Origin of the sequence: Apilactobacillus apisilvae, from assembly GCF_023380225.1 — a bacterium.
GTDB classification, from domain to species: Bacteria; Bacillota; Bacilli; order Lactobacillales; family Lactobacillaceae; genus Apilactobacillus; species Apilactobacillus apisilvae.
Genome location: NZ_CP093362.1, coordinates 1 through 57,671, shown reverse-complemented (window position 1 = coordinate 57,671; position 57,671 = coordinate 1). Strand labels below are relative to the sequence as shown.

The following is a 57,671-nucleotide window of genomic DNA, read 5'->3' as shown; positions in this document are numbered from 1 at the left end:
AAATGTTTCTAAGTACCCCTTCAAATGGTGCATCAGTATCACGAACTCCGCCAAAACTGCTATCAAAATGGAAATGAAATTCTTTGCCATTAGATCCATTTAAAATTAAATCACGTTTCTTTTTAGGTAACTTTTTAAATGGAATATCCATATCAATATTAAAAGCATCACAAGCTTGTTCTAATAGACTAGGATAAAATTTAGAACTAATTGGATTCCAAGGATCAATTGCGCCGTCTTTTAAAGTTTTATTTTTATCTGGAATTACTAGACTTTCATCAACATCTAGCTTCATCCCCAATCCATCACAATCAGGACAAGCACCGATTGGTGAATTAAATGAAAATAAACGTGGTTCTAGTTCACTAATTGTGAATCCACATAATGGACAAGCATAATGTTCAGAAAAAATTAAATTATCGCCTTTTCCCATTAAATCAGCAGTTGCATAACCACCACTTAATCTTAAAGCAGTTTCCAGTGAATCAGATAAACGTGACTTAATTCCATCTTTAACAATGATTCTATCAACAACAATATCAATGTTATGTTTTTTGCTTTTTTCAGGAACAATGCCATCACCAATTTCATGAATTTCTCCATCTAATCGGTAACGAACAAAGCCTTCTCGTTGAATTTTATCAAAAGTCTTTTTATGTTGGCCACGTGATTCGCGGACAACTGGTGATAAAATTTGCAACTTAGTTCTTTCAGGCAATGCCATAATTTCATCAATCATTTGATCAATTGATTGACGGGTGATCTTAGTTCCATCATTGGGACAAATAGGTGTTCCAACTCTTGCCCACAATAATCTAAAATAATCGTTTATTTCAGTAACAGTTCCAACAGTTGAACGCGGATTATGTGAGGTCGTTTTTTGATCAATTGCAATTGCTGGACTTAATCCCTCAATTGAATCAACATCTGGTTTATCCATTTGGCCTAAAAACTGCCTGGCATATGAAGATAAGCTCTCAACATAACGACGTTGTCCTTCGGCATATAAGGTGTCAAAAGCTAAAGAACTTTTGCCTGAACCAGATAGTCCCGTCATGACGGTTAACTTATTTTTCGGAATTTCAACATTAATATTTTTTAGATTATGTGCTCGAGCACCCTTAATAATAATTTTGTCGTTTTGCAAGAAATCAACTCCTACTTCATTTCACTTTTCAAGTCTAAAATCGTATCACGTAATGATGCCGCTTGTTCAAAATCAAGTTGAACAGCTGCATGTCGCATCTCTTTGTTAAGTGTTTCTAACATAGATTGTTGTTCTTTTTTAGTCATCTTTTGAAAATCAGATTCAACAAAAGAATGACTTTCTTTTTCATTTTTATCGTTATCATCATATTTAATTAAATCACGAATTGGTTTTTTAATTGTATGAGGTGTAATCCCATGTTCTTGATTATATGTTTGTTGAATTTTTCTTCTCCTAGCAGTTTCATCCATTGCCTTTTGCATTGAATCCGTCACCTTATCAGCATACATAACAACCGAACCATTCTCATTTCTAGCGGCTCGACCAATCGTTTGGATTAATGAACGTTCATTTCTTAAAAAGCCTTCTTTATCTGCATCTAAAATGGCTACTAAAGATACCTCAGGCACATCAATCCCTTCTCTTAATAGGTTAATTCCCACTAAAACATCATACTTGCCTAACCTTAAGTCACGAATAATTTTTGTTCGCTCAAGGGTTTTAACATCCGAATGTAAATATGCAACTTTAATTCCTAGATCTTTGAGATAATCAGTTAAATCTTCAGCCATTTTTTTGGTTAATGTTGTAACAAAAGTTCGTTCATTGTTATCAATTCGTTTGTTAATTTCACCAACCAAATCATCCATCTGACCCATAATTGGTCTAACTTCCACCGTTGGATCTAATAACCCCGTTGGACGAATAATTTGTTGTACAATATTTTTCTCATCAGTCATTTCTAACTCACGGGGGCCAGGAGTTGCAGACATATAAATAGCTTGATTAATATGGGTTTTAAATTCAGGCATTTTTAAGGGACGATTATCTAAAGCACTAGGTAATCTAAAGCCATAATTAATTAGTTGTTCTTTTCTTGCTTTATCACCCTTATACATCCCACCAATTTGAGGTAGGGTTTGATGAGATTCATCAACAACTAATAAATAATCTTCAGGGAAAAAGTCTAGCAATGTGTATGGAGGTTCTCCAGGCTTACGTCCATCCATAAATCTAGAATAATTTTCAATTCCATTGGTATAACCCATTTCAGCCATCATTTCAACATCATAAGTAGTTCTTTGTTTTAAACGTTGGGCTTCAACAAGTTTTCCTTCACTTTTGAATTTATCAACTTGTTCGTTCATTTCCTTTTTGATATCAGATAAAGCGGTATCTAAATGTTCATTATCTGTTAAAAAGTGGGTTGCTGGGAAGATAATAATATTATCTTTTTTACCGAAAAACTCACCGGTCAAAGTATCAATTTCTCTAATTGAGTCGATTTCATCACCAAAAAATTCAACTCTAAAAGCATGTTTATCACCAGATGCAGGAAAAATATCAACAACATCCCCATGAACTCTAAAACGGCCACGTTGAAAATCAATATCATTACGGTCAAATTGAATTTCCACTAGTTGTCTTAGTAAATCATCACGCTCAATTTGTTGTCCCACATGTAAAGATACAGTATGTTTAAAGTATTCTTCAGGACTTCCTAATCCAAAAATAGAAGAAACAGAAGCCACAATAATAACATCGTTACGCGTTAATAATGCATTAGTTGCAGCATGTCTTAACTTATCGATTTCATCGTTTACAGATGAATCTTTTTCAATATAAGTATCACTTGAAGGAACATAAGCTTCTGGTTGGTAATAATCATAATAACTAACAAAATATTCAACAGCATTATTAGGAAAGAACTCTTTAAATTCACCGTATAATTGACCAGCTAGAGTTTTATTGTGGGATAAAATTAAAGTTGGTCGGTTAACATTCTTGATTACATTAGAAATAGTAAAAGTTTTACCAGTTCCAGTTGCACCTAATAATATTTGTGATTTTTGACCATTATTAAATCCATCAGTTAATTTTTTTATTGCTTCTGGTTGATCACCAGTAGGCTTATATTTAGAGACTAATTCAAAATGATTATTTTCTTCTCGATTAATTTGCAAAAAATCCCCTCACCTTCAAAAAATGATATTAATTTAAATTAAATATTCGCACAATTTTGTTTATATTTTAACACACGAACATACATTCTAAAATTAATAAGTATCAATAAAAGATAATAAAAAAGAATGCCTTGAGTTATAGTTCAAAGCATTCTTTTTATTATAAATTTTTATAATGAAGAAATATATTCAAAAGCATTTTGACCAGCAATACCACCATCACCAACAGCAGTAGTAACTTGTCTTAATTCTTTTTGGCGAACATCACCAATTGCAAATACTCCTGGAACAGAAGTTTCCATTCGTTCATTGGTCTTAATCCAGCCTTTATCATCAGTAATATCTAAATCACTAAATGCCTCAGTCATTGGATTATTACCAACATATACAAAGACTCCATTAGCATCAACGCTTGATTCTTCGTTTGTTTGATTATTTAATGTTTTAACGCCAGTAACTTTCATATTGTCACCAACAATTTCAGTTACATTTGTATTCCAAATAAAATTAATCTTACCGTTGGCAAAGGCACGATCTTGTAATACTTTTTGCGCTCTTAGTTGGTCACGACGATGAATTACAGTGACTTTCGAAGTAATTCCAGCAAGATATAGTGCTTCAGAAATAGCAGAATCACCACCACCAATTACGACCACTTCCTTATTTTTAAAGAAAGCTCCGTCACAAACAGCACAGTATGAAACACCTTTACCACCGTATTCGTCTTCACCTTCAACACCTAATTTACGATACTGTGATCCGGTTCCAATAATAATAGAACTTGTTTCATAATCATTTTCATCAGTATGAACGATTTTTCCCTTACCATTATTTTCGATTGATTGAACAGTTCCGTATGCATATTTAGCACCAAAATTAATTGAACCTTCATACATCTTTTTAGCTAAATCAGGACCCAAAATAGACTTAAATCCAGGATAATTTTCAATTTCGGCAGTATTATTCATTTGACCACCATAAATGCCTCGATCAATCATCAATACAGACAAGTTTGCACGAGAAGCATACAATGCAGCTGTCATACCACCAGGGCCTGCACCAATTACGATTACATCATATTTTTCCATAATTTAAGCACCTCTCAATTTTATAATAATAACTACTTTACTATGAAATAAATACTTTGTCTATTATATTGCACACAAACTATTTTAACCTAAGCGCTTAGCTAAATCTTTAATGTATGCTTTTAATTGATCTGAGACTTCTGGATGTTGTAATCCAAATTCAATGTTAGTTTGTAGCCAACCAAATTTATTACCTGTATCAAAACGATCACCCGTAAATTCATGAGCATAAACCTTACCAGATTTATTAAGTGTATCAATCGCATCAGTTAGTTGAATTTCATTACCCTTACCAGGCTTAGTATTTTCTAAGATCTCAAAAATATCTGGGGTTAATAGATAACGACCAATAATAGCTAAATCACTAGGTGCATCTTCAGGATTAGGCTTTTCAACAAAGCTTGTTACGTCATATAATCCATCTTTAATTTCTTTAGCTGGATTAATAACACCATATTTAGAAGTATCTTCATGTGGTACTTTCATAACAGCTAAAGTTGATGAATGAGTTTCTTCATAACTATCAATTAATTGCTTAGTTAATGGCGTCTTGTCTTGCATTAAATCATCACCTAACATGATGACAAATGGATCATTACCAACAAAACTTTTAGCAGTATGGACTGCATCACCTAAACCATTTGGATGTTCTTGACGCTTAAAATAAATATTTAAGCCGTTAGTTTTCTTAACCGCCTCTAACATTTTCATTTTATTTTTTTGCTCTAAATTCAATTCCAATTCAGTATTTGAATCAAAATGATCTTCAATCGCACGTTTACCTTTACCGATAATAATTAAAATATCAGTAATTCCAGATGCAACCGCTTCTTCAACGATTAATTGAATAGCTGGTTTATCAACAACTGGTAACATTTCTTTTGGCATTGCTTTGGTTTCGGGTAAAAATCTAGTTCCTAACCCAGCAGCTGGGATAATTGCTTTTTTTATTTTGTTCATAATAATTCTCCTAAAATATTAATCTAATTCTGCGCGGCCTTCACGATGCATTAATTCATTAATAGCATCTTTAACAGTAACTTTATCATTTAAGACATTATAAATTGCTGAAGTAATTGGCATATCAATACCACGTTGTTTAGCTAATTCATAAGCAGCCTTAGTAGTAGCAATTCCTTCAATTACCATTCCCATATTTTTAATAACATCATCTAATGACTTTCCTTGGCCTAATTGATATCCGGCACGCCAATTTCTTGAATCGCTACTAGTTGCGGTAACAATTAAGTCTCCGACACCAGATAATCCAGTAAAAGTTAATGGGTTTGCCCCAAATGAAGTGCCTAAGCGAGAAACTTCGGCTAATCCACGAGTCATTAGTGCAGCTTTAGTATTATCGCCATATCCTAAGCTATATAATGCTCCGGCTCCTAGTGCAATAATATTCTTTAAAGCAGCCCCAATTTCAACACCAATAATATCATCATTAGTATAAACTCTAAAATAATCATTAATAAATAATGATTGAATATGTTCAGCATCTTTAATATTTTCAGAAGCAGTTGTCACTAAAGTAATATCATGTTTAGCAACGGATTCAGCCTGACTTGGTCCTGAAATTACAGAGATAGATTTACGATATTTAGGATCAATTTCTTCGGCTAAAACTTCTGACATTCGTTTATAAGTCTTTTGTTCAATACCTTTACTACCGTGAATAATGTTAACATTATTGTCTAATTCTGCTAAAATTTCATTTACTTTTTTAGCAATTGATCTTGTAACTTGGGCTGGAACAACAAATAATATGTCATCAACACCATCAATTGCTTCTTGCATATCAGAATAAGCAACTAAATCTTTAGAATATGTAAAATTCTCAATATATTTAGAGTTAGTATGCTTATTGTTTAATTCTTCAACTTGAGCGGACTTGTATGACCATAGTCGAACATCATTACCATTTTCAGCTAATATATTAGCTAGCATGCTCCCCCATGATCCAGCACCTAGAACTGCAATTTTTTCAACCATTATAAAGTCTCCTTGTAATTCATATTATTTATTTTTAATAGCTCTACCATCAAGATAGAAAGGTAAATCTGAGTATTTTTTTCTACGATAAATAATTATTATAATAGCTCCTAAAAATAAGAAAATTGATAATATTTGTGAAACCCTAATATCACCAAAAGCTACCAAACTATCTGTTCGCATTCCTTCGACAAAAAATCTTCCAAATGAATACCAAATAACATAACTCAAAGCAACTTCCCCACGTTTAAAGAATTTGTCAATGTGTCGCAAATTAATTAAAAGAACAAATCCTAACAAATCCCATAGAGATTCATATAAAAATGTTGGTTGACGATAAAAGCCCTGAATAAACATTTGGTTAATAATAAATGGTGGTAAATGAAGATGTTGCAAAAAGGTCAAACTAGTAACTTTACCAAAAGCTTCTTGATTCATAAAGTTACCCCATCTACCAATGCCTTGTCCCATAATAACGGTTGGTGAAATGATGTCTAGCATTAACCATACCGGAATAAATTTATTTCGACAATACATAAAAACAACTAACCCGGAACCAATTAAAGCACCATAGATAGCAATTCCACCATCCCATATTTTAATAATCTCATCTAAATGTTGGCTATAATACGACCATTGAAAGATTACATAATAAATTCTAGCAGATATGATTGCAACTGGTAATGCCCATAAAATCATATCATAAATATTATCAGCTAAAATACCACGTTTTTGGCCTTCTTTAACTGATAAAAATACTGCAATCATTACTGCACTAGCAATAAAAATACCATACCAATGTACCTGTATTGCTCCTAAATTAAAGGCAATTGGATTTAATGCGGCTAAAATAATAAATTCCTCCATTCACTCTTTAATTATTAGATTTTGAATTTTCTTTTATTAGACTATTTAAATTATCATCAAATACTTTGGTAGCATCGTATCCCATTGTTTTAGCTCTAAAGTTCATCGCAGCAGCCTCGACAATTATTGCCAAATTTCGTCCCGTTTTAACTGGTATATTAATTTTTTGGACGTCAACGTCAAAAATTCTTCTGGTTTCATCGCCATTACCTAATCGATCATAAGTCTTATCGTCAGACCAATTTTCCAAATGAACAATTAAATCAACCTTAGTCTTTGAACGAACAGCTCCTGCACCAAATAAATTCATAACATCAATAATACCAATCCCACGAATTTCCAATAAATGTCTTAAAATTCTTGGTGCTTGACCGACTAAAGTTTGTTCATCTTGTTGATAAACTTCTACTCGATCATCAGCAATTAAACGATGTCCTCTTTTGACAAGTTCTAGAGCAGTTTCACTTTTACCAACTCCAGAATCTCCAGTCATTAATACTCCTAAACCATAAACATCAACTAAAACACCATGCATGGATTTTCTTTCTGCTAAATTACTTTCTAAGTAATTTGTCATATTACTTAAGACTCTAGAAGTTGTTAACTTTGAACCTAAAATTGGAATATGTTCATTTTTAGCAGCTCTAATTAATTCATCAGGAGGATCAAGTTGTGTTGAAATAACAAAAGCTGGCGTTTCAGGATGACACATTTCATTCATAACTTTATATAGTTCTTCACTTTTCATCCCCTTAGCGTAGGACGTTTCAGTGATCCCAAGTAATTGAATTCTCTTTGCTGGATAATAGTTAAAATAACCAGTCAGTTCTAAGCCTGGTCTTGAAATATCACTTGTTGTAATGGGTCTATCTAAATATTCTTTTCCATAAAAAATATCTAAATGTGTGTTTTCAACTAAGTCAGCAACGCTAACGTTATAAGTCATAATTCTACCTCCCATGTTATTATCATTTTACCATTTTAAGCAGTATCTTTTAATCTAAATGTTTATAAACAACAAAAAAAGAGTAGATGATTATAAACATCTACTCTTTTATTTTAATATTTATTTCTATCTGACTGATTATCAGAAATCACTATATTACAAATTGACATTATAATTGAAACTAAAATTGCCATGCCAAATGAATTAAAGTGAAAACTAGCACCAACAATATAAGAAGTCATTTCCAACATAAAAGCATTTAGTATTATGCTAAACAATCCTAATGTCAATATATTAATTGGTAATGAAAGAATAAATAACACTGGCTTAATCAACGTATTTAAAATTGCCAATACAAATGCGGCAATAATTGCAGTCGTAACGCTAGCAACATAAAAACTACCTTGAAAGAAACCAGCGATCGCCATAAATAACAAGGTATTAACTAGCAATCTACTCCAAAATCCCATAATAAGGACTCCTTATTTTTTATGATCAAACTCTTGAACATCTTTTAAATTTTTACGATTACTTTTATTATCTTTTTTCTCTTCACGGTTTGTATACTGCTGTGAACGATTAAACATATCTTCAAAAGAACTAGTAACTTTTTGGTCATTAGGAATTAAAACTACAATAATAACGTAGGCAAGTAGACCAAATAAAATATGTCCTGGATAAATTGTCAAAATTGCAAAAATAATTCTAACAATTCTAGAATCAATTCCTAAATATTCAGAAATTCCACCCAAAGCTCCAGTTAACATTCTATCTGTTTTTGATCTTGTTACTTTTTTCATTTATATACAACTCCTTTGAATTAAATATTTAACCATTTTTTACAGTTAAATACAACAATCTTATCTAATTATCTTTAAATAAAACAACCCCTAACTCATTAGGTGAATCGTTGTAAATTGCTGATTCTGTGATTTTAATACGATCATTACGATTGACTATTTTTAATCGACAGAAAGTTGGTGATGAAAGGATTGCCTCATAAAATTCACTATCATTATGAACCTTTTGATTATTAACTTCAATAATTAAATCGCCTATTTGAACATTCATTTTAGTGGCTGGTGTATTAGGCCTAACTCCAATAACTCTTAAACCATTTACAGCATCAGAAAACCACTTTTTAGAATTACGATCATAATTTTTAATCCAGACTATCGAGCCCAAATATATAAAAATTAAAATTGCTAATAAATATAATGTAACAATTGGCAAGAAATAACTGATAATTGTAAAAACAAATCCTAAGACACTTATTTTAATAACATTGTTACCTAGTTTAATAGAAAGTTCTCTAGGAACATTTTTAAATATGTTTATCTTAATACCTAATAATACTGGTAAGAAAAATAACGTAAAAGATTGATTATTGAAATTAAAAACTGGCCAAAAAGAAATCAGTTTGTGAATTTGATCTCCTGGAACTAAAACAAGTAATGGAATTACTGAAATTTCATTTAACACATATCCAGCAACCTTATTACCTCGTTTATTTCGAAAAACTTCTGGAGTATTATACTTACCAATAAAGAATCTAAAGAAAATTCCCGATAATAATATTATCAGACTAAGCAAAAACAAAATATTTCTATTATCAGTCATTGACATGTTAACAGGAAAATCCCATTGATTATCAAGTAAATTAAACAAATCGATCACTATCATGACAACAGTGGTCAATCCAGCCATAAAAATAGGATAGACTTTATTAGGAACTAAAAGGAGATTCAATAAAAGCAAAACTTCATATATAAAAATCCAGATATTAGGTATAAATGTTCCTATAAAAGCTGAAATAATTGAACCAATTGTTCCTAAAATAAAGAAACTAATTATAAAATGCTTAATTTCAAAGTTATTTTGATAAATAGATGTATTAAAATTATTACGTTCGCGAGAAATTCTTTTACGATAATTTAGATATGTCTTTATGACTCCAAGCCATAAAACTGGTTGAATCAAAATTGAAGATATTATTATTATATAACTCATTTACTTACTCCTAATTAGTTGGGATTCTTTTTACTTAATTTCCATTGTAGATATGAATTGATAAATGTATCTAATTTGCCATCCATGACATCTTGAACTTTAGCAGTTTCATATCCAGTACGATGGTCCTTGACCATTGAATATGGGTGAAAAACATAGGACCTAATTTGAGACCCCCAACCAATTTCTTTTTGTTCTCCTTCAATTTGTGCTTTTTGCTCAGCTTTTTTTTCTTCTTCTCGTTCATATAATTTAGATTTCAACATATTCATCGCAGTTTCACGATTTTGTATTTGTGAACGTTGAGCTTGACTAGCTACCACAATTCCTGTAGGTTCGTGAGTAATTCTAACAGCTGATGAAGTTTTATTAACATGTTGGCCACCAGCACCACTAGCACGAAAAACATCAATTCTTAAATCAGCTGGATTAATATCAATATTAACTGATTCATCTAATTCAGGCATCACATCAACTGAAGCAAAAGATGTATGACGACGACCAGCAGAATCAAAGGGTGAAATTCTGACTAGTCGATGCACACCCTTTTCAGATTTTAGATAACCATAAGCATTTTCACCAGAAATAAGTAAGGTTGCAGTGTCAATTCCAGCAACTTCGCCGACCTGATAGTTTAGCGTTTCTAGTTTGAATCCACTTTGTTCAGCCCATCGGGTATACATACGTAACAACATCATCCCCCAATCATGAGATTCAGTTCCACCAGCACCTGGATGAATTTCTAAAATTGCATTATTACTATCATATTTACCGTTCAACAACATCCCTAAGCGATATTTGGCTAAATGCTTTTTCGTAGCATCTAATGATTTTTCAAATTCTTCCACCATAGCAACATCATTATCTTCTTCTAGTAACTCTAAATTAACTTCTAAATCATCACTTTGTGAGGATAATGATTGAAAATTGTCGTATTTTTTCTTTAATTTATTATTATCATTAATAAATTGTTGTGCATGATTAGGATCATCCCAAAAATCTGGTTCAGTCATTTTGGCTTCATTAATCTCAATCGTCTCATATAAAGAATCTAAGTCAAAGTGACCTCCTAAAGCCATTGATAGCTTTTTTTATTTTAGCTAATTCATTTTTTGCATCAGTTATTTCCATTTAATTAATCTCCTTAATAAAAAAGCGGTAATGGAACTATTGAGTAGCCCATCTCCGCCTTTTTAAAACTATCTTTCAATGTTTTGTCTAATTTCAGCCTTCATAAATAATCTTGTTGCATCATAATTAATATCTGAAACCATTTCTTCAAACATTTGGTAACCTTCACGTTGATATTCAACTAATGGATTTAATTGACCATAACCTCTTAAACCAATTGATTGTCTCAATTGATCCATTTCGTCAATATGATCAGTCCAATGTGAATCAACAACTCTTAAGATAACAACCTTTTCGAATTCAAGCATTTGAGAAGGATCGTATAATTGATCTTGTTTTTCTTTATAAACTTGTTTAGCAAGATCCATCAAAGTATCTTTAATTTCATCAGCAGATTTATTTTCTAAATCACTTAAACTAATACGGTCAGGACTAACTAAAGCACTAATAGCAAAGTCTAGAATAGTATCTAAATCCCAATCTTTCTTATCACCTTGAGTATGCAAGTTAACAATTCGATCAACTGTACGCTTAATCATTGGCATAAGTACCCATTCAAGCGATTTGTCTTCTTCAATAACTTGATATCTTTCTCCATAAATAACATTACGTTGTTGTCTCATAACATCATCATATTGAAGAACTTGCTTTCTAGAATCGTAGTTATTACCTTCAACACGTTTTTGAGCTGATTCAACTTGTTTAGTAATCAATCTACTCTTGATAACAGCAGATTCTCCATCTACTTTCATGCTTTCCAAGAAATTCTTAATACGATCAGAACCGAAACGACGCATTAAATCATCTTCTAGTGATAAATAAAATTGTGAAAGGCCTGGATCTCCTTGACGACCAGAACGACCACGTAATTGATTATCAATACGTCTGGATTCATGACGTTCAGTTCCAATAACAGCTAGTCCACCTAATTCAACAACCCCAGGTCCAAGTTTAATATCCGTACCACGACCAGCCATGTTAGTAGCGATTGTAACAGCATTCTTTTGACCAGCATTGGAAATAATATCAGCTTCTTTAGCATGATTTTTAGCATTAAGAACGCTATGAGGGATTCCTTCTTGAGTTAATCGATTATCAAGATATTCTGAAGTTTCAACCGCAACAGTACCAATTAACATTGGTTGACCTTTACTGTGTAGATCCTTAATTTTCTTAATTACGGCATCAAATTTTGATTGTAGTGTTGGATATAACAAGTCTGGTTCATCAATTCTAGCAACTGGTTTGTTAGTTGGAATTGAAATAACGTCCATATTATAAATTTCTCTAAATTCATCTGCTTCAGTCTTAGCAGTACCAGTCATACCAGCCAGCTTGTGGTACATTCTAAATAAGTTTTGGTATGTGATGTTAGCCATTGTTTTACTTTCTTCTTGGATTTCAACACCTTCTTTAGCTTCAATAGCTTGATGTAATCCATCAGAGAAACGACGGCCTTCCATAATACGACCAGTAAATGAATCAACGATTAATACTTCGCCGTCAGAAACAACATAGTCCTTGTCTTTAAGCATAATATAGTTAGCACGTAAAGCTTCATCCAAATGGTGGGTTAAAGCTGTGTTATCAGTATCATACAAGTTCTTTAAGTTGAAGTATTTTTCAGCCTTTTCAATTCCTTGATCTTTCATTGCAACTGTCTTAGATTCTAAATCAATTTTGAAATCGTCTTTATCTTTTAGAGTCTTAGCAAATTGATCAGCTTGTTTATATAGTTGTGTTGAACCTTGAGCTTGTCCTGAAATAATCAATGGAGTTCTCGCTTCATCAATTAAAATGGAGTCAACTTCATCGACAATCGCAAAGTTTAATGGGCGTTGAACCATATCTTCTTTGTAAACAACCATATTATCACGTAAATAGTCAAATCCAATTTCACTATTAGTAGAATAAGTAATATCATCGTTGTATGCTTTACGCTTATCTTCAGCACTCATTTCAGTCAAGTTAACACCAACTGTTAAACCTAACCAATTATATAATTCACCCATTTGTTCAGCATCACGTTGAGATAGATATTCATTAACAGTAATAACATGAACACCTTTTCCAGAAATTGCATTTAAATAAACTGGCATAGTTGCAGTTAAGGTCTTACCTTCACCGGTCTTCATTTCAGAAATGCTACCTTCATGTAAAACAATTCCACCCATAATTTGAACGTGGAATGGGGTTAATCCTAGAACTCTAGTAGCACCTTCTCTAGCAACAGCAAATGCTTCAGGTAATAGATCATCTAAAGTTTCACCGTCTTGATAACGTTTTTTAAATTCAGGGGTTTTAGCTTTTAAATCATCATCACTTAATTGACGATATTCATCAGCATAACTATCAACTTTATCGGCTAATTTACTTAGTCGTTTAATATCATGCTTATCACTTTCAACCCATTTTTTCAAAATGTTAGGCATTGATAAATTCCCTTCTATAATTTTAAATTATAAATTTCATCCGATTTTTAACTAATATATACTTTACTATCTTAACATTTTATAGCAGTTTTTAAAAATAATTTAATAATTTATATTATCTAGCTAATGTTAATCCTTGAACACTTTTAGCACCATTTGAAATTAATAAGGAATAAGCTAAACGCATCGTTGTTCCAGTAGTATAAACATCATCTACTATAATTAGATCTTTATCAATGATTAAATTTTTCATATTATTTTTAATAACAAAAAATTGTTTAGTCTTAATGCGATCTATTCTACTTTGAGTAGAATGAGTAACCTTTTCATCATACTTAACTGATAATATATCAGAATATTCAATTCCATCTAAAAAGCCCTCAACTTGATTAAACCCTCGCCTTTTTAAAGTGCTTTTGCTCACCGGAATTGGAACTACTATCTTATCAGAATTCAATTCTTTTTTAAAATAATTTTGAAAAATCTTTCTTAAACGATAATCGCCATTAAATTTATATCTTTGCATATATTCCTTCATCGAATCATTATAATTAAAAAATGATTTATTAATTAAACTATTATCTAAAGCAAGCCACCTTAAACAATCCGAACATTTTTCATCTTCAAAATCTCCGGAACGACCACAAATAATACAACGATGATTAGAATTAATTAGCTCAAATTTATTAAAGCAACTTTTACATAATAAATCATTAGATAGCTTTTTAAAGCTAAGTAAAAATCCCAATGTTAACTCTTTATTTAATGGGGAATCACAAAAAAGACATTTTTTCATAGAAGTTTTCTTCCTAACTTATTCATATATTTTATTTGCTTAATAGCTTTTTTAATGACGTTGGTGTAATAATGGCTTAAAAATATAACATCCCCATAAGGACGTTCGTTCTTACGGCCAACTCGCCCCGCAATTTGTACCAAGGCTGAAGTGGAAAATAAATCATCTTCTGCACCTAAAACAATTACATCAATTCCAGGAAAAGTGACTCCACGTTCTAAAATAGTCGTAGTTATTAAAAATAAAACTTCGTTATTTCGCATTCTTTGAACTTTCGCTAACCTTTTTTCATCAGTTGAATGAACTGTATCCCACAAAGATGTATTAAAATATCGTTCTAATGCTTTAGAAATGGGCATCAAATCCTGAACTCGTGGTACAAATAATAAGAATCGTTGTTTTTGTTCAACTCTATTTTTAATTAAATTAATAAGTTTCTTAGGTAGTTTATCCTTTTTAAGTTTCATTCGCCAATCACCAATAAATTTATTTTTAATTTCAGGTAATAAATGGCGATGAAAACGTAATGGTAGATAACTTATGCTCAGTTGTTTATTATTAACTAATTTTAAGAGATTATCTGTTGGTGTCGCAGTTAAATAAAGTGTACTTGATTTTTCTTTGCATGCATTATTAGCTGCAAAATGTAAGCCTTCATCAGCTACGTACGGAAAAGAATCTACTTCATCAATGATTAATACATCAAAAGCGTTGTAAAATCTCAATAATTGATGAGTAGTGCAAACAGTAAGTTGACAGTAACGATATTCTTCTGTTTGTCTTCCATGTAAAAGAATCATATCAATATTATTAAAAGCGGCCTTGATTCTGGGAAAAAGTTCAATGCATACATCCACTCGTGGCGATGCAATACAAATTCGTTTTTTGTCATTAATTGCACTCTCAATTCCTGAAAATAACATTTCAGTTTTACCAGCACCTGTAACTGCCCATAAAAGATGTTTTTCATTATTATGAAAAACATCAATAATCTTTTTGGAACATTCAATCTGTAAATCAGTTAAATTACCATCCCATGTAAGAATATCTTCTATTTTTTCAAAATTATTTGGTTCAGATAAATAATACAACTTATGATCACTGCTCACTCGACCTAAGTTAATACAAAGTGGGCAATAGTATTGATTGTTAGGTAAGTAAGATGAATCTTTATCGCTAGTTTGTCCACATCGTTTACAATAGATATGGTTATTGTTAATCTTAATTGGTGTATACTGTTTAATTTTGGAATACTTTTTTATTGATTGATCAATATCATATTCATCAATTTGTCTTCCATATAAATCTTCTAAAGTTTTTATCATAACTAATCACCATATTTTAAATACGAAAAATATAAATAATGAGGTTTATCAAAAATGAAAAATGATTATTTAACAATAAAAAAAACTGGGTCAAATGAATTAGAAATTAAAAAATCACGTTTTATTTGTAATATTGCTAGAATTGATAGTGAAGAAGATGCTACAAAATTTATAAATGAAGTTAAAGCTGATAATAAAAAAGCTACACATAACTGTTATGCATATGTAATTGGGCAAGATGACCATGTGCAAAGAGCCAGTGATAACGGTGAACCATCTGGCACTGCAGGTGTTCCAATTTTAGACGCTATCAAAATGATTGGCATTCATAATACTGTGGCAGTTGTAACTAGATATTTCGGTGGCATCAAATTAGGTGCTGGCGGATTAATTCGTGCTTATAGTAATGCTACAACCAAAGCAATTGAAAAAGCCGGTGTTATTAAAAAAGTTCTCCAAACTGAAATTAAACTAAGTATCAATTATGCATTATTTGATCAACTGAATTACCATTTAAAGGAAAATAATGTAAATATTATTGATACTCAATATACTGATAAAGTAACAATTATTATATCAATTGATAATAATGAAGTTGATGAATTTAAACAAAAAGTTATTAACTTATTAAATGATAATGTAACCATGGTTAACGGTAACGAGAAATATTTTGAGATTGACTTTAATCCATATGAAGATATTAAAAAAGATTGATTCTTAACGAATCAATCTTTTTTAATGATTACTTTTACTAGTATTTTCTTTTACAATTTTTTTAATTAAATTTAAAAGTGGTTGACGCCCCTTACCGGCCAAATCAATTGATTCAACAAAAAGTTCTAAGCCAATTAATGTGGCAATTGTTAGTAAAATCGAACCCCAAACTGTTGAAATTGGATAAAGTAATGAAATAAACGAAAAAATTAAAGCAATACCATAAATTACTAAAACTGTTTGACGATGCGTTAAGCCAATTTGCATTAAGCGATGATGTAAATGTTTTTTATCGGCGTGTGAAATTGATTGTTTATTAAGCATTCTTCTTAGAATAGCATAAATAGTATCAGTAATTGGTACACCTAAAATAATTACCGGAATAATAACTGTAATAAAAGTAGCGTTCTTTAGCCCATTCAATGAAAATACAGCAATCATGAATCCAATAAACAAAGAACCTGTATCCCCTAGATAAATTCTAGCTGGAAAGAAATTGTATGGTAAGAAACCTAAACAAGATGCTACCAATGCAAAAATCATAATTGATACATATGTATTACCCACATTAAGGAAAAACATACCTGTAATTCCCATTGTTGTTAATGCAATTACAGCAACTCCAGTCGCTAAACCATCTAATCCATCAATTAAGTTAACAGCATTAGTGATTGCCAAAATCCAAATCCATGTTAATGGTAAGCTAAACCAACCTAAGCTAAAAGTCCCTATAAATGGTAAAGTTATCAGATTCATCTGAACATTGCCCAAAAAATATACGGCTAAAGCAGCAATACTAATCCCAAAAACTTTTTGCCGAGGTTTTAACACCCAAATATCATCTATAATTCCGGTTAAAACAATAATTGCTCCTCCGGCAAACATTCCATATAATTGATGCGTTGGCATTTGCTTCCTAAGTAAAAAATTAGTCGCAAATGTGTAGGAAATAAATATTGCCAACCCTCCCATAGTGGGCATTGGAATTTTATTCATTCTTCGTTTATTTGGGTCGTCGATTGCTCCCCATCTAAAAGATAATTTTCTAATAAATGGTGTTAAAACAGCTGAAATTATTAAAGTCGCAAACAAGCAAACGATTATTTCTAATTTTAACATTAATCGTTTTCCTTTCAATTTAAGATGTAATAACTAAATTATACAAATGTAATTAATTAAAAACAAGGTAGATGAAAATAAAAAAGGATTCCTATAAAGGAATCCTAGTTAATAAAGATATTTAATTACATCATGCCACCCATACCTGGTTGTGGCATTCCACTATTTCCACCATCATTTTCATCGGGCATATCAGCAACAACTGCTTCAGTTGTTAATAACAAAGCAGAAACAGATGCAGCGTTTTGCAAAGCAGATCTTGCTACCTTAGTAGGATCAACAACCCCGGCCTTAATCATATCTTCATACTCACCGGTCGCAGCATTGTATCCAACACCAGCATCTTTATTCTTTAAATGTTCAACGACAACTGAACCATCTACACCAGCATTGTGAGCAATTTGTCTTACAGGTGCTTCTAATGCACGTAAAACAATATTAACACCAGTTTGTTCATCACCATCAGTATCAATTGAACTAATATCTTTTAAGACATTAATAAAGGCAGTCCCACCACCAGGAACAAAGCCTTCTTCAACGGCAGCTCTAGTTGAATTTAAAGCATCTTCGATTCTGTATTTACGTTCTTTTAGTTCAGTTTCAGTAGCTGCACCAACGCGGATAACAGCAACTCCACCGGCTAATTTAGCTAAACGTTCTCTTAACTTATCACGATCAAAATCGGAAGTAGTAGTCTCCATTTGATTCTTAATTTCAGTAACCCGTTTAGCAATTTGTTCTTTATCACCAGAACCTTGGACAATAGTTGTATCGTCTTTAGTAACATTAACTTTGTTAGATTGACCTAATTGATCAATTTTAACATCTTTCAAATTAATCCCTAAATCATCAGTAACAAGGGTTGCACCGGTTAAAGTAGCAATATCTTGCAATTGTGATTTACGACGATCCCCAAATCCAGGTGCCTTTACTGCAACAACATTAAATGTTCCACGCATCTTATTTAGTACAAGTGTTGGTAAGGCTTCTCCACCAATATCATCAGCAATAATTAATAATGAACGACCTTGTTCAACTACTGATTGTAAAACTGGTAAAATTTCTTGAATATTATTGATCTTTTTATCAGTAACTAAAATGTATGGGTTGTCTAAATCGGCTTCCATTTTCTCATTGTCAGTTACCATGTATTGCGACATGTAACCACGATCAAATTGCATTCCTTCAACAACGTCCATTGTAGTATTAACACCACGAGAATCTTCAACAGTAATAACACCATCATTACCAACTTTTTCCATTGCATCAGCAATTAATTTACCAACTTCTGGATTAGCGGCAGAAATAGAAGCAATTTGTTCGATGTCATTCTTATTCTTCACTTCGTGTGACATCTTATGCAACTTTTCTACAGCAACTTGAGTAGCTTTTTCAATTCCACGACGAATACCAACAGGGTTAGCACCTGCAGTAACATTCTTCATCCCTTCATTTACGATTGCTTGTGTCAAAACAGTAGCAGTAGTAGTACCGTCACCAGCAATATCATCAGTTTTAGAAGCAACTTCAGAAACCAACTTAGCACCCATATTTTCAAAATGATTTTTCAAATCAATAGACTTAGCGATAGTAACCCCATCATTAGTGATATTAGGGTTACCTGCAGATTCCTCTAGTACAACGTTACGTCCCTTTGGCCCTAATGTTGTCTTTACAGTATTAGCTAGTTTATCAACACCCTTTAGCATTGAATGTCTAGCATCTTCAGAAAATTTAACTTCTTTAGCCATAATTATTATTCACCCCATAAAAAATATATTAACAAATCGCTTATTATTTTAATTATTCAATAACAGCAACAATGTCCTTATCATGTAAAATCAAATATGATTTACCATCATAATCAACAGAAGTACCAGCATATTTATCAAATAAAACTTTGTCGCCAATATTTACAGATGGTGATAAGGTTTTACCGTTTTCAAGAACACGTCCATCACCAACAGCAAGGACTTTTCCAGTTTGAGGCTTTTCTTTTGCATTATTTGCTAAAACAATCCCTCCAACTGTCTTTTCTTCTTCATTTTGTGTTTCAATAACAACACGGTCACCTAATGGTTTTAACATTGTTACTATCCCTCCATTTTTTATAACAAGAATTAGCACTTCATGATTTAAGTGCTAACGAACAAATACAATATATTATTTTTTTTGAATAAATGCAAGCTAAATGATTTAGTGAAAATAAAAAAATGACCCTCAAAAATAATTGAGGATCATTTTTTATTTTTAATTATCATAATGTTCAATAAAATAAATTAAGGTTTGTAATTCATTGGTTAAGTCTACATTCTGTACTCTTACGTTTGCAGGTGCAGACAAGCGTTTAGAAGTGAAATTCATAATACCTTTTGCACCACCACTAATTGCTTGATCACAAATTTGTTGGGCAACTCCTGTAGGAACAGTTAAAATAACCACATCTATTTGTTGCTCACTTAATTGTTTTTTCAGATACTTAACATCATAGACAGGGACACCACTCTGAACTGTATTAATCATATGTTCATGAATATCGAAAGCTGCAGAAATTCTAACGTTGCTATCTTTATGAAAGTTAAAGTTCAATAAAGCTTGTCCTAAATTACCTAAACCTACTAAGGCTACATTAGTTAAATGATCTTGATTTAGGATCTTTTTAAAGAACTCTAATAAGTTGTCAACATCATAACCATAGCCACGCTTACCAAGGGCACCAAAATAAGAAAGATCTCTTCTAATTGTTGCTGAATCAACTTGCACTGCATCAGCAAACATACTAGAAGAAATACGTTTTACTTTTGCATCATGTAATCCACTAAGATACCGATAATACATAGGCAATCTTTTAGCTGTTGCCCTAGGAATTTTCATGTCCAAATTTTTTCCCTCCCTGAATTAATACGCATAACGAATAATTATTTTACCATAAAAAGATAGTTTGTGAAATGATTTCCAAACTTTTAAAAAATACATTATTTAATAATAATGTTATTATATGCTAGAATTATTATTATCATTATCGTTATAAGAATATTTAGGAGGTGAAAATATTGATTCTTTTACAAGCTAATAAGTTAACAAAAAGATTTGGTGGTGAAGATCTTTTCACAAACGTCAATTTAAGTATTCCTGAAAATGGTAAAGTTGCTCTAGTGGGAAGAAATGGTGCCGGTAAATCTACGTTAGTTAAAATGATTATGGGAATTGATTCAATTGATGAGGGTAATGTAACGACTAAAAATGGTTTAACAATTGGTTATTTAGCTCAAAATACCGGTTTAAAATCAAACCGAACTATTATCGAAGAAATGGAATCAGTTTTTAAAGAAATTCGTGAATTAGAAAATAAAATTCATTCATACGAAAATAAGATGGCTAGTAATGAAGTAATTAATAACCCTAAAAAGTTTCAAAAAATTAGTAAAATATATGACCGATTGCAATCAGAATTTTTATCTAAAAATGGTTTTGGCTATGAAGCTGAAATCAGATCAGTACTTGCTGGATTTGGATTTAAGAAAGATTCCTATAATCATAAAATCAATGAATTATCAGGTGGTCAACAAACCCAGTTAGCAATGGCTAAATTACTTTTAGAAAAACGTGATTTATTAATTTTAGATGAACCTACTAATCATATTGATGTAAAAACAATCGCATGGTTAGAAGACTATATTAAAGGCTATCCTGGTGCTTTATTAATCATTTCACATGATCGTTATTTTATGGATAAAATCGTTGATAAAGTTTATGATTTAAATCATGGACATTTAGACGAATATAATGGTGATTACTCTAATTTTATTGAACAAAAACAAGCTAATTATCAAATTCAGTTAAAAAACTTTGAAAAACAACAAAAAGAAATTCACAAAATGGAAGATTTTGTGAATAAAAATATTGTAAGAGCATCAACAACTAAACGAGCTCAGGCGCGTCGAAAGCAATTAGAAAAAATGGACCGAATTGATTCACCTGAACACGATGAAAAAGCAGCAAAATTTAGTTTTTCACCGTATAAGCAAAGTGGAAACGTTGTTCTAAAAGTTAGTGATTTAAAAATTGGTTATGAACATGAAATTCTTAGTTCAGATATCAATTTGGATATTAAAAAGCACCAAGCGGTCGCTTTAATTGGTCCTAATGGTGTTGGAAAGTCTACCCTATTAAAAACAATTATTAAAAAATTACCTAAAATAGATGGTAAAGTTCAATTAGGAACTGGTGTCCAAATTGGCTATTATGATCAACATCAGGATACTTTGCATCGAAGAAAAAATGTTTTAGACGAAATTTGGGACGATTATCCTACAGAAACTGAACAACATATTAGATCTATTTTGGGAAGCTTCTTATTTTCTGGTAATGATGTGGACAAAACTGTTGGAAATCTTTCTGGTGGTGAAAAAGCCAGATTATTGCTAACTAAATTATCTATGAATCATGATAACTTTTTAATTTTAGATGAACCTACCAACCATCTTGATATCGACAGTCGTGAAGTTCTGGAAAACGCACTAAAAATTTTTGATGGGACTATTTTATTTGTTTCTCATGACCGTTATTTTATTAATAAAATTGCGACATCTATTGTCGAGTTAAGTGAAAGCGGTTCTAATGAATATCTAGGTAATTATGATTATTACGTAGAAAAAAAAGAAGAACAAGAAGCAATTAAAAAGAAAAAAGAAGAACAAGATGAAGCTTCATCCAACGATAAAAAACCTAAATCTGATAATCAAAAACAATTTATTTTTAATAAAAGTAAGCAAAAAGAAGAACGTAAAATAAAACGTTCTATTGAAAAATTAGAAAATGAATTAGAAACTTTAAATAAAAATAAAGAAAAAATTGAAAAAACAATGGTTGAACCGGAAGTTTTACAAGACATTGGGAAGTTACAAGATTTACAAAACCAATTAAATAGCATCAATAAACAAATTGATTCTTTAGAAGATGAATGGACTGAATATAGCCTGAAATTAGAGGAATAAAAAATGGATGTAATCATACAGATTACATCCATTTTTTTATTTTTCAATATCATTTAACAATTCAAAGTCTAAACTTGGATCAGCATTTAAATTAACTCCAGCAAAAATACCTTTTTTTGCAAAAACATAACCAGCAGCACCAATCATGGCAGCATTATCACCACATAATTTTAAAGGAACTTTAACTAAATGAGTTGATGAAACATCCTTTATTGCTTCATCTAAAGCATTTCTTAATCCATGATTAGCAGCAACTCCTCCTGCTAAAATTAATTGATTAACCGGATATTCTTCTAATGCTCGTCTAGTTTTATAAACTAAAACATCAACAACTGCTTGTTGAAAACTGGTTGCTAAATCATCTTTATTTAAGGCTTCATTAATTTGATCAGCATGGTGTGTTGTATTTAAGAATGCACTTTTCAATCCACTAAAACTAAAATCAAAGTTTTCATCTTTTTCCATTGCTCTAGGGAAATCAAAAGTATCATGACCTTTTGAAGCCATTTTATCAACAGTTGGGCCTGCAGGATAATTAATTCCTAAAACTCGCCCTACTTTATCGTAGGCTTCTCCAGCAGCATCATCCCTAGTCTCACCAATAATTTTAAATTTACCTTCTTCAGGCATTAAAACTAATTCAGTGTGACCCCCAGAAACAACTAATGCTAAAGCTGGATATTTAATTTCTTCAACATAACGAGCAGCTAAAATATGACCTGCAATATGGTTGACTGGAATTAATGGAATATTGTGTGCCCAAGCAATTGTTTTAGCTGCAGTAACTCCAATTAATAATGCTCCTACTAATCCAGGACCATAAGTAACTGCAATTGCATCAATGTCATCATAAGTAACTTTGGCTTCATTCATTGCATCTTCAACACAAATAGTTACTTCTTCAATATGATGACGGCTAGCAACTTCTGGAACTACTCCACCAAAACGTTTATGGCTTTTAATTTGAGTAGCAACTATATTTGATAATATTTTATGACCATCTTCAATAATAGCCACACTAGTTTCATCACAACTAGATTCAAAAGACATTACGATATGTGGTTCCAAAAAAATACCTTCATTTCTATTTAAATTCCAAAATTATTAGGAATGGTTTCATATAAATCTAAATCTAAAATCATATCTAATGCATCTTCATGATCACCATCATAATAATTCTTTTTGATCCCATTTTTCTTAAATCCTAAATCAGAATAAACCCTTTGTGCTCTAATATTGCTTATACGAACTTCTAAAGAAACTGATTTATAACTCAATTGACGTGCTTTCTCAATGATTTTTGTAATTAAGAAATACCCAATACCACGATCTTGAAAGTGAGGTAAAACCGCTACGTTAGAAATGTGACAATCTTTAGTCTTATCGATTAAAGAGCTACCAATGAATCCAACCAATTGATCACGATATCTTATCAATAAATAAAAACGATCATCCCGAGGTTGTAATTCTGTAGTAAAGGCCTCAGCATTCCATGGAGTTTCACCATTATAAACTGCCTTTTCAACATTAATAATTTCCGGAATATCAGTTACCCTCGCTTTAGCAACATAATATTTATGATCATTAAGTTCTACATTATGGTTTTTAATATTTAAGCATTCTTTTTTTAATGAGCCTTTAGTATTTAAAAATGTATTATGATACCAATTAATCAAATTTTTCAACATATGATGTTTCACTTGCCTCCGGATTATTTTTTTTCCAATCTGCTTCTGCTTTGGTCAATCTTAAGTAATTAGGAACAAATCCATGAATATTATTCACAGGCGATTGTTTTTGACCATAAATACCAAGTTTAGCTGCTTGAGGTAAATTAGAAAAACCATCTAAAGTCTTAAATCGATTGTTATATTGATCACTTAATTTATTATTAAAATTATCAAAATCACCTAATACATAAACATTAGAATTGACTTCTCCAACTAAATCTAACCATTTATCAAAATCAGTATGTTGGTCTTCAAGTATTGACTTAGGCAAACCATTTTCAATTTTATATAAACCGGTAAATATATTATTATTTCTAGCATCAAATATTGGCATAACTAAACTGCCTTCTTCTTGAACATTTAATGCTAAGGTCAATAAACTAGAAACTCCAACTAAGTCGATATTTAGAGTATAAGCTAAAGTCTTGGCAGTGGCAGTGGCAATTCTGATACCAGTATAAGAACCCGGGCCATTAGCAACAACCACTCTTTGCAAGTCGCTTGGTTTCATATCAACCTTTTTAAATAATTCATCAATGATAGGCAATAAATATTCCGCATGTTTTTGATGAACGGTTGTCGATTCTGTAGCTAAAACTTGATTATCATCTAAAATAGCAACCGTTAGTGGTCGATTAGATGTATCTAAAGCCAATACTTTCATTTACTCTTCTATCTCCTTAATTATTCATATTATTTTAAATTACAAATTAAATTATAACAAAAAGAATAGGCATCTCCACAGAAAAATGAAAATACCCTTAAAATTATTTATTCTTTTTCCAAATAATATCAGCAACTGTACAATGTTTATCATTACTCATAATTTCATGTTTAGTTAAAATATTACCATCATCTAACTTTTCCATATTATAGTAACTTTCAACATTGCTTCCATACTTAACTTCATTTTCATACCTTAAATCGAAATGAATTGGGGAATGGTTAGTCAAAAAATCAGCCGGCAACACATTAATCATCCAATCCATATAATGGGCATTGTTTACGTGCTTATTAGAATCTATATCTGTATAACGCACACTAAAGGTTCGACTATTTGCAGTATCCAAATCAACCTTTTGTGGTTTTAATAGTTTTGGAACTTTGTTAACTTTTTCAGCACCAAATGGCAGAACAATTTCATTTGGAATAGATGCAATTCTTCTAGTTTCGTAATTCATTACCGCCCAAAGTCCAGTCATATGAACCAATAAATTACCCTTTTGATCATGAATAGAAAATTCACGATATGCAAAATATTTATTATAAGATTTAGACTTAGTTGTAACAGTAATAACTTCATCAACTACAGGCATACGATTAATATCAACATTATATTGAATAACAATCCATGTAATCCCAAATTGTCTAACAAAGTCTGCACCAATTTTTAAATTATCGGTATGATCTTCAGAAACTAATATAATAACATCTAGCATCATTGCTAAAGTCATTCTTTTAGTAAAATCAGCCTCATAGTAATTAACACGGTGATTTTCACTATATTTTGTTGGTTCCATAACTAATCCTCACTTTTTAATTTCATGATAGATGTTATAAATATCTTGTTTCTTAACATCATGAATTTTAGCAACTTCTTTAATGGCAGCATTAGGTTTCATTCTTTGCTCAATAAAATGATTAACTTGTTCACTAATTGATAATCCTTTCAATTCATCATCTTGTGATTCATTAATATGATTATTTCCTTGTAAAATAATCACAAATTCACCACGGATTTGATTATCATTTGCCCAATTAATCAATTCTTCAATACTGCCACGAGTGAACTCTTCAAATTTTTTAGTTAATTCACGACAAAGAACCGCTTTACGATCTGATCCCATCACTTTTTGAATATTCTTTAATGTTTTAAATAATCGATGAGGAGCTTCATATAAAATTAGAGATTCTTCGTGTTGATTTAAATTCTCTAATTCACTTATCTGTTCACTATTCTTACGATTTAAGAATCCATAAAAATAGAATGGTTGTGGAGTTAATCCAGAAGCAATCAAAGCCGTAATACCAGCATTAGCACCTGGTAACGGAACAACGCTAATATCGTTATCAATACAAGCGACTGCTAATTCATGACCAGGATCACTAATCGATGGCATCCCAGCATCACTAACTTGTGCAATTGATAACCCCGCATTTAACTTTTCAACAAGTTCTGGAATCCTACGTTCTTTATTGTCTTCTCTAAAGCTAACTTTTTTGCTTTCAATTTCAAAATGATTCAATAATTGTTGAGTATGGCTAGGATTCTCGGCAGCAATAATATCAACTGATTTTAATATTTTAATTGCTCTGAATGTCATATCATCTAGATTACCGATAGGCGTTGGAACTAAATATAATCGTCCTTTATTATTTAATCCGGTGAAACTGTGTTGAATATTCAAGTTAATCCTCCATCACTAATTATCTATTTAGTATTTCATTACAAAAAATACAACTCTCATTATCTTCACGATGGGTTCCATAAAATTGATTACAAACATGAAAACCCTCATTGTATAACTTTTCCAAATTTTTACGTGATTTAGATAAACGCGGTTCTTTAATATCCTCATCATTTTTATCATCCATTTTTTGCTCTGATATAAATTCATGTAGATGTTGATTTTCTATTTTTAGTTCTGCATTTTCTTCTAACACTTCAGCTAAGCCTTCACGTAATTCAGAGAACTTAGTTAACATGAGTTGTGTTTGCGCTTCCATGTTTTTAAAGCCATCATACAATTCTCGTTTATCCAATTAAAATCCACTCCATTTATAAAATAACTATTGGTTTAAAAGATTCATAATTTTCAAGGTTATTGATTCTAATATATTTTGAAAACTGATATTAATTGATAATTGTTGATTACAGTTTAAAATAATTTCTAAAATGCAAATTAATGTTTGCGATTGAATATTATTAGCTAGCCGAATGATACTATTTTCATTTTTAGGAAAATTAAATTGATTTGATTTTAAATATTTACTATTTAACACATCTTCAAAGCAAGCAATCATCATATTAATTATGGGTTCTCTACGTTTATTGTCCAACACTAGTGGCATTAAATCAGCTTGAATTGTAACAAAAGCTTCAGCATCATTGTTAGCAATTGAATCAAACCACTTTGATATTACAGATTGAACTTTATCAAACCAATCATCAGTTTGCCAATCTCTAACAAAATTAATACTATTAGTTAAATTATTCATTAAATTAATTTGGCTATGTTTCACACCTAATTGTTTTAATTGTTCACTGAATTCTGCAGAATTTAAGTGATTAAATTCAATGACCTGGGTTCTAGAAATGATAGTAGGTAAAATAAGATTCAAATTAGTCGTTAATAAAAAAGAAAAGATATTATTACCTGGCTCTTCAATAAATTTTAATAAACTATTAGCGGCACCATTGGTCATAGTTTCGGCATCTTGAATAATAAATACTTTTTTATTACCTTCAAGTCCACTCTTAGAAAACTCATCCTTTAAATATCTAACTTGGTCAACTTTAATACTTTGAACATCAGGTTTAATAATCACAACATCAGGATGTTGTTGCTCTGAAATTCGACGACATTCGTCACAATTACCACATGGATACCCATTAGTAGTATTGGGACAAAAGATCCCCATCGTAATAAATAAAGCCATTGCTAATTTACCAACACCCGATTCACCACTAAATAAGTATGAATGTGATAATTCATATTTATCTATAATTTTTGTGAATCTATCAGCTAAATATTTTTGTTTATTAGTCGCTTCATCAATTACTTTATTTTCGTTCATTAATATCCCTCAAATTAGAAATGGTATAAGTTATCCATTGGCATTTCCATAACGATTGATCCACCAACTTCAATTTTAACTGGGTAAGATGCATCAGATACTCCACCATCCAAATTAACTGGAGGAGTCATATATTGTTCACGTTTTCTAGAAACTTTCTTAATTAGATCCAATACTTCTTGAACTCGTTCTTCTTTAATTCCTATCATGAAGGTAGTATTACCAGATCTTAAAAAACCACCGGTGGTAGATAGTTTGGTTTGTTGAATATTATTTTTAACAAATTGAGATTGAAGTTTTCCGGCATCTTTATTTTGAATAATTACAATTAATAATTTCATTCTAAAAGCACTCCCTAAATTATTATTTATTCCATAAATTTCTTAACATACTTGTTCATTATTGATACAACATCACTATAAACATCGTCAATAGACTGAGTTGCATCAACAACTTTAACTCTTTTAGGATTATTTTTTACAATTTCTTGGTAAGCATGATGAACGCGTTTATGGAAATCAATAGTTTCAACATCTAAACGATCAATATCATCAGACTTACGATTTTTAGCAATTCTTTGCAAACCTACTTCAACTGGAATATCAAAGTATATTGTTAAATCAGGCAAGAAACCTTCAGTTGCAAATTGATTCATTTCATAAACTAAACTTTCACCAATCATTCGACCGCCACCCTGATAAGCAATTGAACTATCTAAAAAGCGGTCACATATAACAAGCTTTTGTTTTTCTAATGCTGGTTTAACAGTTTGAACGATATTTTGTCTTCTAGATGCAGCATATAATAAAGCTTCGGTTCTAGAATCCATTTTAGTATTTTCACGATCTAAAATCACGTTTCTAATACTTTCGGCAATATTATTACCACCAGGTTCACGGCTGGTAACCAAACGATCACCTAATTTATTTTCTAAATTAGATAATAATCGATTTAAAACTGTAGTTTTTCCCGCTCCATCTGGTCCTTCAAATGTAACAAACTTACCTGACATATTAATTCACTCACTTTTTCCATTTATGTAATTAATTGTACTTTAATTTTACAATTTCAACAAATAAAAAAAGTGTTAAATTCATTTTGGAATTTAACACTTTTGAATATTAGTAATCAATAACTGATGATTGAATTCGATTGTTACTAACGTTACGTTCTCTAGCCTCACGATATAAAAATAAATATTTGGCTTTGGATAATTGCGTCTGTGCAACAATTTCTTCATCAACTTCAGAAATTGCAGATTCGGTTTCTTTGGCCTGATCCCACTGTGCTTTTGCACGATCAATTGAAGACAAAAGAAATTCATCATATTGTGAGCCTACATTTTTGATGTTTTTTCTAAAACCTAACATAATCTGACACCTCTATATTTCAGTTCGACCAGATACAGCCCTAGAGAGAGTCATTTCATCAGCATATTCAATATCACTACCTACTGATAGTCCATGTGCTAATCTAGTGACTTTAATCCCAGCTGGCTTAATCAATCTAGATAGATACATAGCTGTTGCTTCTCCTTCAGGAGTGGCATTGGTTGCAATAATTATTTCTTTAATATTTGAATTAGTTTGTAATCTTTTAATTAAAGATTTTATATTTAAATCCTCAGGCCCAGTTCCTTCAATTGGTGAAAGAACTCCACCTAAAACATGATACAAGCCGTGATAACTTTTCATGTTTTCCATAACCATAATATCTTTTGGCTGTTCAACAACTAAAACAATATTCTGATCACGTGTTTTATCTTTACATATAATACATGGATTTTCTTCTGTTAGATTCCCACAAATTGAACAATATCTTAGCTTATCCTTAGTTTCTTTTAAAGCTGATGAAAATTTAGCAACATCATCATTGTTCATATCTACTACAAAATAAGCTAATCTAATTGCTGTTTTATGACCGATTCCAGGAAGGCGCATAAAACTATCAATCAATTTAGCAACTGGTTCCGGATATTGCATAATTTACCTTCTTTATAAAATTACATTCCAGGAATTCCCTTAGTATATTTACCTAATGAATCTTGGGTTTCTTTATCGATTTGAGATAAAGCATCATTAACTGCACTAATAACTAAATCAGACATCATGTCTGGGTCATCTGGGTCAACAGCTTCTGGTTTAATTTGCATATCTTTCATCTTACGATCACCAGAAAAAACAACTTTAACCATATCTTCGGGTGCTTTCCCAGTAAATTCTTTACTGTTAATTTGTTCTTGTTCTGCACCCATATCTTTTTGCATTTGTTTAACTTGTTTCATCATTTTACCCATATTCATACCATTCATCATAATATCATCGCTCCTTAATCATTTTTTACATCAATAATATCAGCGCCAAACATATCTGTGGCCTTTTTAACAATTGCAGATTCATCATCTGAATTGTTCTCAACATTATTATCATGGTTTTCTGCATTTTTTTCAATAGAAGAATTCCCTAAATTTTCATCAACATGATCAGATTCATTTTGATTATTTTTCCGATTCATAAGGTAATCTTTTCTAATTGAAGGCCATTGATCACTAGGTACAAAAACCACTTTAGGTACATAACCTAAAATACGATCTAAACCATTTTCAAGTGAATCGCTTAATTCAGTATTAGAATTAGCCTTTTGAAATAAAAATGGATACTCAAAAGAGACAATTACTCCCTCACCACTGGCAGCAACAGGCTTAGAAACATGCATCATTGCCCTTTTAGTAACATCCAGGGATTGTAATAATTCATCCCAAATATTTTGCAAATTAGTCAAATTATCACGAGTGGCATTGTCTAACACTGGATATATTTTAGTTAAATTAACCTTATTTTCAGATGATTTACTTTTAACTTTATTGTTTTCTTTTTTAGAAACGTTCTGGTTATCCATCTGAATAGGGCTTTTATTTTCTTTAGAGGTCATTTCATTAATTTGTGCTTCTAGTGAAGTAACCTTATTATTTAACTCTAATATTTGTGATTTTAATTGATTTTTTTCATCATCATTAGTAGATTCATCGTTTGATGATTCCATATGATTATTAGATAATTTAACCGTTAAAACATCTAAATAAACATCAGGATGCATTGTATAACGCATTTGAGATTGAATATCATTTAACTGAGTTATCATCATATAAATAATTTTAGCATCAATTCCGTTTGCCAGATGCTTAAAATCATCATCGATAAGGCCTAGTTCAGCCTTTTCCACCATATCAGGAGATTGTTGATATAATAAAATATCTTGGCAATAGTTGATTAAGTCTTCAATAAAGCGGCCAGCATCTTTTCCTTCTTTTAAAATAGACTGAGCGTTTAATAAAGCAGATTTAACATCATGATTAACTACGCAATGAAGATATTTATTCATAAAAGATTTAGTGACACTACCGGTTACTTGCAATGCATTTTCATAGGTAACATTATCAGCCCCAAATGATAAGACTTGATCTAATATGCTTAATGCATCACGCATCCCACCTTCAGCAGATTTGGCAATCACCTTTAATGCTTTATCGTCATAGCTCATATCTTTTTGATCTAAAATAAATTCCATTCTTTGGAGAATATCTTGAGAAGTAATCCTTCTAAAATCAAAACGTTGTACTCGCGAAATAATCGTAGCAGGAATCTTTTGTGGTTCAGTTGTAGCTAAAATAAAAATAACATGTTCTGGTGGTTCTTCCAGAGTTTTTAACAAAGCATTAAACGCTCCTGTCGATAACATATGAACTTCATCAATAATATAAACTTTGTAGGTAGCTTCTGTGGGAGCATATTTTGCTTTATCACGAACCTCACGAATTTCTTCAACTCCATTATTAGAAGCAGCATCAATTTCAATGACATCATTTAGAGTCCCATTAGTAATACTTTTACAAATTTCACATTGATTGCATGGCTCACCATCTTTTTTATTTGGACAATTAATTGCTTTAGCCAAAATTTTTGCAGCGGAAGTTTTCCCAGTCCCACGAGGTCCTGCAAATAAATAAGCATGACTCAGTTGATTGGTGATAATTGCATTTTTTAAAGTAGTGGTAATGACATCTTGACCAATTACATCGTCAAATCTCTGTGGACGCCAAACACGATATAAAGCTTGATAGCTCATAGAAAACTCCCTTTCAATGATAATTATTAATTATATTATATATGCTATTTATTAATTATGCTATTGTCGTAGTAAATTATTATTATATAAAATTTAAGCAAAAAAAAGCTCCTAGCCATCAATTGACTAAGAGTTTAATTACATAAAAAACAAGAAGCACAAGCGTAGAATACTTAGTGCTGCTTCCTCTCGGATCTGACACGGTTCGTAAACACAACTTTGCTTCAAGGTCTTTCGACATAAATAATAATAACTTATTTACTATTATTTATCAAGCTCATTATGAATCTTTTTTAATATTTTTTTACGTTTTCTTGCACGTTTAAAAAATGTCTTCATTTCCAAACTAGCTCGTTCTGCTAAGATTCCCTTTTCACAATTAACATGATGATTAAATCTTTCATCATCAAAAATGTGGTATAAACTTTCGGCAACTCCGGCTTTATAATCTGGAGCCCCATAATATACATTTTTAATCCTTGAATTAATAATTGCACCAGCGCACATCAAGCAAGGTTCAATGGTTACATATAAATCACAATCTTCTAATCGCCAGCTATTTAAATAACGACAAGCCTCATCAATTGCAACAACCTCAGCATGATCTAATGCGTCATTACTGTGTTCTCTTAAATTATGTCCACGAGCAATAATTTTATTATCTTTAACAATTACAGCACCAATTGGTACTTCATCAATTAAACTAGCTTTTTGAGCTTCCCATAATGCAGATTCCATGTATTTAACTTCCATAAATTATCCTCTGAAAACACTTTCTAAAATATAATAACCTTTATCTTTACGAATAATTTCGCAGTTACCAAATAACGATTTCATTAATTTTTTAGCTGAAGGTGCTCCTTGCTTTTTTTGCAATACAACCGTAAGTGTTCCATTAGGTAACAAATGATTAATAGCTCCTGATATCATTCCATCAACGACTTTTTTACCTGCTCTAACTGGTGGATTAGTTAAAATTGCTGCAAATTTATCTTGAACATTTTCATAAATATTTGAATTATGAATTTTTACATTTTTAACATCATTTTGTTCAGAATTTTTCTTTGCTAAAGATAAAGCTAGGTTGTTAACATCAACCATTTCAAAATTACGATTAGGATATTTTTTAGCTAATGCAATGGCCATTGGCCCATAACCACATCCCAAATCTAAAATGTTTCCGGAAGGAATTTTATCAAAATTAATATTTTTTACTAAAACAGATGAACCATAATCAACAGTTCGTTTTGAAAAAACGCCATTATCAGTAGTGAAAGTTAAATCATTACCTAACAATTCATAATTCCAAGTATGAAGCTCATGGACAACATCTGGGTTAGGTGTATAATAGTATTCGTTCATTTTTTATATCACTCAATTCTAAAAAAATAATTATTAAATTTTTCAAAAATCTGTAAAGCACTATACTTAGTATGTTTAGCATTTTTCAATACTAAATATGGTGTTTTTATGTTTGATTTTTTTATTTTCTGGTGTAGAATTTATATATAAATTAATCCGAGAGACGGAAAAAAATCAAGCTTTTAATTAAGAAAGGATCATTATATCATGGAAAAAATTACTGTATATTCAAAAAATAACTGCATGCAATGTAAAATGACAAAGCGTTTCTTAGGCGAACATAATATTGAATTCACTGAAAGAAATATTAATGAAGAACCAGAATACATTGATTACCTTAAAGAAAAAGGTTTTATGTCACTACCAGTTGTAGAAGCTGAAGGCATGGAAGCTATTTCTGGTTTTAGACCAGATAAATTAAATCAATTAGCATAGTTGATAACTATTACATTATATTATAAAATTTAGTTTTTGGCGAAACCGCTAACGGTCTCGCCATCTTTTATCTAATAAACAAATTTAATTCAAAAATTATGAAAGAGTGGTTTTCAATGTCATTAAAGGACCTAAAAGATGTTACTTATTACGATTTAAATAATGAAATTAACATTCCTAAAGATGGGAAAATCCAATTAAATAAAGATAAAGACGCATTGGATGCTTTTATTGAAGAAAATGTTAAGCCCAATCTAAAACAATTTTCTTCATTAGAAGAACGTTTTAATTATTTAATTGATAATAAGTATATAGAAAAAGAATTTGTTAATAAATACAACTTTAAGTTTATTGAAAAATTATACGAATATTTAAATAACCAAAATTTTAAATTCAAATCTTTTATGGCTGCATATAAATTTTATGCCCAATATTCTTTAAAAACAGATGACGGTGAATATTATCTCGAACAATTCATTGATCGTGTTGCAATGAATGCTCTTTTATTTGCCAACGGTAACGAAGATTTAGCTTTAGACTTAGCAAATGAAATTGTTCATCAAAGATATCAACCAGCCACTCCTTCATTTTTAAATGCTGGTAGAAAACGTCGTGGAGAATTTGTTTCATGTTTCTTAATTCAGCCTACTGATAATATGAATACAATTGGCCGTACAATTAATTCTGCCCTTCAATTATCCAGAATTGGTGGTGGTGTTGGAATTAATTTATCTAACTTACGTGCTGCTGGTGACCCAATTAAACATATTGAGGGAGCTGCATCTGGTGTTGTTCCAGTTATGAAGTTGCTAGAAGATAGTTTTTCATACTCTAATCAGTTAGGCCAAAGGCAAGGTGCTGGCGCTGTTTATCTAAGTGTTTTCCATCCAGACATTATTTCATTCTTATCTGCGAAAAAAGAAAATGCTGATGAAAAAATTCGTGTAAAAACATTATCATTAGGAATTACTGTCCCTGATAAATTTTATGAATTAGCTAAAAATGATGAAGAAATGTATCTATTTAGCCCATATGATGTCGAACGTGTTTATGGAGAACCTTTCTCATATGTTGATATCACAAAAGAATATGACAATATGGTAAACAACGATGAAATTAAGAAAACTAAAATTGAAGCACGTGATTTAGAAACTGATATTAGTAAGTTACAACAAGAATCTGGTTATCCATACATTATTAACATTGATACTGCTAATCGTGAAAATCCAATTGACGGTAAAATTGTCATGAGTAATCTATGTTCTGAAATTATGCAAGTTCAACAACCATCAACAGTTGATAATAAACAAGATTATATTGACCAAGGTGCAGATGTTTCATGTAATTTAGGATCAACTAACATTGTTAATTTAATGGATAGTCCTAACTTTGGTAAATCAGTTGATTCAATGGTTAGAGCTTTAACTTTCGTTACTGATCACTCTGATATTGATGTCGTACCATCAATTCAACGAGGAAATGAATTATCACATAGTATTGGTCTAGGTGGAATGGGGCTTCATAGTTTCTTAGCAAAAAATCATATTGAATATGGATCAGACGAAGCAATCGAGTTCACAGGTGTTTACTTTATGCTTCTAAATTATTGGACTTTAGTAACTTCAAATAAGATTGCCAAAGAAAGAAATGAAACATTCTATAATTTTGATAAAAGTAAATATGCAGATGGTTCTTATTTTGATAAATATACTAGTGATAACTGGGGTCCAAAATCTGATAAAATTAAAGAAGTCTTCAAAGATATTTTTATTCCTAACGAAACAGACTGGGAAAAATTAAAAGAATCTGTTATGAAAGATGGACTTTACCACCAAAATAGATTAGCAGTTGCTCCTAATGGTTCTATTTCATATATTAATGATTCAACGGCTAGTCTTCACCCTATTATCAGTAAAATTGAAGAAAGATATGAATCTAAAACTGGTAAAATTTATTATCCTGCTCCATATTTATCAAATGATACCTTAAAATATTACAAATCAGCATACGATATTGATATGCGTAAGGTAATTGATACCTATGCAGCTGCCCAAAAACATGTAGATCAAAGTATGAGTCTAACCCTATTTATGCGTTCAACAATTCCAGAAGGCCTTTACGAATGGAAAGATGGCCGTACTGATAAGATGACGACTCGCGATTTAAATATTTTAAGAAATTATGCACATGCAATGGGAATTAAATCATTGTATTATGTAAGAACATACACTGACGACAATCAAGAAGTCGGTGTTAATGAATGTGAAAGTTGTTCAATTTAATATAGTAAGGAGTTAGTATAAATGGATAATTACAAAGCAATCAATTGGAACTCGATTAGTGATCAAATTGATAAAGCTACTTGGGAAAAGCTAACTGAACAATTTTGGCTAGATACCCGTGTCCCCTTATCAAACGATTTAGCCGATTGGCGAACTTTGGATGATAATCATAAATGGTTAGTGGGTCATGTATTTGGTGGTTTAACTTTATTAGATACTTTACAATCACAAGATGGTATGGCTGCATTAAGAAAAGATATTATTACTCCCCATGAAAATGCTGTGTTAAATAATATTCAATTTATGGAATCTGTCCATGCTAAAAGTTATTCTTCAATTTTTTCAACATTAAATACTCCCGAAGAAATTAATGAAATTTTTGACTGGAGTGATTCAGAAGAATTTTTACAAAATAAAGCTAAAAAAATTTATAACTTATACCATGATGATGGTAATCCTTTAAAGAAAAAAATATCTAGTGTTTTCTTAGAAACTTTCCTATTTTATTCTGGATTTTACACTCCACTATGGTATCTAGGTCATAACAAATTACCTAATGTCGCTGAAATTATTAAATTAATCCTTCGTGATGAATCAGTTCATGGTACTTATATTGGATACAAATTCCAAATTGGTTTTAACAAACTAGGTACAAATGAACAACAAGATTTAAAGGATTGGATGTATAATTTCTTATACGATTTATATGAAAATGAAGAAAAATACACTCATTTATTATATGATCAAGTTGGTTGGACTGATGATGTTTTGGCATTCATTCGTTATAACGCTAATAAGGCACTTATGAATTTAGGTCAAGATCCATTATTCCCAGATACTAGTGAAGATGTTGATCCAATCGTTATGAATGGTATTTCCACTTCTACAGCAAATCATGATTTTTTCTCACAAGTTGGTAATGGTTATCGTCTTGGTAAAGTCGAAGCAATGAAAGCTGACGATTATAAAATCTGGTATCCTAAGCATTAATAAAAATGGTCCTCGCTATTTTAAGCGAGGACCATTTTTGTTTATTTAAAATATTTTTTTATGATACTTTGATGTTTATTTTTATCAATGTGTTCATTAACTAACATCAATAATTGTAACATTGTAAATACTAATGAATTACCCCGACGATATGAAACATATTTAGGTGCCCATTCTTGAACATACTTTTCCTTGTATGAACGTAATCCTTGGAAACTATAAAAGGCAGTTCCATACTGATAAATTAAATTCGATATTTTTTCATCAATAAAACTATATCTAGATTCACCAACATTAGATAACGGAGCCATTCCCAAATTAAACGATTTATATCCTTGTTTTTTTACGTGATCAAATAAATTAATAAAAAGTCCATCCATAATTCCAGATGGTGCATTATTGCTTGATCTCATTAAATCAATAGATGTCATTTCATGATCACCAGTCGGCATAATATTAGCAAACGCAACAATCTTGTTATTTTTATCTTTCATAACCGCAATAGGAGCTTGACTTAAATAATAACGATCAAAATACCCCAATGAAAATCCCTTTTCTGGGTTTCCTTTTAGCCATTGATCAGAAACATATTTTAATTCACTAATAAATTCATTTGAGAATGGTGGCTGAATAATTTCAAATTTATATTCTTCACGATCAAATTTATTCATTAAAGCTCGTTCACCACGATGCTTTTTACCTGAAATGGAAAATTCACTTAATACAACATGTCCCTCTTCACCAGCTTTAGTAAAACTAAAACCTTTTTCATGAAGTAACATTGTAAGTTCCTCACCAATTTCATAAAAGACTAATGAATAACCTAAATTGTCGCTATCATTGATAAATTGATCAACTGCCGCACCCAACTTATTCATGTTACCGATTGGCTCACCCATTATAATAATTTTATTAGCACGGCGTTTATACATAAAGAATAACTGATCTTTATCATTTTCTTGATAGAAATAAATATCTTTATCTCTAACATAAGCTAAGTGACTTACTTCATTACCACCAAACGCAGTGATAACATTCGATACTCGATCAGAATCGAATGATTGGTCTATCCAACTAGCTTTAGTATATGAAAGATATCGATAGGTCAAAATTAAGATTAAACATGCTAATATCAATCCTAAAAATCCAGCAAACCAAACTTGGGGTGATGGGAAAAGATAAGAATTAGCTAAATGAAAAGGCATCTTTGTAAATTTAAAATTAGTCAGTAAGCCAATTAGAGCATAAACTATGAAAGTCATACCAAACAGTACGAAATCAATCAGAACATGTCCCCAAGAATAAGTGAATTTTTCGCGATATAACACACCATAGCTTAACCATAATGCAACAATCAATATCAACGATAATATCACCATATTGATAGGAAAATCTTCTTTCCAAAGAGTATTACCAATTGCGATAGTAAGTAAAAAAGTTGTTGGCCAAAAAGCTTTTTTAACTTTTGAACCAAAACCTCTAGCAAAACCAATTAATAAGAAAGAAACAATAATTGTTGTTAATTGATCCAAGAAATAAAATGTATATGGTTCTAAAGATAAATAAAATTTATTGACTAAAACTAAATTAGGAATAACTGCAACTAATAACATCATAATTCCAGAAAAATACATAAAAATTGTAATAAATACATGTGCTAATCTTTGAAAAATGACTTTGGGAATATCATCTAAAAAGTTATTTAATCTTTGTAACAAATCAATAACAAAAAAGACAATCCCTAAAGCAACTGGAAAAATATAATAAAACGCCCGATATAATAATAACCAGACAGCTGCACTACTAGGAGAAACACCTAAAAATAATAGTCCGGCCATCATTGTACTATCAAAACTACCAAGACCACCGGGAATTAATGAAGCTACTCCCACAACATTAGCAACAATAAACACTGGAAAAACTGCAAATAAATTGATTGGTTGATGCATAAATAAACCTATAATAATAAAGAATGCCGAACAACCTAACCACTCCAATAGCGAGCCAATAATTAATTTCATTTCAACTTTTATATTTAAATCTTTAAAATAATCCAAATTAGTTTTTCTGGTAATTAATAGTAAAAGTGGAAAATATAATCCACCTAAAATTAATACTATCCACCACCACCAGTCAAAGCTATTGGTACCAAATCCAAATAAAAACATCATTATTAAAGCAATCCAACAATAAGATGATAGACCAGCTAAAAGGAAAATAACAATTTTAGATATAGCATACAAAATTTGCTTTTTAGTAGCATTTTTACTATAAAAATTAGCTCTTAAGCTAGCTCCCAAAACTCCACCAAATCCGGCAATATTGGTTAATGTATTAGTAATCCAACCAGTTTTAGCAACATATGATTTTTTAAATTTACCAGGTAAAAAACCAACTATTGTGAAATCATATATTAGCATTGGTAAAACTGACACAAATCCCAATACCATCATTATGAATAATGACATTGGGGTTTGTGTTGAAAAGCTTTTTGCCATTTTAGCTCCACTGATTTCAGCTGTTTCATGAATACCAACATCAATGACAACGAATAAAACAAATATAACAAATAGTATTTTAACTATTGTCATGTGCTCATTAATCCAATTAGCACATTTTCGAAATAAAGTTTTCAAAAATACTTCCCCCATAATAATATTATTAATATTATTATCTCAATTTATAATTAACTTAACAAGTTATAAATAAAAAAGACGTACAACATATTGTTGTACGTCTCTCATATAAACGTTATTACTTAAGAGTAACGCTTGCGCCAACTTCTTCAAGTTTTGCCTTGATATCATTAGCTTCGTCTTCTTTAGCGCCTTCTTTAATTACTGAAGGAGCACCATCAACTAGGTCTTTTGAGTCTTTTAGACCCTTACCAGTAATTTCACGAACTACCTTGATAGCCTTAACCTTTTGGTTACCTGGTTCAGTTAGTTCAACGTCAAATGAATCTTTAGCAGCGCCACCATCAGCAGCACCTGCAGCTGGTGCAGCAGCAGCAGCTGTAACATCGAATTCTTCTTCAATTGCCTTAACTAAGTCGTTTAGGTCAGTGATTGAAGCTTCTTTAATTTGTTCAATAATATTGTCTTTATCAAAAGCCATTTTATTTTCCTCCAATTTGGATATTTATAATTAATTTTTTAAAACTAAGCTGCGTCACCATCGTCTTTTTCAGCAACTGCTTTAACAGCAATAGCAAATTTACGAACAGGTGCTTGCAAGATGTTTGCAAGAGTTGAAATAGATTCTTCTCGACTTGGTAATGAAGCAAATGCTTCAATTTCATCAAGACTAGCAACCTTATTTTCAAGGATACCACCCTTAAGTTCAACAGCATCAGTGTTATCAGCAAAATTCTTTAGAATTTTAGCTGGTGCAATAGGATCTTCATCAGAGAAAGCTACGGCTGTAGGTCCCTTGAATAAATCACCTAATTCTTCGTATCCGGCTTCTTTAGAAGCACGAACAGCGATATTATTTTTAATAACATTGAAAGCAACGTTTGCATCACGTAATTGTTTACGTAAATCAGTAACTTCAGCAACGTTTAAACCACGATAGTTAATAATGATAGCAGAAGTAGCATTGTTAAACTTTTCAGTAACAGCTTCTACTCGTTTAGCTTTAGCATCAATAACTTGTTTCTTTGGCATTATTTCACCTCCCAAACTTTTTTGGGATTTAATAAAAAATCCCCATGCCTACCTAGACATAGAGAAACCTTTTAGAGTCCTCGTCAGGATATTAAGGTAACAACACCACCCGAGTCTTAGGTAGAATTCATATTTAATTAGCAATATTAATTTACCACATAATTATAATATGGTCAATAGAGATTTTAAAATTCCAAACTAATTACTCAAATTTAGAATGAGTCAATATCAACTTTGACACCAGGGCCAAATGTAGTTGAAATTGATAAGTTAGTAATATATGATCCCTTAACAGAAGCTGGACGATTCTTAACAATTAAGTCTTCAATTGTTTTGAAGTTTCCAACTAATTTGTCAGCATCAAATGATGATTTACCAATGATAACTGCAACATTACCGTCACGGTCAGTACGGTAAGTAACCTTACCTGATTTAGAATCAGAAACGGCTTTCTTAACGTCCATAGTAACAGTACCAGTCTTAGGATTTGGCATTAGACCTTTTGGTCCAAGTACACGGCCTAAACGACCAACTTGAGCCATCATATCTGGTGTTGCAATAGCAACATCAAAGTCTAACCAACCATTTTGGATTTTTTCAGCTAAGTCAGCTTCACCAACAACATCTGCGCCAGCTTCTTCAGCTTCTTTAGCCTTATCACCCTTAGCAAATACAACAACTTTTTGGTCTTTACCTGTACCGTTTGGTAAGACAACAGCACCACGTAATTGTTGATCTGCTTGTTTTGTATCAACATCTAAATTAAATACAACTTCAACAGTTGCGTCAAATTTAGCAAAATCAATTTTTTTAACAAGTTCAACAGCTTCTTCAACAGAGTAAGATTTGTTATTATCTACTTGTTTTAAAGCATCTTGATACTTTTTACCTCTTTTATTTTGAGCCATCTGTGTTTTCCTCCTTGCAATTGTGGTTGTAACGGATAAACCTCCCACATAACATCTGAATTAGTCAAATGTTATGGTACTTACATGTTGAATATAAGATTAACCTTCAACAGTGAATCCCATACTACGAGCAGTACCTTCGATCATACGCATTGCGGCTTCAACATCAGCTGCGTTTAGATCTTTCATCTTAGTTTCGGCAATTTCCTTAACTTGATCACTAGTTACACTAGCAACTTTGTTAGTATTTGGTTCACCAGAACCATGTTCAACACCGGCAGCCTTCTTCAATAGAATTGAAGCAGGTGGTGTCTTAGTGATGAAATCAAATGAGCGATCTTCATATACAGAGATTTCAACTGGAATTAACATGCCTGCTTGATCAGCAGTACGTGCATTGAATTCCTTAGTGAATCCCATAATATTGATTCCAGCTTGACCCAATGCAGGTCCAACTGGAGGAGCAGGTGTTGCTTTACCCGCAGGAATTTGTAATTTAACTACGTTAGCTACTTTTTTAGCCACGAGACATACCTCCTTAAGTCCGTGTGTGGTAAAAATTGGAGATTAGATTTCTCCTCCCACAACAAGTATGCATAAACATACAAAATATAATATAGCATGTTTATATAATTTAAACAACCCTATTTATCTAATTGGTTTTACTTGATTAAAGTCTAATTCTGCTGTGGTTGCTCTACCAAACATGTCAATATCAACTTTTAACTTACCTTTTTCAGAGTCTTTTTCAACTATTTTACCTGTAAGATCAGCGAATGCACCATCCACAATAGTAATTGTATCTCCAATTTCAGCATCTAATTCTTGATGTTCTTTTGTAACACCTAATTGACTTAGAATATATTCTACTTCATCAGGAAGCAATGGTGTTGGTTTACTACCCTGACCATGTGAACCAATAAATCCAGTAACACCTGGTGTATTTCTAACAATATACCAAGCTTTATCTGTCATAACCATTTCAACTAAAACATATCCAGGGAAAGTTTTATCCATTTTAACTTTATCAACACCATCTTTTACTTCGTGTTCTTCAGTTTCAGGAACAACTACTTGGAAAATATAGTCTTCCATTCCCATTGATTCCTTACGAGAATCTAAATTAGTCTTTACTTTATTTTCGTATCCAGAATAAGTATGAATTACATACCATTGTTTTTGTGCTGATTCCATTGAATTTAAACTCCTTTTGATTTACAAAATAAAAAAACCTCGCCTAAACGAAGTTCCGCATAAATATATAATATCATTTATTGAAATTAAGTTAAATAAATAATTAAATAAATGATAATCCTGATTGAATAGCCCAGTCAATAATTGCAAAGAAAATAGCAAAAACAACTGACATACCAACAACCGTAGAAGTATCTACTCTTGTTTGATGTCTATTAGGCCAAACAACTAATTTCATTTCTGTTCCAACACTCTTAAAAAAATTAATTAACTTCATTACTTCTTTGCCCCCGCTTTAAAACGTTTCTTTATGAATTGTAGATTTATTACAATTTTTACAGTATTTTTTAATTTCTAACCGTTTACTATGTGTGTCTTGAACCTTAGTAATATAGTTCCTTTTTCCACATATATCACATGATAAAGCTACTTTTCTTTGTGACATGGCTTTGCCCCCTAAATAGCTAAACAAATAATATCATTTTAAAATTTGGTAGTCAATTTCGTCACTGTTTGGTAAAATGTTTTCCTCTTGTAAAATTATTTTTAATTTATGCTTAATTCTAGAACAACAATTTCGATATTTATTATCATCTAAATTGTTAATCTGTTTAAATTTCACAAGTTTATAATCATCTTCTTCAAGATAAGAACCCGATATCTTAACCAATATTTCTCTTTCAAACTTAGAACAACGATGGTAAAGCTTTTTTTGAACAATATCGAACTTTAAAGCAAATTCTGGATTGATATTTTGATAATCTTCAGCATAGTTATTATAGTAGTCTTCATTAGCATTAAAAGAAACTTTCTTTTGAAGTGGTAACCTTTTTTTTGCTTTACTTTTTCTTAATATATCAAATAGATGATTTTTTAAGCTTTGTTTATATAAATTGCCGAATGAGGTTCCTTTTTTAATATTAAATCTTTCAACTATTTTTAGCATAACTATTCTTGATTCTTGATACCAATCATCAATTTCAATATCGTTAAAATAATATTGACGCCAAATTTTATTAACAATGGGTTTATATTTTATAAACAAATCATTAAAAGACTTATCGTCACCATTTTTAAATTTTTTTATCAAATCTAAATCAATTACATAATTCTCCATAAATTCTCCTTACGAAAATAGTATGGAAATAAATTTACTTAATTTAAAATATTATAACAAGCGAACAAGCGTTCAAATAAAATATATACCAAAATATCAATATTAATATTTTAATATTAATTTGATAAATCATCCCTAAGCTTTTCCAATTGAGATAACTGATCACCAGACCAAGGGTTATGTCTTAACTGTGTTTTGTTAGTATAATTATTAACTTGATTGTTAATTTCTTGTTTTGATCTTTCAACATCTCGCAACAATTCTCTAGCAGATGTTCTCAATGCTCCTGCTGAAAACACTGTCCATTGTTCAGCCTGATCACTTGTCACTACTACCACTTGAACAAAGCGAGATTGCTTTCTTCTAGCATAAGCTTCAATATAACTGTCAGCCGTTTCATCCTTATTAGTCCAAACAATATTTAAATTATGCTTAGTGTCTTTTTTAGAAAGTCCTGGTACATACATTGCATCAAAAATAATTGTAATATCTAAATCACGATATTTTTTATATTCAGCAATAATTGATATAAGTTCATCTCTTGCATCTGCCAAACGATTTGCTAACTTTAATTGATTTAATTTTGGCCAATTTCCAATGATGTTATAGCCATCAATTAAGAGTAATTGTTTCTTCATTTAAAGAATAGTTTCCTATAATGGGTTCCTAGAATTGTAGCCTTGATACATTAATAATCCGGCTGCAACACTGGCATTTAAGCTTTGTAAATTACCTATCATTGGAATAGTTAGCATTTCATCAACATTTTTCTTTAACAAAGGAGAAATCCCTTTACCTTCATTACCAATAACAACTGCCACTGAACCTTTTGCATCCCAGCGACGGTAATCATTCCCCTTAATATCAGTACCAAAAACCCAAACACCACGATCTTTTAATTCTTTAATAGTGTTAACTAAGTTAGTTACTCGAGCTACGGGTACTCGCTCAATTGCACCAGCTGAAGTTTTCGCAACTGTAGAAGTTAAACCAACTGCACGATGTTTAGGAATGATTACTCCTGAAACACCTGATGCGTCAGCAGTTCTAATGATTGATCCTAAATTATGAGGATCTTCAATGTTATCTAAGATCAAGAAAAAAGGTGCTTCTTGTTTATTTTCAGCATTTTCGAAGAGTTCATCAATTGTTGCATAATCATATGGTGAAATTGATAAAACGACTCCTTGATGATTTTGATGATCAGATAGCAAATCCAATTTTTGCTTAGGAACCATTGAAATAACTAAATGCTTTTGTTTTGCTAATTTAATAATTTCTTCAACACTTTTTTCATCTTTATGAATACCAGTTTGCAAAAACACTTTATTAATTTCCTGTTTTCCTCTTAATGCAGATACTACTGGATGACGGCCAATAATAAATTCACTTTGATTGTTTTCACTATTATTTTTCATATCTAAGTCTCCCTGCATCTACCTGTTCAATACACCATTTTGATAACTCTTGTAAACGATCTTCTTTTCCGCTTAAAGATAAATAGCCTATCATCGCTTCAAAACCAGTCGAGTAACGATAGGTTAAAACACTAGTATTTTTAGCGTGAGTATAACTTTTACAGTTACGACCTCTTTTAAAAACAGCTTCTTCTTCTTTATCTAATAAATCATTTTCATTCATTAAATCTATCAATGCTGCTTGAGCTTTGGCAGAAACATACTTTCTGGCTATTTTTTGTAAACGATTAGGCTTAGTAATGCCTAATGCTAAAAGATGCTTTCTGATATAAACTTCATAAACTGAATCACCTAAATAGGCTAAAGCAATTCCATTTAATTGTTTGTAATTAGGTACTTGTTCTTTCATTAATTATTCCCTTCTAAATCTAGTTCCTTGAACTGTATCTTCTAATACAATTCCTTTAGATTTTAAAGAAGCTCTAATCTCATCACTTCTAGAAAAGTTTTTATCAACTCTTGCTTGATTTCTTTCTTCAATTAATTGTTTTATAGTTTCATCATTCATATCATCATGAACTTCAAAATTAACGCCAAAAATGGATGCCATTTTAGAAAGTTTCTTTAAAATAAGTTTAACTGTTTGTTCAAAAACTGATGGTCTTTCAGCATAGACATTACCTAATTTAGCTAATTCATAAACACAATCTATCCCATTTTGAGCATTAAAATCATCATCCATGGCATCCTGAAAATCAGCTTGAATTTGTCTAATTTCTTGATCAACCTTAGGATCGTTAAATGAATCTGCATCTTTCAAACGATAATTAAGATTATTATAAGCATTCTTAAGTTTTTTAAGGTTGTTAGCTGCAGCATCTAAATTGGCTTGATTGTATTGAATTGGTCTTCTGTACTGTGTCGTGGACATTAGGAAACGAATTACCTGTGGATCCACTTTTTTGATAATATCATGTACAGTAACAAAATTTCCAAGTGATTTACTCATCTTTTCATTTTCATCACCAACAGTTACAAAACCATTGTGCATCCAATAGTTAACAAACTTTTTCCCCGTTTTAGCTTCACTTTGTGCTCGTTCATTTTCATGATGAGGAAATTCTAAATCTTCACCGCCACCATGAATATCAATTGTATCACCAAGGTATTTAGTAGCCATAACTGAACATTCAATATGCCAACCAGGTCTTCCCTTACCCCAAGGTGATTCCCAAGAAATTTCGTTATCTTTTGCGTTTTTCCATAAAGCAAAATCAACTGGATCTTCTTTTTTTGCTAGTTCTTCAGAACTAACATGTTGGCTGGCACCTGATTCTAGGTCATCAATACTTTGATGAGCTAATTTTCCATAACCATCAAATTTACGAGCTCGATAGTAAACATCACCATCAGCTTCATAAGCATATCCTTTATCGATAAGTTGATTAATAAAATCAATAATACCATTAATGTTGTCAGTAGCTCTAGGATTATTAGTAGCAGGCTCTACATTTAAAGCAGCAGTATCTTCTTTATAAGCTTTAATGTATTTATTGGCTAAATCCATTACTGACATATTTTGACTATTAGCTGCCTTAATTAACTTATCATCGACATCAGTAAAATTAGAAATATAGTTCACATGATATCCACAATATTCAAAATATCTGCGAATTGTATCAAATGTAACAACACTTCTAGCATTACCAATATGAATATAGTTATAAACTGTCGGACCACACACGTACATGTTAACCACTCTTGGTTTAATTGGTTCAAATCTTTCTTTTTGTTGCGTTAGTGTATTATAGATCCTTAACAATTTTGGCACCCCTATTCATTATTTATATACTTTTAGTTTATTCTATCATAATTACGGCTTATTTTTCAGTTTCATTTACTAAACTAAAAAAGTCTTGTTAGATAAAGAATCTAACAAGACCAATTTAATATTCAATAAAATATTATTATTGATTAATTTGATTTAAAGTTTCATCAATATGTTTTAAGGTCTTTTCTCGACCAATTAATTCAATTGACTCTGGTAATTCAGGTCCGTGCATTTCATGAGTAACCGCAATTCTTATTGGCATCCATAATTGACGTCCCTTAATTTTAGTATCTTTTTGAATTGACTTAATAGTCTTTAAAATTTCCATTTTATCAAAAATTTCAACATTTTTAATTCTTGAATAAAATTCCTTCAAGACTACTGGAGCTGTTTCATTACTAATTTCTTCTAAAGCATCCCCAGAAATTTTTTCAGGTTCATTAAAGAATACTTCAGCCATTGAATTAATTTGACCCATATAACTCATTTGTTGTTTGTAAGTAACAATCAATTTTCGAGCCCATTCAACTGTCTTAGAATCTGGATTCTTTTCAATATTGCCCTTGGCAATCAATTGACGTAAAGCAAGATCCATTACAATATCTTCATCAGTTGACTTAACATATTGGTTATTAATCCATTCAAGCTTCTTGTTATCAAAGTTAGCTGGTGATTTACTTAGACGAGTTTCATCATACATCTTAATAAATTGTTGTTTATTAAAGATTTCATCTTCACCCTTTGGAGACCAACCTAATAGTGTAATGAAATTAAACATTGCATCAGGAAGATATCCTAAATCACGATATTGTTCAATAAATTGAATAATTGATTCATCACGTTTACTTAGTTTTTTACCAGTACCTGCACTAGTAATTAAACTCATATGACCAAATTTAGGTGCATCCCAACCAAATGCCTCATACATCATTAATTGCTTAGGAGTATTGGCAACGTGATCATCACCTCTAAACACATGTGAAATTTTCATCATGTGGTCATCAATAATAACCGCCAAATTATAAGTAGGCATTCCATCACGTTTTACAATAACGAAATCTCCACCAATAGTATCTGATTTAAATTCAACATGGCCTTTAACCATATCTTCCCAATCATAAGTACGATTTTTAGGAACTCTAAAACGAATAACTGGTTTTAAGCCTTTCGCTTCGGAATCAGCCATTGATTTTTCAATTTCTTCATTAGTCATGCCTTCATATTCATATTCATAGTGAGGCATAACACCACGTGCTCGTTGTTCTTCACGATCAGCAGTTAATTGTTCTTCAGTTCTATATGAATAATATGCTTTATCTTCATCTAATAATTGTTGGATTAATGGATCATAAATCGAACGACGTTCTGATTGACGATATGGTCCAAAATCACCAGGCTTGTCTGGACCTTCATCCCAATCTAATCCTAACCATTTTAAGTTATCTAACTGACTTTTTTCACCATCAGCCACGTTACGTTTAGTATCGGTATCTTCGATACGAATAATAAATTTACCCTTATTATGTCTAGCAAAAAGGTAGTTAAAAATTGCTGTTCTAGCATTACCAATGTGTAAATGTCCAGTAGGACTTGGTGCATATCTAACACGAATTTTTTTATTAGCCAATGATATTTCTCCTCTTTTTGTAAGATTACATCAATTTAATTTTACAATTATTGTTAGCAAAAATAAAGTACTCGTTAAATTCTTATAAAAGCTTTAGTTATTAACAATCTTAGCAAAAATCATTTTTCCTGCATCAGTTTGAATGGCACTGGTTACTTCAACTGTTAAACGTTTATTGAGAGAATTTTTACCTTCTTCAACAACTACCATTGTTCCATCATCCAAATAAGCGACACCTTGATTTCTTTCAGTTCCCTTTTTCAGAATCATAACATCTAAATGCTCTCCCGGAATATAACTAGGCTTTAATGAATTAGCCAATTCATTAATATTTAAAACCTTAACTTTTTGAAATTTAATTACTTTGTTTAGGTTATAATCGTTAGTTACAATTTCACCGTCAACACTTTTAGCAAGTTGAATTAACTTACTATCAACTTCTGGAATATCTTCATAGTCTTTAGAAGTCATTTCAATTGGCATGATATTTTCAGTTTGTAGTTTATTTAAAATATCTAGTCCACGGCGGCCACGCACTCTTTTAGCACTATCACTAGAGTCCGCAATATATTGAAGCTCATATAATACAAACTTAGGTACTAATAGAGTTCCTTCTAAGAACCCAGTTTTGATAACTTCATAAATTCGACCATCAATTAAAATATTAGTATCTAATATTTTATAACTCTTATTGTCAGTTTTATTACTAGTAAATGTATTAGTAGCCTTTTTAATACTAAAATGAAATAGTTTATTCCAATCATTTAATCTCGTTGTTCCTAAAACAAATCCTAAATAACCAAAAACAATCATCAATAATGCCGGGATTAGTGTATTAGTAATGAAATATTGGGTTCTGAATAATACAATCGAAATTAAAATAGCTAAAACCAAACCAATAATCATCCCAATAGTTCCCATTAAAATATAAAATGGATTTTTACTAGATAGATATTGTTCCATTTTAGTTAATCGATTAACAATTCTTTTACCAAATATCAAAGATAATAAGAAAAAGATAATTGCTCCTAAAATAGAATTAGTAAATCCATTGTTTAAAAGTTCCAAGGAACTAATAGACATTACTTCCCATAACAATGGTAAGTAAATAATTCCCAAAGCACAGCCAATAATAATAAATATTAATTGTATGACTGTGTATCTATCAAAAATTTTCAAAAATTTCACTCCCTTTTATTATCTAAGTGCTATTTTTATAGCTTCAGTTAGTGTTGAAACACCAATAACTTCAATTCCATTTGGAACCGTCCAACCTTTTAAATTATGTTTAGGTACCAAGACACGTTTAAACCCTAATTTTTTAGCCTCAGTTACTCGTTGCTCAATTCGAGTAACTCTTCTGATTTCACCAGTTAAACCAATTTCACCGATATAACACTCACTTGGATTAGTGCCAATGTTACGGTAACTAGAAGCAATCCCGATTGCAACGGCTAAATCAATTGCTGGTTCATTTAATTTAACTCCACCAGCAGCCTTTAAAAATGCATCCTGATTTTGCAACATCAGACCAGATCTTTTCTCTAACACAGCCATTAAAACTGCGACTCGATTACGATCAATTCCAGTTGAAGTTCTTTGTGCATTTCCAAATACTGATGGTGTAATAAGCGCTTGAATTTCTACTAAAATAGGCCTAGTTCCTTCGATAGAAACTACAATTGCTGATCCGGTAGCATCCTTTAAGCGTTCTTCTAAAAACACTTCTGATGGATTAGCAACTTCCTGCAATCCAGATTCTTGCATATCAAAAATTCCCAATTCATCGGTAGATCCAAAACGATTTTTCACTGCTCTAAGAATTCGATATGAATGGTGCATATCACCTTCAAAATATAAAACAGTGTCAACCATGTGTTCAAGAGTCTTAGGTCCAGCAATTGCACCACCCTTGGTTACATGTCCAACAACAAAAATCGTAATTCCATTAGTTTTAGCAATTGACATTAAATTAGCTGTAATTGCACGAACTTGTGAAACTGAACCTATACTAGAATCAACTTCTGGTTCAGAGATGGTTTGCACTGAATCAACAACTACCGCATCTGGCTTTAATTCATCAATCGCATTTCTAATTGCACCCATATCAGTTTCTGGGTAAAGATATAAGTTGGAACCATCAACGCCTAATCTTTCTGCTCTAATCTTAATTTGACTGGCACTTTCTTCTCCAGATACATATAAAATTGTCTGTTCTTTTTTACCTAGTTGCCCAGAAATTTGTAAAAGTAAAGTAGATTTTCCAATTCCAGGATCACCACCAATTAATATTAATGATCCTGGAACCACTCCACCACCTAAAACACGATTAAATTCGTCTGAATCGGTTTTAAAACGATGATCTTTTTCGTAAGCAACTTTACTAATTAATTCTGGTTTTGCTTGCTTACCATTAAAATCCATTCGACGATTAGATTTTAAACTAACATTTTCTTTTTGAGCAGTTTGTTCTTCAAAAGTGTTCCAATGACCACAATTAGGACAATGGCCTAAATATTTAGGCGATATATAACCACATTCTTTACAAACAAACTGAATTTTTACTTTAGCCAATATAATTATTCCTTGTCTTTTAAATTATTTACCAGAAGAACCAAATCCACCAGTTCTAGTCTTACCATTATTTTCTTCATTATCAACTGTTAAAAATGGCATAAAAATACCTTGTCCAATTCTTTCACCTTTTTTAATTTCACGGTCAGTTATACCAAAATTCATTAATTGAACAAATATTTCGCCCTCATTATTATTATTGTTATAGTAGTCTGAATCAATTACACCAATTCCATTTGGTAAAATCATTCCTCTTTTCAAAGGTCCACTTGAACGATTGGCAATAATTAGCACTTCATTAGGTTGCATATGAACCTTAATCCCTGTAGGAACTAAATACGGTTTTAATATATCCTTAGCTTTTTGAACATTCTTATCAGAAACTGATTTTTCATGTTTAATTGCCCATAAAACTTTCAAAAAGCCTAATTTCCAAATTGAAGGCAATTTAAAATCACATGCACTTTCAATATCATATCCAGCAGCCTGTTTAGTTGCACGATATGGCAGATTAATATTTTCATTTTTATATTTTGATACAATTTGGAATCCACGTTTCATACATACACATCCTATATATTTATATTATAATTACACTACATATTTTATAGCAAATATTAAGTATAATAAACATAATATTTTATTTGACAAACATAACTTTAGAATAGAAAATTATATTTAGTTCGTAGTTTAACAAAAAAATATTAAATTAAACTTAAATCGACATCTAAATAAAATAATTATATTATTTCATAGCATTGAATCATTTACCGAATATTTTAGAGGGGCAAAAGATTATGGATAAAGAACTAATGAAAAAAGTAGCGGGACAAGAGGCAGTTAAATACATTGAAGATGGCATGACAGTTGGTTTAGGAACTGGTTCAACCGTTAAATACCTATTGGATGCTTTGGGTAAACGAGTTGCCAAAGAAGGCCTTAGAATTATTGGGGTCCCAACCTCTAATCGTTCTGCTAAAAGGGCTCGTGATTTAGGAATTGATGTAAAAAGTATCGATGACGTTGATCACATTGATTTAACTATTGATGGTGCAGATCAAATTGATGAAAATTTTCAAGGTATTAAGGGTGGTGGGGTTGCTCACCTAAGAGAAAAAATCGTTGCAATTAATTCTAAAAAAAACATTTGGGTTGTTGATGAAACTAAGATGGCTAAAAATTTAGGATCATTCCCATTACCTCTTGAAGTTACACCATATGGCAGCACTCACTTATTTAAAAGATTAGACAAAATGGGATATCATCCCCAATTTAGAAAAAATGCTAAAGGTGGTCATGTGCTTACCCACGCTGATAATTACATTATTGATTTAAAAATGCATTATATTGAACATCCTCATGAATTGGAGCAAATTCTTAATAATTTAACCGGAATTGTTGAACATGGATTGTTTTTGGACATGGTTAATATGGTTATTGTTGGTGATGAAAATGGTTCTAAAACTTATCACGCAAGATAACATTTAAATAAAAAGGAATGGTTATTAAATAATAATCATTCCTTTTTATTTAATTACGTTTATAAAAGTTGAAAAAAGTACTATAATGTTAAATTAAACGAGGAGGAATTATCATGGGAAAAAGTATTAGTTTAGAAAATGTTCAAAAATTTCAAAATGATTTAAATAATCGTAAAGAAGCAAAAATATTGGAACGTGCAGTTAGTCATGAAGGTGTCAATAAAACTTCATCAAACTATAGCTCTGTAAGTAACATGGAACCTGTCTTTTCATTAGAATTAGATACTGGTGAAGTTGCTAATCAAAAGCATAGTGGTCGTTGCTGGATCTTTGCCGCATTAAATACTATGAGACATAATTTAGCTAAAAACTTTAATCTAAATGGTGATTTTGAATTATCACAAATTTACACTACTTTTTGGGATAAATTTGAAAAATCAAATTGGTTCTTGGAAAACATTATTAAAACTGCTGACCAACCATTAACTTCAAGAAGAGTTTCATGGTTACTAGAAACTCCTCAACAAGATGGTGGTCAATGGGATATGTTATGTGCCGTTATCCAAAAATATGGAGTAGTGCCTCAATCAGCTATGCCTGAAACATATAACAGTAATGATACTACCGACTTAAACTCAGTATTAAATCTAAAATTAAGAAAAGATGCTGTTGAATTACGTAAATTAGTTAAAGATGGCTCTGATGTTGAAAGTGCTAAAGAAGACATGTTAAATGATATTTACCGTATTTTGGCATACACATTGGGTGAACCTACTACTAATTTTAATTTTGAATATCGTGACCATGATAAAAACTATCACATCGACAAAGACTTAACTCCAAACAAGTTCTTTGACAAATATGTAAACTTAAACTTAGAAGACTATGTTTCAATTATTAATTCACCAACAGATGATAAACCTTACAATAAAACATACACTGTTGATATGTTAGGTAACGTTGTTGGTGGTCGTCAAGTTAAGCATTTAAACTTGGATATGGAAAACTTTGAAAAATTAGCAATTAAGCAATTAGAAAATGGTGAAAGTGTTTGGTTTGGTAGTGATGTTGTTCAAAGTTCTGATCGTAAGATGGGGATTATGGATGACGGACTATACTCAAAGGATGAATTACTAGATACTGACTTATCACTTTCAAAAGCTGAACAATTAGATTACAAAGAAAGTGCTATGGATCATGCCATGGTACTAACTGGTGTTGATATTGTTGATGGACAACCTACTAAATGGAAGGTTGAAAACTCTTGGGGTAACAAAGTTGGTACTAAAGGTTACTTTGTAATGAGTGAATCATGGTTTAGAAGATTTGCTTATCAAGTCGTTATTAACAAAAAATACTTATCAGATGAATTAAAAGATGCTCAATCTCAAGACCCAGTTGTATTAGATCCATGGGATCCAATGGGAACTTTAGCATTCAACGAAAAATAATGATCAAGAAAAAGCACTCTCAATTTTTGAGAGTGCTTTTTATATTGTCTATTTAATAATTTTACTAATTACATTTAAATTATCATCAAGTTTATAAATAATTGGTTCACCATTAGGTATTTCTACTTTATCAATATCTTGATCAGATATATTATCTAAATATTTAACTAATGCCCTTAAAGTAGAACCATGCGCAACTAGTAATTGATTATGCCCATCTAAAAGTTTAGGTGCAATTTGATCTATCCAGTAGTTTAAAATTCTTATATAAGCCATTTTTAAACTTTCTCCACGTGGTTCTTTAATCCCTATTCTTGAATATCTTAAATCATCATCTGGATAATCTAGTAATGGAGGAATTGAATCAAAACTTCGACGCCATAATTTAAATTGCTTTTCACCATATTTTTTCTTAATGTTTATCTTTTTTTGGCCTCTAAGTGCACCATAGTGACGTTCATTTAAGTGCCATGTTTTATGCTCGTTAATATATTCTTGGTTAATTTCTTTTAGGACAATATGAGCAGTATCAATTGCTCGCATTAAAACTGATGTATGAACATCGGTAAAATTAATGTCCAGATTTTTAATAAATTTACCAGCTTTATGCGCTTGTTCAATACCTTTATTAGTTAGTGGTACATCATTCCAACCTGTAAAAATATTATCACGGTTAGCTTGACTTTCACCATGGCGCATTAATACTAGATATGCCATATTATCATCTCTTTTCACCTATTATTTTAAGTCAGAATTTTTCTGTTCTAACCGACTACCAGTAAATGTTATTACAGAACCAACCAAAATTACAACAATTCCAATCCAGGTATTTAAACTAATTTTTTCATTAATTAATAACATAGCTAAAATTGGTGCTAATCCCGGTTTAATAAAAAATACTAGTGAAGCAATTGAAACACCAGCACGATCCATCGCCAAAAAGTAAAAGGCAAATCCACCACCAGTTACAAATACACAAATAAATAATAAAATCCAAAAATAATTAAAATTAACGTTTTGTAGTACTGGTGTATTAGCAAATGACTTCAACCACGAAACTGAATTCATGAATTTAGCAATAAGTGGAACATGCGTTAGCATAATTAAAACAAATAATTCTAACGAGCCCATTAAAAAAGTATAACAAGTTAAAGATAATCCTTTATAACCACTAACCATCGATCCAAAACGAGAAACAATACTGTATAATCCAAAAGTCAATGCTGATCCTAGTGCTAAAATTAATCCTAATGGATTTGTTAGATTAGCAGGATTAACAATGATTAACAGACCAATAATGGAAATCATTAAAGATATCATTCCTAAACGACTAATCTTTTCCCTTAAAATAATAAATGCAAATAAAATTGCAAAAACTGGATTACAACTAAATAATACTGCAACAGTAGCCGCTTGATCATAAACAATTGCCAATTGATATAAAGTCATACTTACTACAACACACAGAAAACCAGTTAAAGAAAAAACACCTAAACTTTTCCATCGATTAGAAGTAATATTTTTATTTTCTTTTAATACAATTGGAAGTAAAACTAATCCACCGATAAAAAATCGAATTAAATTTAATTGAATAGGACTAAACGCCCCACCCACACTCTTTAATGCAATTTCCATTGAACTAAACATAAAGGTAGATATTAAGACGTACAAAAAAGTCTTTTTCAAACTATATCTCGCTCCTTAAATTTACAAAATATGTAAAAATTGATAAACTACATACTTAATAAAGCTTATCAATTTAACGATAAAATTATATCACAATCTTCAAGTAGCATAAAAAAGATAAAAAATATTAGCAAAATTGATTATTTTTTATCTAAATGCGTTTATAATGTAAAATATTAGTACATTAAAATCTTGATTTTAAATAAAGGAGTCAGAATTAGTTCTATGCAAAATAATAATAAAGATAAAGCATACTCTAGATCTAGAAGCAACCAACCTCATTTTAAGAAAAAGAAACATCGCGGTGCTTGGATTACTTTCTTTATCTTCTTGGTTTTATTAATTGCTGGTTTAATTGGCGCTTATAATGTTTATACCAATATGCAATCAGCAGCTAATAAAGCTTATGAACCTGGTTTAAAAAAGAAGGAAAGAAATGTTGCTAACGTTATTGCACAAAACAAACCTATATCAATCTTATTACTTGGTACCGATACCGGTGCTTTAGGTCGTAACGATACAGGTCGAACCGATACTATGATTTTAGCAACTGTTAACCCTAAAAAAGAAACAATTCATTTAACCAGTATCCCTCGTGATACTAAAGTTACCGTTCCTGGTGATTCACAACCTTTTGAAAAAATTAATGCTGCTTATTCAATTGGTGGTGCAGACAGTGCGTCTCAAACTGTTCAAAATCTACTTAACGTACCAATTGATTTCTTCGCAATCGTTAACATGGGTGGACTAGAAAAAATGGTTGATGCTGTTGGTGGTGTAACTGTTAAGCCACCATTAACATTCCACTATGGAAATGCTAATGTTGTCAAAGATAAAGAAATAACTTTAAATGGTGCTGCTGCGCTTGATTATTCAAGAATGCGTCATCAAGATCCAGCTGGTGATTATGGCCGTCAAGTTAGACAAAGACAAGTTCTACAAAAATTAGTACTAAAAGGTATGAATATTTCTTCGTTACCAAGATACAAAGAAATTTTAAATTCAATTGACGGTAAGTTAAAAACTGATATGAAATTTGATGATATGGTTGCTTTGCGTGAGCATTATGGAGATGCAACTCATCATGTACATTCAGAAACCTTGCAAGGTGAAACTACCATGATTAATGGAATTGATTACGAAGTTCCAACACAACAAGAACTGCTAACTGTATCTAATAATATTAGAAAAGACTTAGGACTAAACACTCTAAGCACTTTAAATAATACGCAAGATACTACTAGTGATAATAGTTCAACTAATGGAACTAGTTCAAATACAACTGGACAAGCAACAACTTATTAAACAAAAAAGCTGACTATGATTTTGATAATCATAGTCAGCTTTTTTGTTATTATGCGGCCAAGAAGACTCGAACTTCCACCGGGATAATTCCCGACAAG

Annotated in this window: 60 protein-coding genes, 1 other RNA gene and 1 other annotated feature (1 of these 62 running past the window's edge); of the genes, 8 read left to right on the top strand and 53 right to left on the bottom strand. The window is 31.1% G+C overall.

Features of this window, described 5'->3' with window-relative positions; genetic code table 11:
- The 14 genes from uvrA to MOO46_RS00240 all read right to left on the bottom strand — a co-directional run.
- Nucleotides 1-1,147: the beginning of an excinuclease ABC subunit UvrA gene (gene uvrA / locus MOO46_RS00305; protein ID WP_249511061.1), read on the bottom strand. It extends 1,706 nt beyond the left edge of the window; the window shows 1,147 of its 2,853 coding nt (coding positions 1-1,147); the start codon lies at nt 1,145-1,147; the stop codon falls past the left edge of the window.
- Between the two features lie 11 nt (nt 1,148-1,158).
- Nucleotides 1,159-3,165 (bottom strand): excinuclease ABC subunit UvrB, encoded by a 2,007-nt coding sequence (uvrB, locus tag MOO46_RS00300; protein WP_249511658.1) that lies wholly within the window; start codon nt 3,163-3,165, stop codon nt 1,159-1,161.
- A 176-nt stretch (nt 3,166-3,341) separates the two neighbouring features.
- Nucleotides 3,342-4,262 (bottom strand): thioredoxin-disulfide reductase, encoded by a 921-nt coding sequence (trxB, locus tag MOO46_RS00295; RefSeq protein WP_249511657.1) that lies wholly within the window; start codon nt 4,260-4,262, stop codon nt 3,342-3,344.
- 81 nt (nt 4,263-4,343) lie between these two features.
- Nucleotides 4,344-5,219, bottom strand: coding sequence for a UTP--glucose-1-phosphate uridylyltransferase GalU (gene galU / locus MOO46_RS00290; RefSeq protein ID WP_249511060.1), 876 nt, complete (start codon nt 5,217-5,219; stop codon nt 4,344-4,346).
- A gap of 18 nt (nt 5,220-5,237) precedes the next feature.
- Nucleotides 5,238-6,254 carry an NAD(P)H-dependent glycerol-3-phosphate dehydrogenase gene (locus MOO46_RS00285; protein WP_249511059.1) on the bottom strand — a complete coding sequence of 339 codons (1,017 nt, stop codon included), beginning with the start codon at nt 6,252-6,254 and terminating at the stop codon, nt 5,238-5,240.
- A 24-nt stretch (nt 6,255-6,278) separates the two neighbouring features.
- Entirely contained in the window at nt 6,279-7,121 is an 843-nt protein-coding gene (gene lgt, locus MOO46_RS00280; protein ID WP_249511058.1) for a prolipoprotein diacylglyceryl transferase, read from the bottom strand.
- Nucleotides 7,122-7,128: 7 nt separating this feature from the next.
- Complete coding sequence (gene hprK, locus MOO46_RS00275) at nt 7,129-8,067, bottom strand: HPr(Ser) kinase/phosphatase (protein WP_249511057.1); 939 nt, start codon at nt 8,065-8,067, stop codon at nt 7,129-7,131.
- Between the two features lie 113 nt (nt 8,068-8,180).
- The gene (locus tag MOO46_RS00270; RefSeq protein ID WP_249511056.1) at nt 8,181-8,537 is read right to left on the bottom strand and encodes a phage holin family protein; all 357 of its coding nucleotides are present in this window, start codon (nt 8,535-8,537) and stop codon (nt 8,181-8,183) included.
- Nucleotides 8,538-8,549: 12 nt separating this feature from the next.
- The gene (locus MOO46_RS00265) at nt 8,550-8,867 is read right to left on the bottom strand and encodes a PspC domain-containing protein (protein WP_249511055.1); all 318 of its coding nucleotides are present in this window, start codon (nt 8,865-8,867) and stop codon (nt 8,550-8,552) included.
- Nucleotides 8,868-8,931: 64 nt separating this feature from the next.
- Complete coding sequence (locus MOO46_RS00260; RefSeq protein ID WP_249511054.1) at nt 8,932-10,077, bottom strand: PDZ domain-containing protein; 1,146 nt, start codon at nt 10,075-10,077, stop codon at nt 8,932-8,934.
- Nucleotides 10,078-10,091: 14 nt separating this feature from the next.
- Nucleotides 10,092-11,208 (bottom strand): peptide chain release factor 2 gene (gene prfB / locus MOO46_RS00255; protein WP_249511053.1). Its coding sequence is split into 2 segments (ribosomal slippage): nt 10,092-11,135 and nt 11,137-11,208, totalling 1,116 coding nucleotides; the frame shifts between segments, so codons are not numbered across the junction.
- Between the two features lie 68 nt (nt 11,209-11,276).
- The gene (secA, locus tag MOO46_RS00250; protein WP_249511052.1) at nt 11,277-13,640 is read right to left on the bottom strand and encodes a preprotein translocase subunit SecA; all 2,364 of its coding nucleotides are present in this window, start codon (nt 13,638-13,640) and stop codon (nt 11,277-11,279) included.
- A gap of 115 nt (nt 13,641-13,755) precedes the next feature.
- Complete coding sequence (locus MOO46_RS00245; RefSeq protein ID WP_249511051.1) at nt 13,756-14,436, bottom strand: ComF family protein; 681 nt, start codon at nt 14,434-14,436, stop codon at nt 13,756-13,758.
- Nucleotides 14,433-15,761, bottom strand: coding sequence for a DEAD/DEAH box helicase (locus MOO46_RS00240; protein WP_249511050.1), 1,329 nt, complete (start codon nt 15,759-15,761; stop codon nt 14,433-14,435). The genes MOO46_RS00245 and MOO46_RS00240 overlap by 4 nt, the downstream gene beginning before the upstream one ends.
- Nucleotides 15,762-15,815: 54 nt before the next feature.
- On the opposite strand from MOO46_RS00240, the gene MOO46_RS00235 reads away from it, so the two are divergent.
- Nucleotides 15,816-16,475 (top strand): YigZ family protein, encoded by a 660-nt coding sequence (locus tag MOO46_RS00235; RefSeq protein ID WP_249511049.1) that lies wholly within the window; start codon nt 15,816-15,818, stop codon nt 16,473-16,475.
- Between the two features lie 21 nt (nt 16,476-16,496).
- Here the strand turns inward: MOO46_RS00235 and MOO46_RS00230 are convergent, their stop codons facing one another.
- The 4 genes from MOO46_RS00230 to MOO46_RS00215 form a co-directional block, all read right to left on the bottom strand.
- Nucleotides 16,497-17,594 carry a glycosyltransferase family 4 protein gene (locus MOO46_RS00230; protein ID WP_249511048.1) on the bottom strand — a complete coding sequence of 366 codons (1,098 nt, stop codon included), beginning with the start codon at nt 17,592-17,594 and terminating at the stop codon, nt 16,497-16,499.
- Nucleotides 17,595-17,719: 125 nt separating this feature from the next.
- On the bottom strand, nt 17,720-19,345 hold the full coding sequence (gene groL / locus MOO46_RS00225) for a chaperonin GroEL (protein ID WP_249511047.1): 1,626 nt from the start codon (nt 19,343-19,345) through the stop codon (nt 17,720-17,722).
- Nucleotides 19,346-19,397: 52 nt separating this feature from the next.
- Nucleotides 19,398-19,682, bottom strand: a complete 285-nt coding sequence (gene groES, locus MOO46_RS00220) for a co-chaperone GroES (protein ID WP_249511046.1) — start codon at nt 19,680-19,682, stop codon at nt 19,398-19,400.
- Between the two features lie 162 nt (nt 19,683-19,844).
- Nucleotides 19,845-20,468 carry a redox-sensing transcriptional repressor Rex gene (locus MOO46_RS00215; protein WP_249511656.1) on the bottom strand — a complete coding sequence of 208 codons (624 nt, stop codon included), beginning with the start codon at nt 20,466-20,468 and terminating at the stop codon, nt 19,845-19,847.
- A 179-nt stretch (nt 20,469-20,647) separates the two neighbouring features.
- Between MOO46_RS00215 and abc-f the strand changes: the two genes are divergently transcribed.
- Nucleotides 20,648-22,591 carry a ribosomal protection-like ABC-F family protein gene (gene abc-f / locus MOO46_RS00210; protein ID WP_249511045.1) on the top strand — a complete coding sequence of 648 codons (1,944 nt, stop codon included), beginning with the start codon at nt 20,648-20,650 and terminating at the stop codon, nt 22,589-22,591.
- Between the two features lie 36 nt (nt 22,592-22,627).
- On the opposite strand, the gene tsaD is transcribed toward abc-f, so the two are convergent.
- From tsaD to MOO46_RS00130, 16 genes are all read right to left on the bottom strand, one after another.
- A complete protein-coding gene (tsaD, locus tag MOO46_RS00205; RefSeq protein WP_249511655.1) occupies nt 22,628-23,641 on the bottom strand; it encodes a tRNA (adenosine(37)-N6)-threonylcarbamoyltransferase complex transferase subunit TsaD in 1,014 nt (337 codons plus the stop codon).
- 38 nt (nt 23,642-23,679) lie between these two features.
- On the bottom strand, nt 23,680-24,279 hold the full coding sequence (gene rimI, locus MOO46_RS00200) for a ribosomal protein S18-alanine N-acetyltransferase (RefSeq protein WP_249511044.1): 600 nt from the start codon (nt 24,277-24,279) through the stop codon (nt 23,680-23,682).
- On the bottom strand, nt 24,260-24,985 hold the full coding sequence (gene tsaB / locus MOO46_RS00195; RefSeq protein WP_249511043.1) for a tRNA (adenosine(37)-N6)-threonylcarbamoyltransferase complex dimerization subunit type 1 TsaB: 726 nt from the start codon (nt 24,983-24,985) through the stop codon (nt 24,260-24,262). The genes rimI and tsaB overlap by 20 nt, the downstream gene beginning before the upstream one ends.
- Before the next feature lie 103 nt (nt 24,986-25,088).
- Nucleotides 25,089-25,841: an acyl-[acyl-carrier-protein] thioesterase gene (locus MOO46_RS00190; protein ID WP_249511042.1), complete on the bottom strand. Its 753-nt coding sequence runs from the start codon at nt 25,839-25,841 to the stop codon at nt 25,089-25,091.
- Nucleotides 25,842-25,850: 9 nt separating this feature from the next.
- Nucleotides 25,851-26,735 (bottom strand): 16S rRNA (cytidine(1402)-2'-O)-methyltransferase, encoded by an 885-nt coding sequence (rsmI, locus tag MOO46_RS00185; RefSeq protein WP_396121414.1) that lies wholly within the window; start codon nt 26,733-26,735, stop codon nt 25,851-25,853.
- A 13-nt stretch (nt 26,736-26,748) separates the two neighbouring features.
- Nucleotides 26,749-27,084, bottom strand: coding sequence for a DNA replication initiation control protein YabA (locus MOO46_RS00180; RefSeq protein ID WP_249511040.1), 336 nt, complete (start codon nt 27,082-27,084; stop codon nt 26,749-26,751).
- Nucleotides 27,085-27,111: 27 nt separating this feature from the next.
- Nucleotides 27,112-28,119: a DNA polymerase III subunit delta' gene (gene holB, locus MOO46_RS00175; RefSeq protein ID WP_249511039.1), complete on the bottom strand. Its 1,008-nt coding sequence runs from the start codon at nt 28,117-28,119 to the stop codon at nt 27,112-27,114.
- A 14-nt stretch (nt 28,120-28,133) separates the two neighbouring features.
- Nucleotides 28,134-28,460: a cyclic-di-AMP receptor gene (locus tag MOO46_RS00170; protein WP_249511038.1), complete on the bottom strand. Its 327-nt coding sequence runs from the start codon at nt 28,458-28,460 to the stop codon at nt 28,134-28,136.
- A 26-nt stretch (nt 28,461-28,486) separates the two neighbouring features.
- Nucleotides 28,487-29,131 carry a dTMP kinase gene (gene tmk / locus MOO46_RS00165; protein ID WP_249511037.1) on the bottom strand — a complete coding sequence of 215 codons (645 nt, stop codon included), beginning with the start codon at nt 29,129-29,131 and terminating at the stop codon, nt 28,487-28,489.
- A gap of 109 nt (nt 29,132-29,240) precedes the next feature.
- On the bottom strand, nt 29,241-29,489 hold the full coding sequence (locus MOO46_RS00160; RefSeq protein ID WP_249511036.1) for a YaaL family protein: 249 nt from the start codon (nt 29,487-29,489) through the stop codon (nt 29,241-29,243).
- 12 nt (nt 29,490-29,501) lie between these two features.
- On the bottom strand, nt 29,502-30,101 hold the full coding sequence (gene recR, locus MOO46_RS00155; protein ID WP_249511035.1) for a recombination mediator RecR: 600 nt from the start codon (nt 30,099-30,101) through the stop codon (nt 29,502-29,504).
- Nucleotides 30,102-30,121: 20 nt separating this feature from the next.
- Nucleotides 30,122-30,433 (bottom strand): YbaB/EbfC family nucleoid-associated protein, encoded by a 312-nt coding sequence (locus MOO46_RS00150; protein WP_249511034.1) that lies wholly within the window; start codon nt 30,431-30,433, stop codon nt 30,122-30,124.
- Between the two features lie 14 nt (nt 30,434-30,447).
- A complete protein-coding gene (dnaX, locus tag MOO46_RS00145) occupies nt 30,448-32,244 on the bottom strand; it encodes a DNA polymerase III subunit gamma/tau (RefSeq protein ID WP_249511033.1) in 1,797 nt (598 codons plus the stop codon).
- A gap of 140 nt (nt 32,245-32,384) precedes the next feature.
- An RNA gene (gene ffs / locus MOO46_RS00140) (signal recognition particle sRNA small type) lies at nt 32,385-32,480 on the bottom strand.
- A gap of 28 nt (nt 32,481-32,508) precedes the next feature.
- Nucleotides 32,509-32,997 carry a tRNA adenosine(34) deaminase TadA gene (gene tadA / locus MOO46_RS00135; protein ID WP_249511032.1) on the bottom strand — a complete coding sequence of 163 codons (489 nt, stop codon included), beginning with the start codon at nt 32,995-32,997 and terminating at the stop codon, nt 32,509-32,511.
- Nucleotides 32,998-33,000: 3 nt separating this feature from the next.
- A complete protein-coding gene (locus MOO46_RS00130; protein WP_249511031.1) occupies nt 33,001-33,606 on the bottom strand; it encodes a class I SAM-dependent methyltransferase in 606 nt (201 codons plus the stop codon).
- Between the two features lie 207 nt (nt 33,607-33,813).
- Between MOO46_RS00130 and MOO46_RS00125 the strand changes: the two genes are divergently transcribed.
- The 3 genes from MOO46_RS00125 to nrdF all read left to right on the top strand — a co-directional run bounded on the left by MOO46_RS00125 (nt 33,814) and on the right by nrdF (nt 37,313).
- Nucleotides 33,814-34,041 (top strand): redoxin NrdH, encoded by a 228-nt coding sequence (locus MOO46_RS00125; RefSeq protein ID WP_249511030.1) that lies wholly within the window; start codon nt 33,814-33,816, stop codon nt 34,039-34,041.
- 116 nt (nt 34,042-34,157) lie between these two features.
- Nucleotides 34,158-36,323: a class 1b ribonucleoside-diphosphate reductase subunit alpha gene (nrdE, locus tag MOO46_RS00120; protein ID WP_249511029.1), complete on the top strand. Its 2,166-nt coding sequence runs from the start codon at nt 34,158-34,160 to the stop codon at nt 36,321-36,323.
- 21 nt (nt 36,324-36,344) lie between these two features.
- Nucleotides 36,345-37,313 (top strand): class 1b ribonucleoside-diphosphate reductase subunit beta, encoded by a 969-nt coding sequence (gene nrdF / locus MOO46_RS00115; RefSeq protein WP_249511028.1) that lies wholly within the window; start codon nt 36,345-36,347, stop codon nt 37,311-37,313.
- A 41-nt stretch (nt 37,314-37,354) separates the two neighbouring features.
- Here the strand turns inward: nrdF and mprF are convergent, their stop codons facing one another.
- From mprF to MOO46_RS00030, 17 genes are all read right to left on the bottom strand, one after another.
- A complete protein-coding gene (gene mprF / locus MOO46_RS00110) occupies nt 37,355-39,949 on the bottom strand; it encodes a bifunctional lysylphosphatidylglycerol flippase/synthetase MprF (RefSeq protein WP_396121403.1) in 2,595 nt (864 codons plus the stop codon).
- Between the two features lie 118 nt (nt 39,950-40,067).
- Entirely contained in the window at nt 40,068-40,430 is a 363-nt protein-coding gene (gene rplL / locus MOO46_RS00105; RefSeq protein WP_249511027.1) for a 50S ribosomal protein L7/L12, read from the bottom strand.
- Nucleotides 40,431-40,474: 44 nt separating this feature from the next.
- Complete coding sequence (gene rplJ / locus MOO46_RS00100; RefSeq protein WP_249511026.1) at nt 40,475-40,981, bottom strand: 50S ribosomal protein L10; 507 nt, start codon at nt 40,979-40,981, stop codon at nt 40,475-40,477.
- Between the two features lie 24 nt (nt 40,982-41,005).
- Nucleotides 41,006-41,120: a sequence feature (ribosomal protein L10 leader region), on the bottom strand.
- Nucleotides 41,121-41,193: 73 nt separating this feature from the next.
- Nucleotides 41,194-41,889, bottom strand: coding sequence for a 50S ribosomal protein L1 (gene rplA / locus MOO46_RS00095; protein WP_249511025.1), 696 nt, complete (start codon nt 41,887-41,889; stop codon nt 41,194-41,196).
- A 99-nt stretch (nt 41,890-41,988) separates the two neighbouring features.
- Complete coding sequence (rplK, locus tag MOO46_RS00090; RefSeq protein WP_249511024.1) at nt 41,989-42,414, bottom strand: 50S ribosomal protein L11; 426 nt, start codon at nt 42,412-42,414, stop codon at nt 41,989-41,991.
- A gap of 123 nt (nt 42,415-42,537) precedes the next feature.
- A complete protein-coding gene (gene nusG / locus MOO46_RS00085) occupies nt 42,538-43,083 on the bottom strand; it encodes a transcription termination/antitermination protein NusG (RefSeq protein WP_249511023.1) in 546 nt (181 codons plus the stop codon).
- 103 nt (nt 43,084-43,186) lie between these two features.
- Nucleotides 43,187-43,360, bottom strand: coding sequence for a preprotein translocase subunit SecE (gene secE / locus MOO46_RS00080; protein ID WP_249511022.1), 174 nt, complete (start codon nt 43,358-43,360; stop codon nt 43,187-43,189).
- Between the two features lie 18 nt (nt 43,361-43,378).
- Nucleotides 43,379-43,528 (bottom strand): 50S ribosomal protein L33, encoded by a 150-nt coding sequence (gene rpmG, locus MOO46_RS00075; RefSeq protein WP_249511021.1) that lies wholly within the window; start codon nt 43,526-43,528, stop codon nt 43,379-43,381.
- 33 nt (nt 43,529-43,561) lie between these two features.
- A complete protein-coding gene (locus tag MOO46_RS00070) occupies nt 43,562-44,200 on the bottom strand; it encodes a hypothetical protein (protein WP_249511020.1) in 639 nt (212 codons plus the stop codon).
- 116 nt (nt 44,201-44,316) lie between these two features.
- Nucleotides 44,317-44,838, bottom strand: a complete 522-nt coding sequence (locus MOO46_RS00065; RefSeq protein ID WP_249511019.1) for an NYN domain-containing protein — start codon at nt 44,836-44,838, stop codon at nt 44,317-44,319.
- Between the two features lie 15 nt (nt 44,839-44,853).
- Nucleotides 44,854-45,618 carry a 23S rRNA (guanosine(2251)-2'-O)-methyltransferase RlmB gene (rlmB, locus tag MOO46_RS00060; RefSeq protein WP_249511018.1) on the bottom strand — a complete coding sequence of 255 codons (765 nt, stop codon included), beginning with the start codon at nt 45,616-45,618 and terminating at the stop codon, nt 44,854-44,856.
- On the bottom strand, nt 45,608-46,027 hold the full coding sequence (locus tag MOO46_RS00055) for a Mini-ribonuclease 3 (protein WP_249511017.1): 420 nt from the start codon (nt 46,025-46,027) through the stop codon (nt 45,608-45,610). Before MOO46_RS00055 ends, rlmB begins: the two co-directional genes overlap by 11 nt.
- Nucleotides 46,028-46,030: 3 nt before the next feature.
- Nucleotides 46,031-47,440, bottom strand: coding sequence for a cysteine--tRNA ligase (cysS, locus tag MOO46_RS00050; RefSeq protein ID WP_249511016.1), 1,410 nt, complete (start codon nt 47,438-47,440; stop codon nt 46,031-46,033).
- 145 nt (nt 47,441-47,585) lie between these two features.
- Complete coding sequence (gltX, locus tag MOO46_RS00045) at nt 47,586-49,076, bottom strand: glutamate--tRNA ligase (protein ID WP_249511015.1); 1,491 nt, start codon at nt 49,074-49,076, stop codon at nt 47,586-47,588.
- Nucleotides 49,077-49,169: 93 nt separating this feature from the next.
- Nucleotides 49,170-50,249, bottom strand: coding sequence for a PIN/TRAM domain-containing protein (locus MOO46_RS00040; RefSeq protein WP_396121426.1), 1,080 nt, complete (start codon nt 50,247-50,249; stop codon nt 49,170-49,172).
- A 24-nt stretch (nt 50,250-50,273) separates the two neighbouring features.
- Complete coding sequence (radA, locus tag MOO46_RS00035) at nt 50,274-51,650, bottom strand: DNA repair protein RadA (RefSeq protein ID WP_249511013.1); 1,377 nt, start codon at nt 51,648-51,650, stop codon at nt 50,274-50,276.
- Between the two features lie 24 nt (nt 51,651-51,674).
- Nucleotides 51,675-52,211: a dCTP deaminase/dUTPase family protein gene (locus MOO46_RS00030; protein WP_249511012.1), complete on the bottom strand. Its 537-nt coding sequence runs from the start codon at nt 52,209-52,211 to the stop codon at nt 51,675-51,677.
- Between the two features lie 236 nt (nt 52,212-52,447).
- On the opposite strand from MOO46_RS00030, the gene rpiA reads away from it, so the two are divergent.
- Both rpiA and MOO46_RS00020 read left to right on the top strand, forming a co-directional pair.
- The gene (rpiA, locus tag MOO46_RS00025; RefSeq protein ID WP_249511011.1) at nt 52,448-53,131 is read left to right on the top strand and encodes a ribose-5-phosphate isomerase RpiA; all 684 of its coding nucleotides are present in this window, start codon (nt 52,448-52,450) and stop codon (nt 53,129-53,131) included.
- 113 nt (nt 53,132-53,244) lie between these two features.
- The gene (locus MOO46_RS00020) at nt 53,245-54,582 is read left to right on the top strand and encodes a C1 family peptidase (RefSeq protein ID WP_249511010.1); all 1,338 of its coding nucleotides are present in this window, start codon (nt 53,245-53,247) and stop codon (nt 54,580-54,582) included.
- A gap of 48 nt (nt 54,583-54,630) precedes the next feature.
- Here the strand turns inward: MOO46_RS00020 and MOO46_RS00015 are convergent, their stop codons facing one another.
- Nucleotides 54,631-55,299, bottom strand: coding sequence for a 2,3-bisphosphoglycerate-dependent phosphoglycerate mutase (locus tag MOO46_RS00015; protein ID WP_249511009.1), 669 nt, complete (start codon nt 55,297-55,299; stop codon nt 54,631-54,633).
- 21 nt (nt 55,300-55,320) lie between these two features.
- Nucleotides 55,321-56,268 carry a DMT family transporter gene (locus MOO46_RS00010; RefSeq protein ID WP_249511008.1) on the bottom strand — a complete coding sequence of 316 codons (948 nt, stop codon included), beginning with the start codon at nt 56,266-56,268 and terminating at the stop codon, nt 55,321-55,323.
- A 216-nt stretch (nt 56,269-56,484) separates the two neighbouring features.
- Here MOO46_RS00010 and MOO46_RS00005 point away from each other — a divergent pair, with 216 nt between their 5' ends.
- On the top strand, nt 56,485-57,573 hold the full coding sequence (locus MOO46_RS00005) for an LCP family glycopolymer transferase (protein WP_396121425.1): 1,089 nt from the start codon (nt 56,485-56,487) through the stop codon (nt 57,571-57,573).
- The last annotated feature ends 98 nt before the right edge of the window (nt 57,574-57,671 follow it).

Bases quoted from the DNA above. Each gene is read 5' to 3' on its own strand.
- galU (WP_249511060.1), bottom strand. From the start codon at position 5,219: ATGAACAAAATAAAAAAAGCAATTATCCCAGCTGCTGGGTTAGGAACT.
- MOO46_RS00285 (WP_249511059.1), bottom strand. From the start codon at position 6,254: ATGGTTGAAAAAATTGCAGTTCTAGGTGCTGGATCATGGGGGAGCATG.
- lgt (WP_249511058.1), bottom strand. From the start codon at position 7,121: ATGGAGGAATTTATTATTTTAGCCGCATTAAATCCAATTGCCTTTAAT.
- hprK (WP_249511057.1), bottom strand. From the start codon at position 8,067: ATGACTTATAACGTTAGCGTTGCTGACTTAGTTGAAAACACACATTTA.
- MOO46_RS00270 (WP_249511056.1), bottom strand. From the start codon at position 8,537: ATGGGATTTTGGAGTAGATTGCTAGTTAATACCTTGTTATTTATGGCG.
- MOO46_RS00265 (WP_249511055.1), bottom strand. From the start codon at position 8,867: ATGAAAAAAGTAACAAGATCAAAAACAGATAGAATGTTAACTGGAGCT.
- MOO46_RS00260 (WP_249511054.1), bottom strand. From the start codon at position 10,077: ATGAGTTATATAATAATAATATCTTCAATTTTGATTCAACCAGTTTTA.
- secA (WP_249511052.1), bottom strand. From the start codon at position 13,640: ATGCCTAACATTTTGAAAAAATGGGTTGAAAGTGATAAGCATGATATT.
- MOO46_RS00245 (WP_249511051.1), bottom strand. From the start codon at position 14,436: ATGAAAAAATGTCTTTTTTGTGATTCCCCATTAAATAAAGAGTTAACA.
- MOO46_RS00240 (WP_249511050.1), bottom strand. From the start codon at position 15,761: ATGATAAAAACTTTAGAAGATTTATATGGAAGACAAATTGATGAATAT.
- MOO46_RS00235 (WP_249511049.1), top strand. From the start codon at position 15,816: ATGAAAAATGATTATTTAACAATAAAAAAAACTGGGTCAAATGAATTA.
- MOO46_RS00230 (WP_249511048.1), bottom strand. From the start codon at position 17,594: ATGTTAAAATTAGAAATAATCGTTTGCTTGTTTGCGACTTTAATAATT.
- groL (WP_249511047.1), bottom strand. From the start codon at position 19,345: ATGGCTAAAGAAGTTAAATTTTCTGAAGATGCTAGACATTCAATGCTA.
- groES (WP_249511046.1), bottom strand. From the start codon at position 19,682: ATGTTAAAACCATTAGGTGACCGTGTTGTTATTGAAACACAAAATGAA.
- MOO46_RS00215 (WP_249511656.1), bottom strand. From the start codon at position 20,468: ATGAAAATTCCTAGGGCAACAGCTAAAAGATTGCCTATGTATTATCGG.
- tsaD (WP_249511655.1), bottom strand. From the start codon at position 23,641: ATGTCTTTTGAATCTAGTTGTGATGAAACTAGTGTGGCTATTATTGAA.
- rimI (WP_249511044.1), bottom strand. From the start codon at position 24,279: ATGTTGAAAAATTTGATTAATTGGTATCATAATACATTTTTAAATACT.
- tsaB (WP_249511043.1), bottom strand. From the start codon at position 24,985: ATGAAAGTATTGGCTTTAGATACATCTAATCGACCACTAACGGTTGCT.
- MOO46_RS00190 (WP_249511042.1), bottom strand. From the start codon at position 25,841: ATGGAACCAACAAAATATAGTGAAAATCACCGTGTTAATTACTATGAG.
- holB (WP_249511039.1), bottom strand. From the start codon at position 28,119: ATGAACGAAAATAAAGTAATTGATGAAGCGACTAATAAACAAAAATAT.
- MOO46_RS00170 (WP_249511038.1), bottom strand. From the start codon at position 28,460: ATGAAATTATTAATTGTAATTATTCAAAATAAAGATGCCGGAAAACTT.
- tmk (WP_249511037.1), bottom strand. From the start codon at position 29,131: ATGTCAGGTAAGTTTGTTACATTTGAAGGACCAGATGGAGCGGGAAAA.
- MOO46_RS00160 (WP_249511036.1), bottom strand. From the start codon at position 29,489: ATGTTAGGTTTTAGAAAAAACATCAAAAATGTAGGCTCACAATATGAT.
- recR (WP_249511035.1), bottom strand. From the start codon at position 30,101: ATGCAATATCCGGAACCAGTTGCTAAATTGATTGATAGTTTTATGCGC.
- MOO46_RS00150 (WP_249511034.1), bottom strand. From the start codon at position 30,433: ATGATGAATGGTATGAATATGGGTAAAATGATGAAACAAGTTAAACAA.
- dnaX (WP_249511033.1), bottom strand. From the start codon at position 32,244: ATGAGCTATCAAGCTTTATATCGTGTTTGGCGTCCACAGAGATTTGAC.
- tadA (WP_249511032.1), bottom strand. From the start codon at position 32,997: ATGGAAGTTAAATACATGGAATCTGCATTATGGGAAGCTCAAAAAGCT.
- MOO46_RS00130 (WP_249511031.1), bottom strand. From the start codon at position 33,606: ATGAACGAATACTATTATACACCTAACCCAGATGTTGTCCATGAGCTT.
- MOO46_RS00125 (WP_249511030.1), top strand. From the start codon at position 33,814: ATGGAAAAAATTACTGTATATTCAAAAAATAACTGCATGCAATGTAAA.
- nrdE (WP_249511029.1), top strand. From the start codon at position 34,158: ATGTCATTAAAGGACCTAAAAGATGTTACTTATTACGATTTAAATAAT.
- nrdF (WP_249511028.1), top strand. From the start codon at position 36,345: ATGGATAATTACAAAGCAATCAATTGGAACTCGATTAGTGATCAAATT.
- rplL (WP_249511027.1), bottom strand. From the start codon at position 40,430: ATGGCTTTTGATAAAGACAATATTATTGAACAAATTAAAGAAGCTTCA.
- rplJ (WP_249511026.1), bottom strand. From the start codon at position 40,981: ATGCCAAAGAAACAAGTTATTGATGCTAAAGCTAAACGAGTAGAAGCT.
- rplA (WP_249511025.1), bottom strand. From the start codon at position 41,889: ATGGCTCAAAATAAAAGAGGTAAAAAGTATCAAGATGCTTTAAAACAA.
- nusG (WP_249511023.1), bottom strand. From the start codon at position 43,083: ATGGAATCAGCACAAAAACAATGGTATGTAATTCATACTTATTCTGGA.
- secE (WP_249511022.1), bottom strand. From the start codon at position 43,360: ATGAAGTTAATTAATTTTTTTAAGAGTGTTGGAACAGAAATGAAATTA.
- rpmG (WP_249511021.1), bottom strand. From the start codon at position 43,528: ATGTCACAAAGAAAAGTAGCTTTATCATGTGATATATGTGGAAAAAGG.
- MOO46_RS00070 (WP_249511020.1), bottom strand. From the start codon at position 44,200: ATGGAGAATTATGTAATTGATTTAGATTTGATAAAAAAATTTAAAAAT.
- MOO46_RS00065 (WP_249511019.1), bottom strand. From the start codon at position 44,838: ATGAAGAAACAATTACTCTTAATTGATGGCTATAACATCATTGGAAAT.
- rlmB (WP_249511018.1), bottom strand. From the start codon at position 45,618: ATGAAAAATAATAGTGAAAACAATCAAAGTGAATTTATTATTGGCCGT.
- MOO46_RS00055 (WP_249511017.1), bottom strand. From the start codon at position 46,027: ATGAAAGAACAAGTACCTAATTACAAACAATTAAATGGAATTGCTTTA.
- MOO46_RS00030 (WP_249511012.1), bottom strand. From the start codon at position 52,211: ATGAAACGTGGATTCCAAATTGTATCAAAATATAAAAATGAAAATATT.
- rpiA (WP_249511011.1), top strand. From the start codon at position 52,448: ATGGATAAAGAACTAATGAAAAAAGTAGCGGGACAAGAGGCAGTTAAA.
- MOO46_RS00020 (WP_249511010.1), top strand. From the start codon at position 53,245: ATGGGAAAAAGTATTAGTTTAGAAAATGTTCAAAAATTTCAAAATGAT.
- MOO46_RS00015 (WP_249511009.1), bottom strand. From the start codon at position 55,299: ATGGCATATCTAGTATTAATGCGCCATGGTGAAAGTCAAGCTAACCGT.